The sequence below is a fragment of the Arthrobacter sp. 10L424 genome (genome assembly GCF_056395325.1).
Map to the genome: position 1 here is coordinate 1 of NZ_JBFTJH010000011.1, position 55,207 is coordinate 55,207.

The following is a 55,207-nucleotide window of genomic DNA, read 5'->3' on the forward strand; positions in this document are numbered from 1 at the left end:
GGTAGGTAGGACTCGGCCAGGTGCTTCGTCACCGCCTTGCGCTCACCCATCGTCAATCCCATCCCTCAAGGATGTCCGCGGCCAACGTCCCGGAGCTTTTCCCATGAGGCAACGTATCCGGCTACGCGGAGGTTTTTTATGAGTCAACGCGGATGCTTGTGATGTGCCTGCCGCCCCACTAGCCTAGGACCTACTTCGTGGCGTGCGTCACGTGACCTGGGAGCAGCAGGCAGGGTTGTAATGAGCTGGCGTCAACAGACGTCGGCTCTTTTTTGTGGGCCTGCGGAGAAGGAAACGGACGCGAAATGCGTACGAAATTTCTATGTGGCATTTTGGCTCCACCTACCGGAAGTTGGGAACCGCACCATGAGCAGCAGGATTGTCCTCGGACAGAACCAGTACGGTAAAGCCGAAGTCCGCGTCGTCAAGATCACCCGCGACACCGAGCGCCACGAGATCGACGACCTCAACGTCACCTCGCAGCTCCGCGGCGACTTCGCCGCAGCCCATCTTGAAGGCGACAACAGCCACGTGGTGGCAACCGACACCCAGAAGAACACCATCTACGCGTTCGCCCGCGAGGGGATCGGCTCCCCGGAGGCCTTCCTGCTCCGGCTCGGAGAGCACTTCACGTCCAGCTTCGACTGGGTGACCGGTGGCCGCTGGGAGGCCGAGTCCTACCGCTGGGACCGCATCCAGGCACACGGCGCGCCCCACGACCACTCCTTCGTGCGCAACGGCCAGGAGGTGCGGACCGCGGTCTTGGTCCGCGACGGCGCCGAACTGCACCTGCTCTCGGGCCTCAAGGACCTCACCGTCCTCAAGTCCACGCAGTCCGGCTTCGCCGGCTACCCGAAGGACAGGTACACCACCCTGCCGAAGACCACCGACCGGATCCTTGCCACCGAGGTCTCCGCCCGCTGGCGCTACCGGACGGGTACGGATTTCGGCTCCGTCGATTTCAACCAGGGCTACGAGAACGTCAAGGCCCTGCTGCTGGAAGGCTTCACCGAGAAGTACTCATACGCCCTGCAGCAGACCCTGTTCGACATGGGCGCGAAGGTCCTCGAGGCACACCCCGGGATCGACGAAATCAGGTTCTCGATGCCCAACAAGCACCACTTCCTGGTGGACCTCTCGCCGTTTGGCCTCGACAACCCCAACGAGGTCTTCTTCGCCGCCGACCGCCCGTACGGCCTGATCGAGGCGGCCGTGCAACGCGACGACGCCGTGCCGGCCGACGCCGCCTGGGCCGGCATTGCCGGCTTCTGCTAGCACCCGCCGCAGTCACGATCGGCAACGGGCCGCCGGAATCCTGCCCCGGGAGGCTAGTGTGTTCGCCAAGACCGACCCGGATCGCTGCCCGGATTCCCGTCCCCTGATTCACCGAAGAAGAAGGACCACCATGGCTCTCACAGTTTCAGCCCACCGCCCCGTTGACCGCGCCGGGGAGATCCTCACTCCCGAGGCGCTGGCCTTCATCGAGGAACTGCACCTGCGTTTCGCCGCAACCCGCGGGGAGCTGCTCAAGGCCCGCGCGGCCAAGCGCGAGGACGTGGCCCACACCGGGCGGCTCGATTTCCTGCCGGAGACCCGCGACATCCGCGAAGCTGACTGGTCAGTGGCCGCCGCCCCCGCGGCGCTGCAGGACCGGCGGGTGGAAATGACGGGCCCGGCCGCGCCGGCCAAGATGGCGATCAACGCCCTGAATTCCGGGGCGAAGGTCTGGCTGGCCGACCTCGAGGACGCCAGTACCCCCACCTGGTCCAACGTGGTCGAATCGATCCTGAACCTCCGCGACGCCGCTGCCGGCACCCTGGCCTACACCTCCCCTGAAGGCAAGGAATACCGGCTCCGGACCGACGCCCCTCTGGCCGTCGTCGTGGCCCGCCCGCGCGGCTGGCACCTGAGCGAACGGCACCTGCTGATCGACGGCGAACGCACCGTAGGCGCGCTGGTGGACTTCGGCCTGCACTTCTTCCATACCGCCAAGCAGCTGCTGGAGAACGGCCAGGGCCCCTACTACTACCTGCCCAAAATGGAGAGCCACCTCGAGGCCCGGCTCTGGAACGAGGTGTTCGTCTTCGCCCAGGACTACCTCGGCATCCCGCAGGGCAGCATCCGCGCCACGGTCCTGATCGAGACCATCCCGGCGGCGTTCGAAATGGACGAGATCCTCTACGAGCTCCGCGACCATGCCTCCGGGCTGAACGCCGGGCGCTGGGATTACCTGTTCAGCATCATCAAGTACTTCCGCGACGCCGGCCCGCGCTTTGTGCTCCCGGACCGCGCCACCGTGGCCATGACTGCGCCGTTCATGCGCGCCTACACGGAACTGCTGGTCAAGACCTGCCACAACCGCGGCGCTTTCGCCATGGGCGGCATGGCGGCCGTCATCCCCAACCGCCGCGAACCCGAGGTGACGGCCCAGGCCTTCGAGAAGGTGCGGGCGGACAAGACCCGCGAGGCGAACGACGGTTTTGACGGGTCATGGGTGGCCCACCCCGACCTGGTGCCGGTCTGCCGGGACGTGTTCGACGCCGTCCTCGGCGAACGCCCGAACCAGCTCGACAGGCAGCGCCCGGAAGTCTCGGTCACCCCGGACCAGCTCCTGGACATCGCCTCCGCGAACGGAACGGTCACCGAGGCAGGCCTGCGCCTGAACCTCTACGTCGCCGTCGCCTACACCGCGGTGTGGATCTCGGGCAACGGCGCCGTCGCCATCCACAACCTGATGGAGGACGCGGCGACTGCGGAGATCTCCCGCTCGCAGGTCTGGCAGCAGATCCGCAACCAGGTGGTTCTCGCCGACACCGGCCGCACCGTGACCCGGGAGCTGGTAGCCGGGATCCTGGCTGAGGAAACGGAGAAGCTCCGGGGCGAGGTCGGCGAGGACGCTTTCGCGAAGCACTACCAGCCCGCCAGCAAGCTCATCGGCGACATCTGCCTCTCCGAGGACTACACGGACTTCCTCACGACGCCTGCCTACGAACTGGTGGACTGAGCCCGTGGCTGCGCCCCCCTCCGGTCCGCCGGCGGTGCCTCCCGCCGGGGCTCTCTCCGGCGCCGACCTGGACAGGATCGACGCCCAGCTCGCGGCCACGGACCTGCTGCTGGAGCGCAACTACCCGGGCGACGACGGAACCCGCCAGCCGGTCCACACCGTCTACGTCCCCGCCGACCGCTTCACTCCGGGCTTCGCCGCGGACTGGGGCGTCCAGGCCCAGGCCGCCGCGGACGCCCATGGCGGGCTGGAACGGCTCGGCACATTGCTCGGCCAGGACCCCGCGCTGGCCGCCGCCGTCGCGTCCCGTGTGGCGGAGAAGCTCGGCAGCGAGCCGATCGAGGATCTCCGGCTGGATTTCGAGGACGGCTACGGGGACCGGGGTGACGACGTCGAGGACGCCGACGCCGTCGCTGCCGCGGCCGCCGTCGCCGCCGCGGTGGCGGACGGCAGCGCCCCGCCCTTCATCGGGATCCGGTTCAAGTGCTTCGAGGCGGCCACCCGTGCCCGCGGGCTGCGCACCCTGGACCTGTTCGTCTCCGGCCTGGCCGCCGCCGGTGAGCTCCCGGAAGGGCTGGTCCTCACCCTGCCCAAGGTCACCACCGTGGCCCAGGTGCAGGCGATGGACTACGCCATGGCCCGACTGGAGGAGGCCCACGCGCTGCCCGCCGGCCGCCTGCAGTTTGAGGTCCAGGTGGAAACGCCGCAGCTGATCCTGGGACCGGACGGAACCTCCCCGGTGGCGCAGCTGCCGCACGCCGTCCCCGGCCGGATCAGCGCCCTGCACTACGGCACCTACGACTACTCGGCCTCCCTGCAGATCTCCGCCGAATACCAGTCCATGGAACACCCGGCGGCGGACCACGCCAAGGAGGTGATGCAGCTTGCTGTGGCCGGAACCGGGATCCGGCTCTCTGACGGGTCCAGCAACGTCATCCCCGTCGGCGACGGCGTGCAGGACGCCTGGCGCCTCCACGGCCGGCTGGTCCGCCGCTCGCTGGAGCGCGGCTACTACCAGGGCTGGGACCTCCATCCCGCCCAGCTGCCGAGCCGCTTCGCCGCCACCTACGCCTTCTACCGGCAGGGCCTTCCGGCCGCCGCCGCACGGCTCCGCAACTATGTGGAGCGCACAGAGGGCGGGGTGATGGACGAACCGGCCACCGCCCGCGCCCTGGCCGCCTTTGTGCTCCGCGGCATCCAGTGCGGCGCAGCGAGCGCCGCGGAAGTCCTTGAGCTGACGGGTCTCAACCTGCCCCGGCTGACGGGCCTGGCACACCCCCGGCTGGCGCAGCCGTCAGCCTCCCCAACCACTGATCGCAACCAGGAGTGAGCCCATGAGCAGCTACTTTTCCCCCGAGGGCGGCCTGCCGCCGCAGACCCAGCTCCTCACCGACCGTGCCGTGGTCAAGGAGGCCTACACTGTCATCCCCAAGGGCGTGCTGCGCGACATCGTCACGAGCAACCTGCCCGGCTGGACTAAAACCAGGTCCTGGATCATCGCCCGCCCCATCGCCGGCTTCGCCACAACCTTCTCGCAGGTGATCGTGGAAGTCGCGCCGGGCGGCGGCAGTGACAAGCCCGAGGCGGAGGCCGGCGTCGAAGGCGTCATTTTCCTCACCAAAGGCGAACTGACCCTGACGCTCGACGGCGAGCGCCACCGCCTGGAGCCCGGCGGCTACGCCTACCTCGCCGCGGGCTCGGACTGGAAGGTGTCCAACGACGGGGCCGGGGAGGCTGCCAGCTTCCAGTGGATCCGCAAGGCCTATGAACCGCTCGACGGCTTCACGGCGAAGTCCTTCGTGACCCGGGACCAGGACGTCGAGCCGCGGCCCATGCCCGGCACGAACGGCGCCTGGGCCACCACCCGGTTCGTGGACCCGGACGACCTGGCCCATGACATGCACGTCAACATCGTCACGTTCCAGCCCGGCGGATCCATCCCCTTCGCCGAGACCCACGTGATGGAACACGGGCTCTTTGTCCTGGAGGGCAAGGGTGTCTACCGGCTCAACGACGACTGGGTGGAAGTCGAGGCAGGCGACTTCATGTGGCTCCGCGCGTTCTGCCCGCAGGCCTGCTACGCCGGCGGACCGGGCCCGTTCCGCTACCTGCTCTACAAGGACGTCAACAGGCAGGTCCGGCTGACCTAGACACGGCTTGCTAGCCTGAGGCTGTGAAGTACGAGTCCCTGTGGATCGGAATGCTCGTTGGCGCGGCCCTCGGCCTGGTCATTGGCGTGGTCAGCGCCGACAAGCCCTTCACGGGCCTGCTGATCGGCGTGGGCATCGGGGCACTGGTTGGCCTGGCGGCCCGGAAGGACCCCACGAAGGGCTAAGAAGATCCCCTGCGCACCAGAAAGGAACACCATGGCGTACTCCGTGAACTGCACCATCCTGCTGACCGAACTGCCGCTCCTGGAACGGCCCGCCGCGGCTAAGGCTGCCGGCTTTGACGCCGTCGAGTTCTGGTGGCCCTTCGCAAGCTCCGTCCCCGGTGACGCCGAGCTCACGCGCTTCGAACGGGCGGTCACCGACGCGGGCGTCCAGCTCACCGGCCTGAACTTCAACGCCGGCGACATGCCCGCCGGCGACCGCGGCCTGGTCTCCTGGGCGGGCCGCTCCGCCGAATTCCGGGACAACATCGACGTCGTGGCCGGCATCGGCGGGCGGCTCGGCTGCAGCTCGTTCAATGCCCTCTACGGCAACCGGCAGGACGGGCACACCCCCGAAGCCCAGGACGAGCTGGCGGTCCAGAACCTCGCAGCCGCGGCCGCCGCCGTCGCCCGCATCGGGGGAACCGTGCTGCTCGAACCGGTCAGCGGCGCCCCGCGCTACCCGCTCCTCACCGCCGACGACGCCCTCCGGGTCATCGCGCGGGTGAAGTCGGAAACCGGCGTGGAGAACATCAAGCTCCTCGCCGACTTCTATCACCTGTCGGTCAACGGGGACGACGTCTCCGCCGTCATCGAAAAGCACGCCCGCGACTTCGGCCACATCCAGATCGCCGACAGCCCCGGCCGTGGGGCTCCCGGAACCGGCGGGCTTCCCCTGGACGACTGGATCGCCCGCAGCCGCCAGCTCGGCTACGAGGGCTACATCGGCCTCGAGTACAAGGAACCGGCAGCAACCGCGTTCGACTGGGCCCTCCGCCAGCCGGCCCGCTGACCGGACCGCCGCCGCCGTCGTCGCCGTCGTCGCCCGCCAGGGGCACTTCGACACGGACACGCCGGCCGCCGTCGCAAATTACGACGCCGACTCCCCCAATGCGCCCCGCGACTGTTCGCCGGCACATCCCCTGGGGGAGCCCGCAAGCAAGGTAGACACAGTAAGCAAGGAGAGCCCGAATGCCTGAAGAAACCTTCGACCTCGTCATCCGCGGGCAGCGCGTCCTGACGGCGGCGGGGACCTCGCCGTGCGAGGTGGGCGTTCGCGGCGGCAAGGTCGCCGCCGTCGAGCCGCTCGGCGTCGGGCTCTCCGGGACGGAAGTCATTGAGCTCGCCGACGACGAAACCCTGCTCCCGGGCCTGGTGGACACCCACGTCCACGTCAACGAACCGGGCCGCACCGAGTGGGAGGGCTTTGCCTCCGCGACCCGGGCAGCGGCGGCCGGCGGCGTGACCACCATCATCGACATGCCGCTCAACAGCATCCCGCCCACCACCACCGTGGACGGCCTCAACCGCAAGCGCGAGGTGGCCGAGAGGCAGGCGTTCGTCGACGTCGGGTTCTGGGGCGGAGCGGTGCCCGGCAACAAGGCGGACCTCCGCCCGCTGCACGACGAGGGCGTCTTCGGCTTCAAGTGTTTCCTGCTGCCCTCCGGAGTGGACGAATTCCCGCACCTGGACGCCGAGGAACTGGAAGAGGACCTGACCGAGCTCAAGTCCTTCGATTCGCTCATGATCGTCCATGCCGAGGACCCCCACGCGATCGAGCATGCCCCGCACGCAGGCGGTGACCGGTACGCGGCGTTCCTCGCGTCCCGCCCCCGCGGCGCGGAGAACAAGGCCATCGCCGAGGTGATCGAACGGGCCCGCCGGACCGGCGCCCGCGCCCACATCGTGCACCTGTCCTCCTCGGACGCCCTGCCCATGATCGCCAGCGCCAAGCGCGACGGCGTCCGCCTCACCGTGGAGACGTGCCCGCACTACCTGACCCTGACGGCCGAAGAAATCCCCGACGGAGCCACCGCCTACAAGTGCTGCCCGCCGATCCGCGAGGCCGCCAACCGGGAACTGCTGTGGAAGGGGTTGGCGGACGGGACGATCGACTGCATCGTCTCCGACCACTCCCCGTCCACCCTGGACCTCAAGGACCTGGAAAACGGCGACTTCGCCGTGGCCTGGGGCGGGGTTTCCTCGCTCCAGCTGGGCCTGTCGCTGGTCTGGACGGAGGCACGGCACCGCGGCATTCCGCTGGAACAGGTGGTGTCCTGGATGGCCCGCCGGCCCGCCGAACTCGCCAGGCTGGCCACGAAGGGCCAGCTCGCCCTGGGCTACGACGCCGATTTCTCGATCTTCGCGTTCGAGGATTCTTTCGTGGTGGATGCCGCCAAGCTCAGGCACAAGAACCCCATCACCCCCTACGACGGCAAGACCCTGTCCGGGGTGGTCCGCCGGACCTTCCTGCGCGGCCGTGAAATCGACGGCCTCACCCCCCGCGGACAACTGCTCCGCCGGGGCGGAGGAGCTGTCCCGCCGGGAGGTGCGCCCGCAGCTCAGGCAGATGTGCGCGGTCCGGCGGAATACAGCCTCTGAACCGGCGGTTGTGTAACTACAGACCGCTTCGTCCGCAGACACCAGCAACAGACCCCGAAGGAATGCCATGAGCCCCAACCCCACCATCAAGCTCCAGCCCGGAACGCCCGCCCCGGAGTTCACCCTTCCCGACGCCGCGGGACAGAAGGTGTCACTGGCCGACTACCGCGGCAAGAACGTCATTGTGTACTTCTACCCGCAGGCTGCCACCCCGGGTTGCACCACCGAGGCCTGCGATTTCCGCGACAGCCTGGCCTCCCTGCAGGGCTCCGGCTATGAGGTGCTTGGCATCTCCCCGGACGCCCCGGAGGCCCTTGCCGAGTTCACCGGCGACTTCGCACTGACCTTCCCGCTGCTCGCCGACGAGGACCACGCCGTGGCACTGGCCTACGGCGCGTGGGGCGAGAAGCTGGTCAACGGCGAAGTCACTGAGGGGATCGTCCGCTCCACTGTCGTCGTTGACCCCGAGGGCAGCGTCCGGCTGACCCAGTACCAGGTCAAAGCGCAGGGGCACGTCGCCGCGCTGAAGGACGCGCTCGGCGTCTAGGCTCTCGCGTGGGCCGGGCGCACTGGGTAGGCTCGGTCCAAACAACTCCGACAACGGCCTACGCGAAGGCGGACACGTGGCAACTGGAACCAAGCAGGATCCCTGGGTGCTCAAGACAGCCCCCGGAACGTCCGAGTACACCATGTACCGGGATGAGGAGTCCGATCCCGCCGCCCTCGTATGCCAGGTCGGCTCCACGACGCTGAAGTATCACCTCCGGGCCGTTGAGGACCTTCAGCTGTGGCTGATGGAGCGGATCGATTGGGTGCCGCTGGGTGCCGCCGATGAGAACAAACCGGCCGCCGAAGGAACCGTCGAGGCATGGGGGCGGGATCCGGAGAACCCCGTGGGCGGCTGGTACGGGCTGCGGAAGGGCTACCGCGGCCGGTTCGGCATGTACCTTCCGCCGTTGTTGGAAGCGCTGGGCCTGGTTGAGCTCACGCACGACAAGCGCAACAACTCCGTCCGGGCCATCATCGCCGACGCCTCGGGCCCCGCTATCCCTGCCTGACCCGGGCGGTCCGCCAGCGTTTCCGCGGCGTTTTCGGACAAGCGCACCGGGGATCCAAGGCGCGCCCGTCCGATTCCGCCGCGCATTTCCGACGCCGACGCGCGTTCCCGTCCGGTCCTCGGCACGTCCCAGGACACCCGCACGCCCCGGCCGGGTTCACGGGCGCCCCGCCTCCGGGTTGGCGCACCGGTTTCGGACTAGCGCACCGCTTCCGGGTTGGCGCCCCGATTTCGGACAAGCGCACACAGGATCCGAGGCGCGGCGGTCCGATTTCGACGCACTTTCCGGTTTGGTCAGCTTTTCTGCGCATTCCCGTCCGGGTCCGGGCACCACCCAGGACACCCGCACCGGTTTCGGACTGGCGCACCGGTTTCGGACAAGCGCACACAGGATCCGAGGCGCGCCGGTCCGATTCCGCCGCGTTTTTCCGGCGCCGCCGCGCTTTCTCGTCCGGGTCCGCGGCACCTCCCAGGACGCCCGCACGCACTGGCTGGGTTCACGGGCGGGCATGCCTTCATGTTCCCGGTGCTCGCGAACGAGCTCGACGCCGAGGCACTGTCCTGCAGCGCCTCCGGATCGTCGCCTCGGAAACGGTCACGGGCTGCGATTATCCGCGGTGCGCCTGTCCGATACCGCTGCGCCCGGCCGAAGCCACCGCGCGAAAGCTCCCCCGATACCGCCGCGCCGGACCGAAACCACCGCGCGAAAGTTCTCCACATCCGCCGCGCCGGCCGTTGCCCGGCCCGTTTTCGCGGACCACCATCTGTGGCATGGACCTACCCGAACTGATTCTCACCAATGATCTCGCACGGCTTGGCCAGGACGCTCGGGACCTGGCCCGGAAGGCGAAGTCCGGGCAGCTCCGCCGCATCCGGCAGGGCGTCTACGTCCGGGCCCATGACTGGGAGGCGCTGACTCCGTGGGACCGGTATCCGCTCCTCATCAGGGCGGCGGCCGCCACGTTGAAGAGCCGCACGGTCTTCTGCCGCCAGTCCTCCGGCGTGCTCTGGGGCATGCCCGTGCTGGGCCTTCAACATCGGGTGCACGCATGCACCTCCGACGCCGGCGGCGGACGCTCGCGTGCCGGTGTCCGCCGGCATTTGGTCGATTTGGACTCGGCCCGGGTCGAGGAGCGCCACGGGCTGCTGGTCACTGGCCGTGCGCGTACGGCCTTGGACTTGGCAGCCTTTGAATCATTTGAGCAGGGCGTCGCGGTATTCGACCACGTCCTCCGGCCGCAGCCCGGCACCCTTGCACCGCTCAGCAAAGCGGACCTCGACGCCGGCGTCGACGGTAATTACACTGCGGCAGCGGCCCGGCGAATCCGGACCGCCCTGAAGTTTGCCGATCCTGCGTCCGGTTCGCCGGGAGAATCCGTCAGCCGTGCCATGATGCACCGGCTGGGCTTCAGAATTCCCCTCCTCCAGGTCGAATTCCGGGACAGACGCGGGCTGGTGGCTTTCACGGACTTTGACTGGCCCGAGGATCGGCTGTGCGGAGAATTCGACGGCCTCGTGAAATACCGCAGTCCGGAGTATCTTCGGGGCCGGACACCGGAGCAGGCCCTCACCGACGAGAAGCGCCGGGAGGACCGGATCCGGGCCACGGGCCGGCGGGTGGTCCGCTGGACGTGGTCGGAGCTGTCCAGCCCCGCAAGATTCGCCGCGTTCTTGGCCGAGGCGGGGGTTCCGCGGGCGATACTCCCGTCCTGTCGCCGCTGATCCGGACCCGCTTCCGGAAAACTGCCGCGGAATCAGACACCGGCTCCCCGGATCCCCGCAGCGCCCGTCCGAAAGCGCCGCGCCCGTCCGAAAGCGCAGCGGAAGCGGCCTACACCCGGGTTCCCGCCACGATGGTCGCCGTGGAGCGGAGCCGGATGGCGCCGTCGTGCTCGTAGCGGCCCAGCAGCTGGAAGATGTCGGAGCGGATCAGCTCCCGGGATTCCCTGTCCGCCCGTGCCAGGCCCACGGCCACGGTGGTCGCAATGTCGGTCATGAACTCCCAGTAGAGCTCGGGTGACGCCTTGACCAGGTCCGTGCTGACCTTCCGCTCGCTGACGTCGACCAGCCCGGCCTCGCGGAAGAGCCGGCCCATGAACCCCTGGGCCGCGCAGCGGAAGAGCCCCGGCGTGCCCGGAGGCGGCGGGGGCAGTTCGGTGTGGCGGGCGATCGTGCCGAGGATCAGGCTGGCCCACGGGTTCTCGGCGGCGCGGCCCCAGACGGCGGCGCTGATCCGGGCGCCCGGCTTGGCCACGCGCACCATTTCGCCCACGGCCGGGGTCATCCTGGGGAAGAACATAAAGCCGAAGCGGCAGAGGACAGCGTCGAAGGATCCGTCCTCGAACGGCAGGGAAGCGGCGTCCCCGACGGCGGTGTGCACGTTGGCCACGCCGCGGGCTGTTGCCTTCTCGGAGGCCACCCGCAGCATTCCCGCCGACAGATCCAGCAGGGCGACGCTTCCGCGCGGAACGAGGGCGGCGGCGGTGAGGCCCGGTTCGCCGGTTCCGGCAGCGACGTCGAGGACCACGGAATCCGGGCGGAGTCCCGCCTCCCGGATGACTGCGTCGCCGAAGGGGGCGTGCCAGCCGAGGATTTCCGCGTCCCATTTGCGCCAGCCGGCGGAGAACTCGTCCCAGGTGCTGCGCTGCTGGTCCCTGATCTGCTCCGCTGAGGCTGACATGGCGCTCCTAGGCTGTTCCGTGCCCTCCCCCACCCCTTAGTGTGCGCCCCTGCACCGGGCCGTAGCAATGGCTCCCGGGGCAGTAGGCTTAAGACCATGGCTACCCCCGAAAACCCCGGCACCCCCAGCGAGCAGCACGTCCCCGAACGACGCGAAATCACCGTGCGCCGGGCGCCGAAGTACGTTCCGTTCCTGGTCCTGGGCGGGCTGCTGGGCTTCGGTGTGGCCGCCTTCCTCGCCTACGGCCTCCCGGGCGATGAGGCCTACGATGCCAGCGCCGTGTTCGGCTTCTTTATGATCATGTGCGGCGCCGGCGGCGTCATTCTGGGCGGCACCGTCGCGCTCATCCTGGACCGGTTGAGCGTCCGGCGGGCCAAGCACGCCGTCGTCGAGTCCGTCCCGGATTCCGTTCCCGACGACGGGGAGCAGCAGGGCGCCTGAGCGGCCGCAGGTCATAAACCGGCCGACGGGAAAGTCCTACCGCACAACGTGAGATAATCAACCAGTGGCACGCGGCGATGGAAAACTTTCTCATGACCTTCTCTCTGGCGAAAAAGGCCCCCAGGACGCATGTGGCGTCTTCGGGGTCTGGGCTCCCGGTGAAGAGGTTGCAAAACTCACCTATTACGGGCTGTACGCACTGCAGCACCGCGGTCAGGAGTCTGCTGGCATAGCGACCAGCGACGGCCAGCGGATCAACGTCTACAAGGACATGGGACTCGTATCCCAGGTCTTCGACGAGACCACGCTGAACACCCTGACCGGGCACCTGGCCGTCGGCCACTGCCGTTACTCCACCACCGGCGCCAGCCACTGGGCTAACGCGCAGCCCACCCTGGGCGCGACGGCGACCGGCACCGTGGCCCTGGCCCACAACGGCAACCTGACCAACACCGCCGAACTAAAAGCCATGATCGAGGACCGCAACGGCGGCCAGCTCAGCGGCGAAATGAAGCAGGGCAACACCTCGGACACGGCCCTCGTCACCGCCCTGCTGGAGGGCGAAGAGGGCAAGTCGCTCGAAGAGACCGCGATGGAACTGCTGCCCAAGATCAAGGGCGGCTTCTGCTTCGTCTTTATGGATGAAGGCACCCTCTACGCGGCCCGCGACACGTACGGGATCCGCCCGCTCTGCCTGGGCCGGCTGGAACGCGGCTGGGTGGTCGCCTCCGAGCAGTCCGCCCTCGCCACGGTCGGCGCCAGCTTCATCCGCGAAATAGAGCCCGGCGAGTTCATCGCGATCGACGAGGACGGCGTCCGCTCCCAGCGCTTCGCGGAGGCGACGCCGGCCGGCTGCGTCTTCGAATACGTCTACCTCGCCCGCCCGGACGCCTCCATCGCGGGCCGCTCCGTGTACGAATCCCGCGTGGAAATGGGCCGCCAGCTGGCCCGCGAAAACACCCAGGAAGCGGACATCGTCATCCCGGTTCCGGAGTCCGGCACCCCCGCTGCGGTGGGCTACGCCGAGGAATCCGGCATCCCGTTCGCGCACGGCTTCGTCAAGAACTCCTACGTGGGCCGCACGTTTATCCAGCCCTCGCAGACGCTGCGCCAGCTCGGCATCCGGCTCAAGCTCAACGCCCTCGAGTCCGTGATCCGCGGCAAGCGTGTTGTGGTGGTGGATGACTCGATCGTCCGCGGCAACACCCAGCGCGCGATTGTGCGGATGCTCCGCGAGGCCGGCGCCGCAAGCGTCCACATCAAGATTTCCTCCCCGCCGGTCAAGTGGCCCTGCTTTTACGGCATCGACTTCGCCTCCCGCGCGGAACTGATCGCCAACGGCGCCACGATCGATGAAATCACCCAGGCCATCGGCGCCGACTCGCTGGCCTACATCTCCGAAGACGGCATGATCGAGGCCACCCGCCAGCCGCGCGAACGCCTGTGCACCGCCTGCTTCACCGGCAAGTACCCGATCGAACTTCCGGCCGCCGACAAGCTGGGCAAGAACCTGCTCGAACGCACCGACCTCGGCGGACAGCCTGGCGGACTCCCCGCCGCCGCCCCTGCGCCTGCCGGGTCCGCGGCCGGTGCAGCCGACGTCGATCCTGCCATCGCCGACGACGAGGACCCCGCCGAGAAGGCCGGCGCCACAGGCTGCGATCCGGGACCGGACGCCGAATTTGAAGAACTGCTCACCGATGCCGACCGCGTCACCACAGCCGACAAGAAAGAGCCAGTATGACTTCCGCCTCCCCGGCCGCTGACATGAACGCCGCCCAGAACGCCGTAGGCATCACCTACGCCTCCGCCGGCGTCGACGTCGAAGCGGGCGACCGCGCCGTCGAACTCATGAAGGGTGCCATCAAGGCGACTCACAACTCCTCGGTGATTGGCGGCGTCGGCGGCTTCGCGGGCCTGTACGACGTCTCGAAGCTGCTCACGTACAAGCGCCCGCTGCTGGCCACTTCCACCGACGGTGTGGGCACCAAGGTCGCCATCGCGCAGGCCATGGACATCCACGACACCATCGGCTTCGACCTCGTCGGCATGGTGGTCGATGACATCGTCGTGGTGGGCGCCGAGCCGCTGTACATGACCGACTACATCGCCTGCGGCAAGGTTGTCCCGGAGCGCATCGCGGACATCGTCCGCGGCATCGCGGCCGCCTGCTCCGTCGCCGGCACCGCCCTGGTGGGCGGCGAAACCGCCGAGCACCCGGGCCTGCTGGGCGAGCACGAGTACGACGTCGCCGGCGCCGCCACCGGTGTTGTCGAAGCCGCCGACCTGCTCGGCCCGGACCGCGTCCGCGCCGGCGACGTTGTGATCGGCATGGCCTCCTCCGGGCTGCACTCCAACGGCTACTCCCTGGTCCGCCGCGTCATCAACCACGCCGGCTGGGCCCTGGACCGCCACGTCTCCGAATTCAGCCGCACGCTGGGCGAGGAACTCCTGGAGCCGACCCGCGTCTATGCGGCCGACTGCCTGGACCTGGCCCGCACCTTCCCGGTGAACGGCTCCGCCGCCGGCCAGGCCGTGCATGGCTTCAGCCACGTCACCGGCGGCGGCCTCGCCGCCAACCTGGCCCGCGTCCTGCCGCAGGGTCTGGTGGCCACCGTGGACCGCGCCACCTGGCAGCTCCCCGCCATCTTCCGGCTCGTCGCCGAGCTGGGCAACGTCCCGCTGGCCGATCTGGAGCGCACGCTGAACCTCGGCGTCGGCATGGTCGCGATCGTCTCCCCCGAAGCCGCCGACGCCGCCGTGAACCGCCTCAACGAGCGCGGACTGCCGGCCTGGGTCATGGGCACCGTGGAGGCGGACTCGGACTCGATCGTCAAGACCGGCCCGGACTACGTGCAGGGCGCCAAGGGCGTCGACGGCGGTGCCGTCCGGCTGGTCAACGCCTACGCCTAAACCCCCAAGCACTAACATCGAGTGCTCGATAACCGCCGTTTAGAACGTCCAAAACGGCGGTTATCGAGCACTCGATGCGTGTTTAAACCTCCAGCAGGCTGAACACGCCGCCCTGCGGGTCCTCGAGGGTGGCGATGGTGCCGGCTTCCTCCACCTCGTCCGGTTCGATCAGGACCGTGCCGCCGGCGGCTACGGCCGCTGCGACCGCCTCGGGGACGCTGGATACCCCGAAGTACACCTGCCACCCCGGCTTGAGCGTGCCTTCCGCGTCCGCGGGGACGGCGGCGATCCCGGCCACCTCGGCGCCGTCCACCATCAGCGTGGTGTACTTGCCGCCGTCGTCCTGCGGGTATTCGGTCACGTCGTGCCCGAACAGCTGCTGGAAGAATCCGACGGCGGACTGCGGCTCGGGCGTCAGGAGTTCGGCCCAGGTCAGGGCCCCGGGTCCACCGCCGCGAGTGGTGCCGAGGTGGCTTCCGGCCTGCCAGGCGCCGGTGGTGCCGCCTCCGGGCGGGGCGAAGAAGACCATCACACCGGTTTCGCCCACTGCCTCCGGACCAAACTCGAGGGTACCCCCGGCGTGGCCGAGGCCGGCGGCGAGCTCCGCGGCGTCGGGGGATGCGAAGTACACGTTCCACTGCGGCGCGGCCCCGGCGGCATCCTGCTGCGGGTTCTGCGGCGCGATGACGGTGACCAGGTCGTCGCCCAGGAACGCCTGCGCGTAGCTGCGCCCGTCCGGGGTGGGCAGGTCCTCGAAGCGCCAGCCGAACACCGCGGCATAGAAGGCTTTGGCCGCCACGACATCGCTCGTCTGGAGGTCCGTCCAGCAGACCTCGCCTTCGGTGAATCCCGTGCGCATGGTCATGGCAGTCCCTCCGGAAATTTGTGGTGCGGGCCGGGTGGTGCCGGCAGCTTCAACCTAGCCTGAGGCTCAGGCCTGGACAACTGCGCGGACACTCCGCGGCGCATGGCCGGGAGGAGTAGCCGGGCAGCAGAAAACCCGCCGTCCACGCCCGAACTGGGAGTGGCCGGCGGGCCTGAAATCACGTGGTCGGCAATCCGCGAGCGGAACAGCATGCCGGAAAGAAGTGTCGACTAACCTATCCGACGGGAATCTACCTCGTCGTCGTCCTCTTCCACATCGTCCGCGTACTTATCCACATAAGCCGAATAATCCGGCTCAACGGGCTCACTCGAGAAACGACTCGGTGCACGACCCTCAGAGCTCTTGAGCTCACGCTGAAGCGCAGAGTAGTCAGTGTTCGGGGAATAGTACTTAATATCCCGAGCCTGCTTGGTAGCTTTTGCCTTTTGACGGCCGCGCCCCATGGCGTGACCCCCTTTTGTACTCGGACCGGAGGTGGTCACCATTGGCGATCGGTGAGGCCCCGGAATGTTTGGTCAATTTGTCGTACACCTAGATTACATGCTTTCTGCCGCAACTGCTCCCCGGGACGGCCGCTGTGGACACTGTTGCCCGCGCCGCAGCCCCGGACGGCGCCCCGGCGGCATGCGGCCCGCGCGGCATCTTAGATAGAGTTCCGTAGTGGACTTCCGGAAACGGGTCCTTCCGCCGGGCGTCCTGCCGCGGCAAAGACGCACGAAAGTGGTGAATTCTCAGTGACCGAAGAGAACGAAAGGCCCGGCGGCGCCGGCATGCCTGGGGTTCCCCCTGCCGGCGGACCCGGCGGACGGTCTGCCCCCGCTGTATCGTCTGCCGTGCCCCCGAAGCCCTCGACGCCGCCGACCTCCGCAACGCCGGTTGTCCCGCAGGCCGCTCCCGCCAAGCCCCCGGCCGGGACGCCTGTTGCCCGGCCCATTGAGCAACCCGTTGAGCAACCCACGGCGCCGTCCGCACCGCCGCCCGTCCGCCCGTTTGTGCCGCCGGTCAACCGGTCCGACGCCGGGCAGCCCCGCTCCCGGCGTTCCGGCAGTGCCCAGGGCGCTCCGGGAGCCGCAGGCAGCGCCCTCGCAGGGGCTGGCAAGGCGGCATCGGAGAAGGCCTCGCAGCTCGGCGGATGGCTACGCCACCAGAGTCCGGCCCGGCTCGGCGGATGGCTACGCCACCAGAGTCCGGCCCGGCTCGGCGCCGCGGTGACCGCCGTCGTCGTTATGGGACTGCTGATCTGGTGGCTGACCTCACTCGGCGCCAGCAAGCAGACAGTCGCGGATACCTCCTCCGCCCCCGCCGGGACCACGACGTCGTCCGCCCCCGCGAGCCGGGGGGCGCTTCCGCTGGAAGGAGTCGGCCCGCTGGACTTCCAGGCCGGCGATTGCTTCAAGGACTTCGACCCGGAGGCGCCGCAGTCCACCATCGTGGACTGCGCCACTGGGCACTCGGCACAGCTGATCGCCATCCACCACTATCAGGACTCAGACGGCTATCCCGGCCTGGCGGCGCTGAAGGACAAGGGGCGCGAAACGTGCCGCAGCGCGCAGTTGACCGCCGCCGCCACCAACTACGACCTGAAGCAGCGCAACGCCTACCCGAGCTCCACGAGCTGGGACAACGGCGACCGCCGGGTGGACTGCTACGTCACCGCGGGTACCGGGAACGTCATTATGGAATCGCTGGTTCCCTAAGGCGTTCCCGCGAGGGATTCTGCACAAAAAGAAACTGCCAGCCGGAGCAAGGTCCGGCTGGCAGTTCTTGTTTAATGCTGCGGGGTCCTGACGCAGCGGGGCCTACTCCTTGCGGCGGACGGTGAGTCCGCTGCCGGTGGACGCGCCGCCGGCGGGCCGGTCCGAGGCTTCTGCGCCGCCCACGGTGAGCTCCATGAGGTCCGGTTCGGTATCGACGAGCACAGTGTCGCCGTCCGTGATGTCGCCGGCAAGGATGGCCTTGGCCAGCCGGTCGCCGATTTCGCGCTGCACCAGGCGGCGCAGCGGCCGGGCGCCGTAGGCCGGATCAAAGCCCGTCACGGCGAGCCAGGACCGGGCCCCCTCGGTCACTTCCAGGTTGAGCCGGCGGCCCTTGAGGCGTTCGCCCAGTTCCATGACCTGCAGCTCCACGATCCGGGACAGCTCCTCGATGCTCAGCGGATCGAACAGCACCACCTCATCGAGCCGGTTCAGGAATTCGGGCTTGAAGGAAGCGTTCACGGTGGCCATGACGGCGTCGCGTTTGGCGGCCGCGTCGAGCGTCGGGTCCACCAGGAACTGGCTGCCGAGGTTCGACGTCAGGACCAGGATCACGTTGCGGAAGTCCACGGTGCGGCCCTGGCCGTCGGTGAGGCGGCCGTCGTCGAGCACCTGCAGGAGGATGTCGAAGACCTCGGGGTGGGCCTTCTCCACCTCGTCGAGCAGCAGCACGGAGTACGGCCGGCGCCGGACGGCCTCGGTCAGCTGGCCGCCCTCCTCGTAGCCCACGTAGCCGGGAGGGGCACCGACAAGGCGGGCCACGGAATGCTTCTCCGAGTACTCGGACATGTCGATCCGCACCATGGCGCGTTCGTCGTCGAACAGGAAGTCGGCCAGGGCCTTCGCCAGCTCGGTCTTGCCGACGCCGGTGGGGCCCAGGAACAGGAAGGAACCGGTGGGCCGGTTGGGGTCGCTGATCCCCGCCCGGGCCCGGCGGACGGCGTCCGAGACCGCGGTGACGGCCTTGGTCTGGCCGATCAGCCGCTCGCCCAGCACGTGTTCCATCTCCAGCAGCTTCTGGCTCTCGCCCTGCAGCATGCGGCCGGCGGGGATCCCGGTCCAGGCCGAAATGACCTCGGCGATGTCGTCGGCGGTGACCTCGTCGGCCACCATGAGGTCCTGCTTGGCCCCGCCGCCGGCCACGCGGGCGGACTCCGCTTCGGCCGCCACGTTGAGTTCGCGCTCCAGGGCGGGAAGTTCGCCGTACAGGATCCGTGAGGCTGCCTCGAGGTCGCCTTCGCGCTGGAACTTCTCGGCGGCGGAGCGCAGCTCGTCGATTCTGGCCTTGAGGTCGCCGACGCGGTTCAGGCCTGCCTTCTCGGCCTCCCAGCGGGCGTTGAGCCCGGCGAGCTCTTCCTTCTTGTCGGCCATGTCCGCCCGGATCGCGGCCAGCCGCTCCACCGACGCGGGGTCGGTCTCGTTGGCCAGGGCCAGTTCCTCCATGGTCAGGCGGTCCACGGAACGGCGCAGCTGGTCGATCTCCTCCGGGGCGGAGTCGATCTCCATGCGCAGCCGGGAAGCGGCCTCATCCACGAGGTCGATCGCCTTGTCCGGCAGCTGCCGGCCGGAGATGTAGCGGTTGGAGAGCGTGGCCGCGGCGACGAGGGCGGAGTCTGCGATGGCGACCTTGTGGTGGGCCTCGTAGCGTTCCTTGAGCCCGCGCAGGATGCCGATGGTGTCCTCCACGCTGGGTTCGCCGACGTAGACCTGCTGGAAGCGGCGTTCCAGGGCCGGGTCCTTCTCGATGTTTTCGCGGTACTCGTCCAGTGTCGTGGCGCCGATGAGGCGCAGCTCGCCGCGGGCCAACATGGGCTTAAGCATGTTGCCGGCGTCCATGGAGCTGTCCCCGGTGGCGCCGGCGCCGACCACGGTGTGGATTTCGTCAATGAACGTGACGATCTGGCCCTCGGAGCTCTTGATTTCCTCAAGGACCGCCTTGAGCCGCTCCTCGAATTCTCCGCGATACTTGGCGCCGGCCACCATGGACGCGAGGTCCAAGGCGATCAGGGTCTTGCCGCGCAGGCTCTCGGGGACGTCGCCGGCCACGATCCGCTGGGCCAGTCCTTCGACGACGGCGGTCTTGCCGACGCCGGGCTCGCCGATGATGACGGGGTTGTTCTTGGTGCGGCGGCTCAGGACCTGGATGATGCGGCGGATCTCGGCGTCGCGGCCGATCACCGGGTCCAGCTTTCCGGAGCGGGCAACCGCGGTGAGGTCGGTGCCGTACTTCTCCAGCGCTTGGAAAGAGTTCTCCGGGTCGGCGTTGTCCACCTTGCGGTCGCCGCGGACACCCGGCAGGGCGGCGAGCAGCGCCTCGTGGGAGGCGCCGGCGTCGCGCATCAGCTTTCCGACGGCGTCGCTTCCGGTCGCGAGCCCCAGCAGGAGGTGTTCGGTGGAGACGAAGCTGTCGCCGAGCCGCTCGGCCTCGTTCTGGGCGTTCTTGATGGCCTGCAGCGCGGTGCGGGACAGCTGCGGCTGCTGCACCGAGCTGCCGGAGGTGGAGGGCAGGGCCTTGATGGCGGTGCTGGCCTGGACGCTGACGGAATCCGGGTCCGCCCCGGTGGCGCGGAGGAGGGCGACGGCGACGCCCTCGCGCTGGTCCATCAGCGCCTTGAGCAGGTGGGCGGGTTCGAGCTGGGGGTTCCCCGCCGTCGAGGCGTTCATGGCGGCAGCCGCGAGAGCCTCCTGGCTCTTGGTAGTGAATTTGGCGTCCAAAGAGAGCTCCTTCCGGGAACATGCTGGTATTAAAGTTGAGTGTACTCCGCTCAACTTTGCATCGAGTCCCTTTGGGTCCATGTTTGCCGACGGCGAAATGACTGTCCAGTGCCGGAGTCCCCCGCGCGGCGCCCGGCGCCAGGACTGGACATGCTCTCGGCCCGCGACCGCCACTGGACATAGTCCCACTATGCCCACTCGCCGGGCCCAAACCTGGACATGTCCCGAAGGATTGGGCCGCATTACTGGACGTGCTCTCCTGGGCTCGGCACCAGGACTGGACATGCCCTCCCCAGGCGCCGGGCAATGGACATGGTCCCACCACGTCCATTGTCCGGGCCCAAAACTGGACATGCCCCGTGCATCCGGGCGCGAAAAATGAGCATGCCTGCCGGGCGCCGCGAGGGATGAGCATGTCCCGTCGGGTCCGGAGCGGGGATTGGGCATGTCCCGCGAAAATCACTTAACGTTGCTTAAGATTCGGGAGCCTCCCTACTGTAACTGAGGTCACAGGAAAACAAACGGACGCGAAGGAGGGCCGGACATGCAGGATCACGCCACAAGCGCCACCCTGGGCGGCCGCGTGCCGCCGGTTTCGGCCGCCGCTGTGGCCCGGGCGGCAGGGGTCTCCTCCGCCGCGGTGTCCTACGTCCTCAACGGCAAGAGCGGCGTCTCGCCGGAAACCCGGCGCCACATCATCCACGTGGCAAACGAACTGGGCTTCAGGCCTCGTAAGTCCTCGCAGTCCACCGATGCCCAACGCACCCGGGTGATCGGCCTCATCCTGCCGAACATCATCAACCCCATGTTTCCGAGGTGGGCCCAGGGAGTCATTTCCGCTGCAGCCGAGTCCGGCTACGAGGTGTTCGTCGCTACTACCCAGGACGACCCGGACGTGCTCGCCCAGGTCACATCGACCCTCGCGAACCGCAACGTGGACGGCATCATCCTGGCCGCGTCACTCCGGGACGACGCCACCGCGCTCCGCACCCTGAGGGCCGCCCGGATCCCGTATGTCTGCCTCTCGCGGCGGGCCGACTTCCTCGACTCCGACTTTGTCGGGATCGACGACGACGCCGCGGCGACCACGCTGATGCAGCACATGCTGAGCCATGGTTTCACGGAGATCGCCACTGTGATCGGTCCGCGGTTTTCCACCGCGTCCCTGGCCCGGGAACAGGCGTTCGTCCGCACCGCCGCTGCCGCGGGGATCAGCATCAGCGGCGACCGCAAGATCAGCACACGGGTCAACAACGAGGGCGGACGGCTGGCGGCCGAGCGTCTGTTCTCCGCGGAGACACCGCCGCAGGCCGTCGTGTGCGGGAGTGACGAACTGGCCATCGGCGTTATGGAATACGCCCTGGCCCAGGGACTTCGGATCCCGGAGGACGTCGCCGTCGCCGGCTGCGACGGACTCCCGCACAGCCGATCCGGGCTCATCAACCTGACCAGCATCGTCCAGCCTCAGCAGGAGATGGCCCACGAGGCCTTCGCCATGCTGCTCAGACGCATCGAAGCCCCCTCCGGCACGTACAGCTCAAAAGTGTGCCCGCACCGCCTGCATATCGGGCGCACCTGCGGCTGCACCCCTCCAGCCCGCTAGCCCCGCCACCGCACCACACCCAAGGCCAGCCACCCTGGCACCTTCCCTACTGCCCTGTTGCCCGGCCACCGGGCTGCCCGAACCGCCCATCCACCTGCCCTGACCACCAATTCAAGGACGAAGACCCATGTCAGTTGTATCCGCACCAACGAAGATGCGCACACCAAAGGAAATCAACGGTGTGATCCTCCGCAGAGTCATGCCGCTGCTCATCGGCGCCTACATCATGGCGTTCCTGGACCGCACCAACATCGGCATGGCCAAGGACCGGCTCGAGATTGACCTCGGCATCTCTGCCACCGCCTACGGCATCGGCGCCGGCCTGTTCTTCCTGACCTACGCCCTCTCCGAAATCCCGTCCAACCTGATCATGCACAAGGTGGGCGCGCGTTTCTGGATCATGCGGATCATGATCACGTGGGGCATCATCTCCGCCTGCATGGCCTTTGTGCAGGGCGAATGGTCCTTCTACATCATGCGGATGCTGCTCGGCGTCGCCGAGGCCGGGCTCTTCCCCGGCGTGATGTACTTCCTGACCCAATGGTTCGTCGTCAAGGACCGGGCGAAGGCCAACGGCATGTTCCTGCTGGGCGTGTCCATCGCCAACATCGTCGGCGCACCGCTGGGCGGCCTGCTCCTCACCATGGACGGCTTCGGCGGCCTGCACGGCTGGCAGTGGATGTTCATCATCGAAGGCCTGCCCGCCTGCGTCCTGGCCTACGTCGTCTGGAAGAAGCTTCCGGACCGTCCCACCCAGGCCACGTTCCTCACCGCTGAAGAAGCCACCGACCTCGAAGCCCGCATCGCCGCAGAGGAGAGGGCGGGCGCTGAAGCGTCCGGCAACCACCGCCTCCGCGACATCCTCAGGGACAAGCAGATCCTGCTCGTGGTCGGCATCTACTTCACCCACCAGATCGCCGTGTACGCGCTGTCCTACTTCCTGCCCTCCATCATCGGCACGTACGGCAAGCTCAACCCGCTGCAGATCGGCCTGCTGACGGCCATCCCGTGGATCTTCTCCGCCGCCGGCGCCCTGCTGGTTCCCCGGTTCGCCACCGACGGCCGGCGCTCCCGCCTGCTGGTCACGGGAACGATGATCGGCATCGTCTCTGGCTTCGCCCTCGGCGCCGTCGGCGGTCCCCTCCTGGGCATGATCGGCTTCTGCCTCGCCGCCTTCAACTTCTTCGCACTGCAGCCGATCCTCTTCACGTACCCGGCCACCCGGCTCACCGGCGCCGCCCTCGCCGGCGGCATCGCCTTCGTCAACACCATCGGCCTCTGCGGCGGCTTCCTCGGCCCGTACGTGATGGGCATGATGCAGGACGCCACCGGCTCCAAGCTCTCCGGGCTCTGGTTCATCGTGGGCATGTGCATCATCGGCGCCCTGCTCTCGCTCATGCTCAAGCGCGGCACCGAAAAGCCCGAGCTCGCCCCCGTAGCCCACTAAGCCTCACCGGACCGACTGATCCTGCTGACGCGCGCCAGACGCGCGGGCGTCAGCAGGATCAGTCCACCGCTCCACCAACGCAAGGAAACGTCATGGATTTCAGCTCAAAAAGGGTGCTGGTCACCGCCGGCGCCAACGGCATCGGCCTGGCCATCGCCACCAAGTTCCAGGCGCTCGGCGCCGCCGTCTTCGTCACGGATATTGACCCCGACGCCGTCGCGAAGGCCCGCGTCAACGGCCTAGCCGCCGCCGTTAGCGACGTCTCCGACGAGGACCAGGTCCGCGAACTGATGTCCCTGGTCCAGTCGGAACTGGGCGGCTTGGACGTCCTGGTCAACAACGCCGGCATCGCGGGACCCACCGGGCCTCTCGAATCGCTGGACACGGCCGCCTGGAAGGCGACCTTCGACGTCAATATCCACGGCCAGTTCTTCTGCATCAAGCACGCCCTGCCGATGCTGCGGCAGGGCAGCGAAGCCTCGATCGTGAACCTCTCCTCCGCCGCCGGCCGGCTGGGCATGGCCGGGCGCAGCGCCTATTCGGCGTCGAAGTGGGCCGTGATCGGGCTGACCAAGACGCTCGCGATCGAACTCGGCCCCGACCGGATCCGGGTCAATGCGATCTGCCCCGGCGCGGTCAACGGCCCCCGGATCGACGCCGTCATCGCGGCCAAGGCGCAGATGCTGGACCTCCCGGCGGACCAGGTCTCCGAGCTCTACCACAACCAGTCCTCGCTGGGACGGCTGATCGAAGCCGAGGACATCGCCAACATGGCCGCCTTCGCCGCCAGCGACATGGCCCGCAACGTCAACGGCCAGGCCCTGGCCGTCGACGGCAACACCGAGAAACTCTACTGATCCGGCCCGCCCGGAAAATTCGGCCCACCCTAGGAGACCCCCATGGCTGCTTCCCGCAAAGTCATCATCACCAGCGCCGTCACCGGCGCCATCCACACCCCGTCCATGTCCCCGTACCTGCCGGTCTCCCCCGATGAGATCGCCGACGCCGCCATCGGCGCCGCGGAGGCTGGCGCCGCGATTGTGCACATGCATGCCCGCGACCCCCGGGACGGGCGGCCGTCCCAGGATCCGGAGCACTTCGCCCCGATCCTGGACAAACTCAAGCGCAACACCGACGCTGTCATCAACATCACCACCGGCGGCTCGCCGCACATGACCGTGGAAGAGCGTATGCAGCCCGCGGCCCTGTTCAAGCCCGAGCTCGCGTCCCTCAACATGGGGTCGATGAACTTCGGCCTCTACCCGATGCTGGACCGTTTTACCGAGTTCGGCCACGACTGGGAGCGGGAAGGTCTCGAGAAGAGCCGCGACCTGGTTTTCAAGAACACCTTCCAGGACATTGAGACCATCCTGGGCATCGGCAATGAGAACGGCACCCGGTTCGAGTTCGAGTGCTACGACATCTCGCACCTGAACAACCTGGCGCACTTCCACGCCCGGGGCCTGGCCAAGGGTCCGCTGTTCGTCCAGTCCGTTTTCGGCCTGCTCGGCGGGATCGGCGCCCACCCGGAGGACCTGATGCACATGCGCCGTACGGCCGACCGGCTCCTCGGCGACGACTACCAGTGGTCCATCCTGGGCGCCGGGAAGAACCAGATGCCCCTGGCCACCATCGGCGCCGCCATGGGCTCGCACGTCCGGGTCGGGCTGGAGGACTCGCTCTGGATCGGCCCCGGACAGCTCGCAACGTCCAACGCGCAGCAGGTCACCCGGATCCGCACCATCCTCGAGGCCCTCAACTTTGAGGTCGCCACCCCGGACGAGGCCCGCGAAATGCTGCAGCTCAAGGGCCGCGACAAGGTCGGCTTCTAAGCGCATGAGCATCCTCGTTGCCCCGGACAGCTTCAAGGGGACCTTCACCGCCGTCGAGGTTTCCCGCCACATTGCGGCCGGGATCCGGTCCGCCGGCGGTGAGGCGGTTGAGCTGCCGGTGGCCGACGGCGGCGAGGGAACCTTTGCCGTGCTGGTCCGGGGCCTGGACGCCCGGCAGGTCACCGTCAGCACGGTCGGGCCGTGGGGCGACGCCGTCACGGCGGCGATCGGGCTGACGGCGGACGGGACCGCCATCGTTGAACTTGCCGCCGCCAGCGGACTCAACCTTCCCTCCAGCCGGGGGCGGGACCCGCTGGCTGCCAGCACGTACGGCACGGGTGTGCTGATCGCGGAGGCCGCCCGGCTGGGGGCACGGCGGATCCTGGTGGCATCCGGCGGGTCCGCCACGACCGACGGCGGCGCCGGCGCCATCGCTGCGATCGAGGAACTCGGGGGACTCCGGGGCGCGGACGTCGCGGTCCTGAGCGACGTCACCACCCGGTTCGGCGACGCCGCGCGGATCTTCGGACCCCAGAAGGGCGCCGGCCCGGCCGCCGTGGACATTCTCACCGACCGGCTCGAGCAGCAGGCCCTGGCGTTCCTCCGCGAGCACGGCCGTGACCCGCGCACCGTTGACCGGACTGGAGCCGCCGGCGGGTTTTCCGGCGGGATGTGGGCGCGCTACGGGGCGACGCTGGCCTCCGGTGCGGACTACGTGCTGGACCTCCTGGACTTCGAGCAGCACCTCGCCGGCTGCAGCGCGGTTGTGGTCGGAGAGGGCCGGCTGGATTCACAGACCGGCCAGGGCAAGATCATCGCGGCAATTCTCGCCCGCTGCGGGACAAAGAGCGTTTACGCCGTCGTTGGGTCTGTGGGCGCCGACCTGGGCGATTACGCCGGCAACTTCGACGACGTCATGGTCGCCAGTGACGCGGCCGCGATGGTGGCCGCCGGGGCAAGCGTGGCCCGCACCGCGGGACATGCCCTCCGCTAGCCGTGAGCACTGGACATAATCCCACTATGTCCACTCGCAGGACCAAGGAATGAGCATGCCCCTCGGACTGGAGCTCAAGACTGGACATGTCCCCTATCGCACTCGGCGCTTAGCGCGGCCCCGTTAAACCATTTCGGCGGTCGGCTCCCCCAAGGAGCCGACCGCCAATTAATGGGGCTGGTCCGATGTCGGGAGACCAGCCCGGAGCGGTCGGGGGAACCGCCCCTGCAGGGGAACTTCGCTGTTTATGCATCTTGTCACACATGTGACAGATTTGTCACGCGATATTTTCGGCGTTTCCGTGGGTAGTCTTTTGACCATGGATGAGACAGCAGCAGTGCAGCACCACACCACCCAGTCCGTCTTCCTGGACAAGGCCCACCCCGCCGCCTGGCGGGCCCTCAACGGGCTTGGCCTGAAAGCCAAAGAAGCCGCGGATGACGCCGGCCTGGACCAGACGCTGATCGAACTGCTGAACGTCCGCATCTCACAGATCAACGGCTGCGCCTACTGCCTGGACCTGCACGTGGGCGACGCCGTGAAGAACGGCGAAACCGCCCAGCGCCTCGCCGTCCTCCCGGCCTGGCGGGACACGGACCTGTTCACCGAGAAGGAACGCGCGGCCCTGACCCTGGCCGAGGCCATCACTAACATCTCCGACGCCCGCGCCCGCGAACACGAGGGCGCCACCGCCCGGAAACACCTCACGGACGCGGAGTTCTCCGCCGTCAGCTGGCTGGTGATCGCCATGAACGCGTTCAACCGGGTGTCGATCGTCAGCCAGCACCCGGTCCGCAAGGGCCGGGGCGAGCCCGGCACCGCCGGCCGCCGTCAGGCCGGGTAGATCGCCACAGCCGCCGCTTTGACCACGAAGTAGACCTCGAGACCGGGAGCCAGGCCGAGGTCCGCGGAGGCAGCAGGGGTCACGTCCGCGGACAGCTCGCCGGCGCGGACCCGGATCTGGTCGCCGTGCGGCTCCAGGTCCGTGACCGTGACCCGGAACGAGTTCCGGGGACTGCCGTGCGCCTCGCTCAGGAAAACGGACACGGCCGACGGCGGGAACGCCGCCACGCCTGCCTGCCCCGCGACGAGCGGCGCGTCGTGTTGACCGGCGAACTCGAGCCCCTCGGCGGACCGGATGCCGGCGGTCGTCACGGTCCCCGGCACCAGGTTCAGCCCGGCCAGCCCCGCGGCGAAGCGGCTGCGCGGCCGCCGGAGGACCTCACGCGTGGGGCCGTCCTCGGTAATCCGGCCCTCCTCCATCACGATCACCCGGTCCGCGAGCATGTACGCATCCAGGACATCGTGGGTGACAATGATGGCCCGCCGCCCGGCCAGCACCCGCTTGAGCAGCCGCCGCAGCAGCGGAGCCGCGTGGATGTCCAGGGCGGACAGCGGCTCGTCGAGCAGCAGCACCTCCGGATCCACGGCCAGGGCCCGCGCCGCCGCCACACGCTGCGCCTGCCCGCCGGACAGCTCCCCGGGCCGGCGATCGGCGAGGCCTGCGGCGTCGACCTCGGCCAGCCAGTGCCGTGCGGTCTCCCGGGCCTCCCGTTTGGGCACCCCCGCGCTCCGCGGTCCGAAGGCGACGTTTTCGAGCGCGCTCAGGTGCGGAAACAGCAGCGGATCCTGGGCCAGCAGGGCGGTGCCGCGGCGGTGCGGCGCGGTCCAGGTGTGCACGCCTTCGCCGAGCTCAAACAGGACCCGGCCGTGCACCTCGGACCGGCCGCTGTCCGGGCGGACCAGCCCGGAAATCACGGACAGCAGGGTGGATTTTCCGGCCCCGTTCGGGCCGAGCACCGCGACCGTCTCACCGGGCGCCATGCTCAGGGAGACCTCAAAGCGGCGGGCGGCGAGGGCGGCGTCGAGAGTGAACGTCATGCCGCCGCCCGCTCTGTTTGGCCCGCGCTGCGGGCCGTTCTGCTGCCGGACCCGGCCGGCGCGGGTCCCCGGTAGGAGAGCCCGACGACGACGACCGCCACCACGACGAGCAGCAGGGACAGCGCGACGGCGGCGTCGGCGTCGGTCTCCCGCTGCAGGTAGATTTCCAGCGGCAGCGTGCGGGTGACTCCCTGCAGGCTGCCCGCGAAGGTGAGCGTGGCACCGAATTCGCCCAGGCTTCGGGCGAAGGAAAGCACTGCCCCCGCAGCGAGCCCGGGCAACACCAGCGGCAGGGTGACCCGGCGCAGCACGGTCGTGGGGCGCGCGCCGAGGGTGGCGGCCACGGCCTCGTACCGGCTGCCGGCGGAGCGGAGCGCGCCTTCGAGGCTGACCACGAGGAACGGCATGGCCACGAACGTTTGGGCGAGGACCACCGCCGTCGTGGAGAACGCGATCTGGATCCCGGCGATTTCGAGGCTCTTGCCCAGGAGGCCCTGGCGGCCGAAGGCGTAGAGCAGCGCGATGCCGCCCACCACCGGGGGCAGCACCAGCGGCAGCAGGACGAAGGAGCGCAGCAGCCGCATGCCGGGGAAGTCGCCGCGGGCCAGCACCAGCGCCAGCGGCACCCCGAACAGCACGCACAGCACCGTGCTCGCGGCGGCCGTGCGGAGGCTCAGCCCCAGGGCCGTGAGCGAGGATTCGGACGTGATGAGCGGGATGAACTGCGGCCAGTTGACCCTGGCCACCATGCCCACAAGCGGCAGCAGCACCAGCAGCGCCCCGACGGCGGCAACGGCCATCACCCAGCGTGGAATCCCGCTATAGGAACTGTCCCCCCGGCGTCTCACGGTGCCTAAGGGGTTCCGAAGCCGGCGCCGCTGAGGATCCGCCGGCCATCGGGGCCAGAGACCGCCGCGATGAACGCTGCAGCGAGCTCCTTGTTCTTGCTGGTCCGCACCGCGGCGATGGGATAGGTGTTAACGGCCTGCGAGGCCTCGGCGAAGGGGATTTCCTTCACTTTGTCTCCGGCGGTCCTGACGTCCGTGACGTAGACCAGCCCGGCATCGGCCTCTCCGGAGACCACCTTGCCCAGGACATCGGTCACGGACGCTTCCTCGCTGACCGGCTTCAGGGTGGTGCCGGTTTTCTGCTCAAGGGTCTTTGTGGCCGCGCCGCACGGAACCTGGGCCGCGCAAATGACCGCTTTCACCCCCGGCCTGGCGAGATCCGCGAAGGAGGTGATGGACGCGGGGTTAGCCGGGGGCACGGCAATCGTCAGCACATTGGTGGCGAAGTCCGCGGGCGATCCTTCCACCAGCGAAGCGTCGGAAACCTTCGCCATGTTCTTGGTATCGGCGGAGGCAAACACGTCCGCCGGCGCGCCCTGGCTGATCTGGGCGGCCAGGTCGGAGGAGCCGGCGAAGCTGAACATGATCTTGGTCCCGGGATTCCTGGCCTCGAATTCACTGGCCAGCTCGGTGAAGGTGGCCTTCAGGGAAGCCGCGGCGAAGACCGTGATGGTCCCCGAGGGCTTCGCGCCCTCCGACGCGCCGGCAGCAGCGGACGACGGGCCGCCCGTCGAGCCGGGCGTACCTGTGGAGCAGCCGGTGAGCCCGACGGCCAGTACGCCTGCGATCAGGAGGGCCTGGATGCCTGGAAGTTTCATGCGATGCTCTTCCCTTTTGGAGTTTCGATGATCACCGTGGTGGCCTTGACGACGGCGGTCGCAACCGAGCCGAGCTCCAGGCCCAGCTCCCGCACTGCCTCGCTGCTCATCAGCGACACCACCCGGAACGGCCCGCACTGCAGCTCCACCTGGGCCATAACGGTGTCCGCGGTGATGGCGGTGACAAGGCCGACGAAGCGGTTGCGGGCCGAGCTGCCCGCCCGGGCCGGATCCTCCGGAAGCTGGGCCTGCTCCCGGGCGAGCCGCGCAAGTTCCAGCCCGTCCACGGCGAGCCGCCCGGCGTCGTCCTTGTGGGCGGTCAGGCTGCCGTTCTCGGTCCAGCGCCGGATGGTGTCATCGCTGACACCAAGCAACCGGGCCGCTTCCGAAACGCGAATATTAGGCATGCGGCAACTCTAACCCGCATTTGCGGAGTAGGAGGCGCTTCTGTCCCGCAGATTCGGAATTTACTGCCCGACGCCGACCCGCCGCTTATCCGCACGCGCACTATCCCCGGCGTCCCCACCGGACCTAAAATTTCCGCGAGGGGTGGAGCCGCGGTCGCCGAGGAGCGCCGCCGTGAAGTGGATTACACCTGTTGACCCGGGCTACGACGAATCCCGGACGTTGTTCAACGCCATGATCGACCGCCGCCCGGCGGTGATCGCACCCTGCGGTGACGCCGCCGACGTCGCCGAGGCCCTGCAGTATGCCAAGGACTACAGCCTGGCGGTTGCCGTCCGGGCCGGCGGGCACTCCGTCGCCGGCATGTCATTGAACGACGGCGGCCTGGTGATCGACGTCCGGCCGATGAAGTCCGTCAGCGTGGACCCCGCGGCCCGCACGGTCACAGCCGGCGCCGGGCTGACGTGCGGGGAATTCGACCGGGCCACCCAGCAGCACGGCCTCGCGCTCACCGGTGGCCGCGTCTCCACCACGGGCCTGGCCGGCTTCACGCTGGGCGGCGGTTCCGGCTGGCTTGAGCGGGCCTTCGGCTTTGCCTGCGACGACCTGATTTCCGTGGACCTGGTGACGGCTTCCGGGGAGCAAGTGACGGCCAGCGCGGCGGAGAACCCCGAGTTGTTCTGGGCGCTGCACGGCGGCGGGGGGAACTTCGGCGTCGCCACGTCCTTTACGTTTGGCCTGCACCGGCTCGGTCCGACCGTGCATGCGGGCCTGATGCTGTGGCCGGGCGACGCAGCTCAGGAGGTCAGCCGCGGCTACCGGGAACTCGCGCTGGCGGCGCCGAATGAGGAATGCGCAACCATCGCCTACCTCACTGCCCCGCCCGAACCGTTCGTGCCTCCGGTGATGGTCGGCAAGATGGCGGTCGGCGTCGTCTACGTTTATGCCGGGGACGCCGCGGAAGGCGCCGAGCACGCCAAACCCTACCGCGGGCTGGGACCCGCCGTGGAGCTCCTGGAGGACACCGGCTATGCCGACTTCCAGTGCTCACTGGACGACCCGCCGGGCAAGTACAACTACTGGACGGCGGATTATCACGACGAGCTTCCCGATGCCGCACTGGACGTCATCATCGAGTCAGCCCACAACCTGCCGGGTCCCAGTTCCCAGCTCCTGGTGCCCCACTGGGGCGGGGCGGTGGGTGGCCCGGCCGCGGCGGCGACGCCGCTGCGGCACCGGAACTCCAGCTGGGTGACCCACCCGTTCGGGCTGGGTGACACCCCGGCGGGCGGCCAGGAGGCGAAGGCCTGGGTCAAAAGGTTCCGCCAGGACATCGCCCCGTACGCGAACGGCGGCGTGTGGCTGAACTTCATCGGCGACGAGGGCCAGGACCGCGTCCGTGCGGCGTTCGGCGAGGAGAATTACAGCAGGCTGGCCCGGGTGAAAAGGGAGTTTGATCCGGAGAACACTTTCCGCGGGAACCAGAACATCCGGCCCGCCGCGCCCTGATCCGCGACCTGACCCGCATCCTGATCTGCGGGCACGTCCCGCAGGCTTACGGCCCGGGCTGTGAGACGGTTGGTAAGTAGCGTGACCATCCGACCGTGGGAGAAAAAATCAGCATGCGCAGTCCGGAAAAGACAACCCCGTGGGGCGACAGCCTGGGCCGCGCCAGCATCAGGACCGCACAGGTGCTCCTGCTGCTGGTCCTGACCGTGGTGGTGGTCTATGCCCTGATCCAGGTCCGGCTCGTGGTGATTCCGGCGCTGCTGGCGCTGATCCTGGCCGCCGCGATCGCACCCTTCGTGCACCTGCTGCGCCGCCGGGGCTGGCCCGGAACGGCCGCCACCACCGTGTCGTTCCTGCTGCTCCTGGCCGCGTTCGGGGCCGTGATCACGGGCATCGTCCTGGCCGTCATGAGCCAGTCCGACGAACTGGCCAGCAAGGCCACGGAGGGCTTCGACCGGGTTTACGAGTTCATCCGCACCGGCCCCTTCCCGATCGATGACCAGCAGATCCAGCAGGCCCGCGACGCCGCCATCGACTTCGCCACCAGCAGCACCGTCGGCGCCGGCGCCATTTCCGGACTCAGCGCGGCCGGAAACTTCATCACCGGCGCCCTGCTGATGGCGGTAATCCTGTTCTTCTTCCTGAAGGACGGAGAGCGCATCTGGGCCTTCGTGCTGCGGGCGTTCAAGGGAGAGAAGCTGGTCAGAGCCCGTCGTGCCGGGGAGCGGAGCCTCAACGTGCTCGGCGGCTACGTGCGCGGGACCTCCATCGTGGCCTTCGTGGACGCGTTCTTCATCGGCCTGGCGCTCGTCATCATGGGAGTGCCCCTCGCCCTGCCGCTCGCGGCACTGACCTTCATCGGCGCCTTCATCCCGCTGATCGGCGCCACCCTGGCCGGGATCCTGGCTGCGCTCGTCGCGCTGGTGGCCAACGGCCCGCTCGCGGCGCTGATCGTGATCATCGTGGTGATCGTGGTCAACCAGCTCGAGGGCAATTTCCTGCAACCCGTCGTCATGGGCCAGGCACTCAACGTGCATGCTCTCGTCATCCTGCTGGCCCTCACCGCCGGCACCATCCTCGCCGGGATCATCGGCGCCATCCTTGCCGTCCCCCTCGTGGCAGTGGCCTGGGCCGCGATCAAGGCGTGGAACTCGGCAGACGCCATCACCCCCGAGGCCATCGCGGAGGCCGAGCATGAGACCCGGCTGAACGAAAACGGCGAGGGCGTGCGCTCCAAGCCGCACCACGCCCGGACGCAGCAGGAAGACCAGTCCGACACCGCGGACGCGGACGCCACCCACGGCTGATCCGCGGCCTGTCTAGACTTCCAGTATGGCCATTTATCTTGACCCTCCGCTCTGGCCGGCGCACGGGACGCACTTCTCGCACCTGATCTCGGACACCTCGCTCGAGGAACTGCACGCATTCGCTGCGGCGTCCGGCATCCCGGAAAGGGCGTTCGACGGCGACCATTACGACGTCGCCGAGGCCCGGTACAGCGCGCTTGTGGCGGCCGGGGCCGTCCCGGTGGAGGGCAGGGTCCTGGTCCGCAAACTGATTTCCAGCGGCCTGCGGATCCCCGCCCGGCGGCGCAACAGCTCCCTCAAACTCCCCCTGCTGACCCGCTGGAACGCCCTGCTGCCGGGCCGCGACGCGCTCTTCCTGGACCTGCTGGACCGCTGGGGCGAGGAGCACCGGAAATACCACGGCCGCACCCACCTGCTCGCTGTCCTCGAAGCCCTGGACCTTCTCACCGGGCCCGCCGATCCGCCGCGCACCGTGCTCCTCGCCGCCTGGTTCCACGACGCCGTCTACCGCGGAATCGCAGGCCAGGACGAGGAGGAATCGGCCCGGCTCGCCGAGGACAGGCTTGCCCACGCGGGCCTCCCCGCGGCCGAGGTGGACGAAGTGGCCCGCCTGGTGCGGATGACGGCCGACCACCAGCCGGAGACCGGCGACGGCGCCCTCCTCAGCGACGCCGACCTCTCCGTCCTCGGCGGAACCCCGGACGCCTACGCGCGGTACCTGGCCGCCGTCCGGCAGGACTTTGCGCACATCGGCGACGACGATTTCGCCGCCGGACGCGCCGCCGTCGTCCGCCAACTCCTGCAACTGGAGCCGCTGTTCCACACCCCGCGCGGCAGGGACCTGTGGCTGGCGGCGGCGCGGCGGAACCTGCAGGGCGAGCTCGCATAGACGGGACGCCCACCCCCCTAGCCAAATAGATACTAGATTGCTAGCATTCTAGCCATGGTCGAGAAAACGCAGTTCAACGTGTACCTGCCGGCGCCGCTGGTGAAGCGGGTCAAACATGCCGCCATCGAAGAGGGCATGTCCCTGTCGACCTATGTGGAACAAGCACTGACGCAAGTCCTCAACAGCAAGGAAGGCCCGGAAAAATGAGAATCACGCCGATCCGCTACGTGCGGGATATCGAGACGTCCAACCGCTTCTACGCCCTGCTCGGCCTCACGGAGCAAACTGCGGCCACCAGCGGCACCTGGGCCGAACTGCGCGGCGACGGCGGCGGGCTGGGGCTCCACATCGCCGCCAGCCCCGGAACCCACCTCGACGCCGGCGCGGTGTCGCTGCAGTTCACCAGCGACGAGAAGCTGGAGCCCCTTGCCGGGCGCCTGGCCACGGCCGGCTTCGCGCCGTCCGCCATTATCGATGAAACCTTCGGCCGCTTCTTCACCGTCGCGGACCCCGACGGGTATGTCCTCCAGGTCAATGAGGCGGACGAGGAGCTGCAGAACATCAGCTACGAGACCCGTGAATCCGCGGCCCTGAAAGCGTAGCCGGGTCCACAACGCGGGGTTACGTGGCGCCCATCAACCCCGTCGGGACGGACGCTGGGTGACCCGCGTTGCACGGATTCTCAGGGACTGCGGCGGAGGTGTTCGGCGAGGCGGTCAAAGGATTCACGCCAGCCAACGCCGTGGGCGTCGCGGCTTTCGATCGTTTCGAAAGGGCCCTGGAGAAACGTCATCCGGGTGCCGCCGTCGACCTCGTCCAGCTGGAACGTCACCTCGGTCTCAAAGCCGCGGGTTCCGTCCGGCTTGTCCCAGGCATGGGTGAAAACCAGGAGGTTGGGCGGCTCGATGTCCGTGTGGACGCCGCCCCACCAGAGTTCTTCTCCCGTGCTGTCGTGGACCATGCAGGCCCGGTAAAGTCCGCCGACCTCCGGGTCCGCCTCGATGCTCTCGCGCGGAGTGTGGAAGCCCCGCGGCCCCCACCACTCCGGTGCCTGCTCCGGGTCGGTCAATGCCGACCACACCCGGGGAACGGGGGCTTGGAACTCCCGGGTAATGACCAGCATGAGGTCCTCGGCCGCGGCGTGGACAACACCCTGGCCCGACGGCGCCGGAGTGGCGCTGGCATGCTCGGACATTGCGGTCCTCCTCTGAAGCGGACTAGCGGTATGACTTGCTGTAGGCCGTCACGAAAGGCCTGTCAGTCGGGACGATCTGTTTGCCCAGCGGCATGAGCGAGACCGGAATGAGCTTGAGGTTGGCGATGGCCAGCGGGATGCCGATGATGGTGATGGCCATGGCGAAGGCGGTCACCACGTGGGCGATCGCGATCCAGATGCCGGCGACGAGCAGCCAGATGACATTCCCGAGCAGGGAGAATAGCCCGGTGCCGCCCGGGCGGTCCACCACGGTGCGCCCGAAGGGCCAGAGTGCATAGTTGGCGATGCGGAACGACGCGAGCCCCCACGGGATGGTGACGACCAGCAGGCAGCAGATGATCCCGGCCGCGAAATATCCGAGCGCCAGCCAGAGCCCGCCAAAGAGCAGCCAGATGATGTTGAGCAGTGTCTTCATGGCTCCATTGTCCCCTGCCGGAGGCCCGTCCGGCCTAGGGGTTCACCCTGAATAATTCCTGAATTGCCCCGCGTGACGCGGGCCGCGGGCGGGAAGCTTTGCGAACACACGAAAGGGCACAATACTTGGAGCATGCCTGCACTCCTGAAGTTCGCCCTGATCGTTGCCCTCGTCCTGCTGGTGGTCGGGTTGGTTGTGAAGGCCGTGCAGTTCCTGCTCTACGTGGGCCTCCTGGTCCTGGTGGGCGCCGGCGTAATGTTCTTCCTGCGCCGCTCACGTATCTCCCGCTGACGCCGCAGGCAGGGATACGCAGATGACCAACATCGGGGACCTGCTCGGGCCCATTCTCGAAGTCATGACGTGGGTGGGATTCGTCCTGGGCCTGCCGCTGCTGGTGTGGGGCTGGATTATCCGGCGGCGGCATTGCGAGTGGACCGGGACGACGGGCAAGGTGATCAGCGCCGGCGGATTCACGGGTTACAGCTGGACGGACCACCACGACGCCGACCACCACTCCCTGCTGCCGGCGGCAGAGTCGCATGATCTGGTGGTCGGGTCCGACGTCGACCTCTTTTACGATGTGTGCCACCCGTCCCGCTGGGGGCTCACCCCGCCCAAGCAGGACAACGCCGCCTGGACCCTGGGCTGGATCCTCACCGGGGTGGGCATCGTTTCGACGGTGGGCGGCTTCGTCCTGCTGCTCTTCTAGACGCCGGTCTTCCCTGGCTAGGCCTGCTTTACCAGTGCGGCGTCGACATTGATCTTCACCTTGTCGCTGACCAGCAGCCCGCCGGCTTCGAGGGCAGCGTTCCACGTCAGGCCGAAGGCCTTGCGGCTGATCTCCGTCTCAGCACTGAACCCCGCACGGGTGGCGCCGAACGGGTCGACGGCGACGCCGGTGAACTCGACCTCCAGCTCCACCGGCTTGGTGACGTCGCGGATGGTCAGGTCGCCGGTCAGCACGTAGTCCTCGCCGTCGCCCCGGATCGCCGTGGCGCGGAAGGTCATCTCCGGATACTTCTCGACGTCGAAGAAGTCTTCGCCGCGGACGTGGGCGTCGCGGTTGGCATCGCCGGAGTCAAAGCTGGCGGTTTTGATGCTGGCATGCAGGCTGGCATCCGCCAGGGAGTCCCGCACCCTGGCCTCGGCAGTCGCCTCATTGAAGCGGCCGCGGACCTTGCTGATGCCTGCGTGCCGGACGCTGAAGCCGACTTCGCTGTGGGACATGTCCAGCGTCCAGACGCCGGGGGTCAAACCTTCGGGCAGAGTCACAACGGTCTCCTTCGCGCGGTTGGCGGGCCGGGCCCGCCGGGTCATTGGGGTACTCCCCCAAGGAGCCATGCTAGCCACGGCGCCGCGGCCCGGCTAGCCCTTCGTGGTCCCCGGCGGCGCTACACCCGGCGCTTCGGCGCCCAGCCGATCGCGGGCGCGATGTGCCGGACCACGGTGCCCAGCAGCTTGGCGTTGAAGTCCACGCCGAGCTGGTTGGGGACAGTGAGCAGCAGGGTGTCGGCGTCCCGCACGGCGGCGTCGGCGGCCAGTTCCTCGGCGATGGCATCCGGCTCGCCGACGTAGCTCCGGCCGAAGCGGGCCACCAGGCCGTCGATCACCCCGACCTGGTCGCGCTTCTCCCGGAGGGCGCTGAGGCCGAAGTAGCGCCGGTCCTCGTCGTCGACGATCGGCAGGACGCTGCGGCTCACCGATACGCGCGGCTCGTGTTGATGGCCGGCGTCGGCCCAGGTCTGGCGGAACATGCCGATCTGCTCGGCCTGCAGCTGGTCGAACGGCACGCCGGTGTCCTCGGTAAGCAGCGTGGAGCTCATCAGGTTCATGCCCTGTTCCGCGGTCCAGACGGCGGTGGCCCGCGAGCCGGCGCCCCACCAGATCCGCTCCCCGAGACCCGCGGAATGCGGCTGGACGGGCAGCAGGCCGGACCCGCCGCCCGCGTAGCGCGGCTCGGCCTCTGCCATCCCGGCGCCCGAGATCGCGCGGCGGAACACCGCGGTGTGCCTCCTGGCCATGTCCGCCGCGGTCTCGCCGTCGGTCGGCACGTGGCCGAAGGCGGCGGCGCCGTCGCGGGCGGGTTCGGGTGAACCCCGGCTGATTCCCAGCTGCAGCCGCCCGCCGCTGATCAGGTCCGTCGCGGCGGCCTCCTCGGCCATGTACAGCGGGTTCTCGTAGCGCATGTCGAGCACGCCGGTTCCCATCTCGATCCGGCTGGTCCGGGCGGCGACGGCGGCCAGCAGCGGGAACGGGGAGGCCTGTTGCCGGGCGAAGTGGTGTACCCGGAAAAACGCGCCGTCCACGCCCAGTTCCTCGGCGGCGACGGCCAGTTCGATGCCCTGCAGCAGGGCGTCGCGGGCGGTCCGGGTGCGGGAACCCTCGCCGGGTCCCCAATGGCCGAAGGACAGGAATCCGATGCGCTTCATGTCAGGGGCAACACGGGAGGGCCCGGCGGCATTCCTGCCGCGGGTTCAGGACTGGGACTTGGCGGCGGCCACGAAGTCCCTGATCTTGGCCGGGTCCTTCACCCCGCGGGAGGACTCGACGCCGGAGGAGACGTCCACACCCCAGGCGCCTGCCTGCGAGGCCGCATCGGCGACGTTGGCGGGATCCAGCCCGCCGGCCAGCAGCCAGTTCCGCCCGTCCAGCCCTTTGGCGCGGACCGAGGAGTAGTCCCAGGCCTCACCGGAGCCGGGCACCGCGGCGTCGACAAGGAGCAAGTCCTCGCCCCAGTCGGCGAACGCGTCCGGTGCGGCGGACATGGTGACGGCCCGGATGAGTCTGAGCCCGGCGTCGTGCACGGTGCGCACGTCGTCCGGGGTGCGGTCGCCGTGGAGCTGGACCCACTCGAGCCCCGCCTTCCGGGCACGGACGACGGCGTCCGCCGCGGCTTCGTGCCGGAAGACGCCGACGGCGGGGAGCCCGGCCGGGACGTGGGCCAGGAGTTCCCGTGCCTGCGCCGGCGTGACTTCGCGGGGGCTGCGGGTCAGGACGAAGCCGACGGCGTCCGCCCCGGCGTCCACGGCGGTGCGGACCGACTCGGGGTTGCTGAGCCCGCATACCTTGACGAACATCCGGCTCCTTCTTCGGTGTTACTTTTGCTTCTGCCTCCGACGGTAGCAAGGACTTCGGCAGGCCGGCGCGCCGGGTGCCCAGATGACGGGCCCCGGGATGACGACGCCGCACCCGCCCCCGGGGTGACATTTGGCGCCCATGTGCTTCCAGAACATGGGCGCGAAGTATCACCTCGGCGCCGGTTCCCGGCCGGCGGATAGGGTGGAGGGATGGAGATCATCCGCTTTGCCGAGCTGAAAGCCCACCCCTGGCGCAACGGCGGCGGCGTGACGCGCGAACTGGCCAGCCATTCGGCGTCGACACCTTCCCCCGACGGTGCAGGGCCAGGCAGCACGGGTTCCGCCAACGGCTGGGACTGGCGGGTGAGCATTGCCGACGTGTCCAAGGCGGGCGACTTCTCGGCGTTCCCCGGGATGGACCGCGTCCTCACCGTCGTGGAGGGCGAGCTCCTGCTGCTCATCGTTGACGGCGCCGAGCACCCGCTCGAGAAGTACCGCCCGTTCCGGTTCTCCGGCGACGCCGCCGCGTCCGGGGCACTGCCCACGGGCGACATCCGGGACCTGAACGTCATCACCCGCAACGGCGTGTTCAAGGGTTACACCTCCATCATCGAACTCTCCAAGAAGCGGGCGCATCCCGTGTTCGAGGGCCAGCTGGGAATCCTGCTGCAGGGCCAGGCTTCGGTCACCCCCGGCGCGGCCGGAACCGGCCAGGCCGACGTCGAACCGGCCGGCAGCCCCGCCGGCGCGGGCGGAACCGCTGCGGCTGAACCGGCGACGCTCGCCCGCTATGACGCCGTCGTCGGTTCCGATACCGCCACGCCGGAGATCCTGGGCCGGGGCTTCCTCGCGGTCGTGTCGATCGACCGCGTCGGCGATTAACCCTCCGTAGCCTTCACGCGCGTGCCGCCGATGCCCACCGAGTCCTGGGACAGGCGTTGCGCGAGCCAGATCGGCACAATCGAGACGACGATCAGGACGACGGCCACGACGTTGACCACCGGCGCCTGGTTGGGCCGGAAGAGGTTCTGCAGGATCCAGATCGGCAGGGTCGTGTCCCCGGCGCCGATCGTGAAGGTGGTCACGATGATCTCGTCGAAGCTCAGCGCGAAGGCCAGCAGCCCGCCGGCCAGCAGGGCGGAGCGGAGCTGCGGGAACGTGACCAGCCGGAACGTGGTGAACACGCCGGCGCCCAGATCGGCGGACGCCTCCTCCAGTCCGCCCTGCATCCGGCGAAGCCGCGCGATGACGTTGTTGAACACCGTCACCATGCAGAAGGTGGCGTGCGCGATCACCACGGTCCACATGCTCAGCGAGACACCCAGGATGGTGGTGAACATGTTGTTCAAAGCGATGCCGGTCACGATGCCGGGCAGCGCGATCGGCAGGATCACGAGCAGGCTGATGACGTCCCGGCCGAAGAATTGATAACGCAGCAACGCGAGCGCCAGGAGCGTCCCCAACACCAGCGAAATGAGCGTCGAGACCGCCGCCACCCACAGCGAGGTGACCAGGGCCTCGCGGACGCCGGTGGAATCGAGGGCCCGCCCCCACCATTCCAGGGTGAACCCCTGCGGCGGCCAGCCGAACGTCCGGTCCGCGTTGAAGGAGTTCACCACCACCAGCAGCAGCGGGACGTAAATGAAGAGGAACACCAGCGCGGTGACGACGCCGAGGACGACTTTGGCGCTTCGGGAAAGTCTCATGGTGCTCCTGCCGCCTGGTCCGGGCTAACCGCCGCCATTGTCACAGGCTGTTGAGGGCGCCGGAGCGCCGGACGATGAAGAGGTACAGCGTGATGATCGCGATCGGCACCAGCGAGACGGCCGCGGCGAACGGCAGGTTGTTCGCGGCCCCGACGTTCGCGTAGACCACGGTGCCGAGCATCTGGGTGGTGCCGCCGACGATCTGGGCGGTGATGTAGTCCCCCAGCGAGAGCGAGAACGTGAAGATCGTCCCGGCAATGATGGAGGGGACCAGCAGCGGGAACATGACCAGCCGCATCGTGGTCAGCGGCTTCGCGCCCAGGTCCCCGGAGGCCTCCAGCAGCGATTCGGGAACCCGGTCGAACCCGGCGTAGATCGGCAGGATCATGAACGGCAGCCAGATGTAGGCCAGCGTCAGGATCACGGCGCTTTCGCCGTACCCCGGCGATTGCAGCCCGATCGGCGCACCCAGCCACTCCAGCAGCCCGCCGTCGGCCAGCACATTCCGCCAGGCGTAGGCCTTGACGAGGTAGCTGGCCCACAGCGGCATCAGCACGGCCACCACCAGCAGCTTCTGCCAGCGCGGGCTGGCCACCTTGGCGATGAAGAACGCCATGGGCAGGGCAAGGACCAGGTCGATCAGCGTCACGGCAATGGCGATCCACAGCGTCCGCAGGGTGATTCGCTGGTAGACCGGATCGGTCAGGACCGTCACGATATTTTCCGTGGTCCATTCTGTGGACACCTTGCCGGTGAAGGTGTCCACAGTCCAGAACGCGGTGATCAGCAGCGCCGCCAGGGCGGCGATGTAGACGAGCACCAGCCAGCCGGCGGGGGCCGTAACCAGCCCCGCCAGCCGAAGCTTCGGCGAGCGGTGGAGTAACGCCGAGAACTTGTGGGCCTTGGGCCGGGGCACGGCGGCAGCTGCCGGCGGGGCCCCGGGGACCGGGTGCTGCGTCTGGACCGTCATGTCAGCCCTTGATCTCCGTCCACGCCTTCGTCCACTCCGCGTAATCCGTGCACTGGACGTCCGTGCGGCCGTCCAGGCACTTCGCCACCGGGGTGGTCCAGTACCAGATCTGCTTCGCGTAGGCCTCGTCGCCGGAATGATAGGTCTCGCAGTGCGTCTTGTCGACGGTCAGATCGCAGGCCTTGGGGTTGGCCGGCGATTCACCGAAGAACTCCGCGACAGCCGCATTCGCCTTGGGGCTGGCGATGTAGTCGAGCCACAGGTAGGCGCAGTTCTGGTGCTTGGATACCGAACTGATCATCCATGTGTCCGACCAGCCCGTGGCGCCCTCTTCGGGGAGGAGGGTCTTCACGTTGGTCCCGTTCGCACCGGCGATGTTCGCGCCCACCTGCCATGTGGTGCCGACCACCGTGCTGCCGCTGGCGAAGGCCTGGACCTCTTTGACGACGTCGCTCCAGTACTCGCCGATGTGCTGGCGCTGCTCCTTCAGCAGGGCAACAGAGGCCGCGAGCTGGTCCTTGTCCAGCGCGTAGGGGTTCTTGATGCCGAGCTCCGGCTTGTGCGCCATCAGGTACACGGCGGCGTCGGCGATGTAGATCGGCGAGTCGTACGCGGTGACCTTGCCGCTGTGCTTGGCGGCGTCGTCGAACACGGCCCTCCAGGACGTGGGCGCCGGGGTGACGGCATCCACGGAGTACATCAGCAGGTTGGCGCCCCAGCCGTGCGGCATCCCGTAATTCTTGCCGTCCACAGTGTTCCAGGCCTTGTCCTTCAGGAACGGGTACACGTCGGCGTAGTTCTTCAGCAGGCTCATGTTGACGGGCTCCACGTTGTTGCCGGCAATCAGCCGCAGGGAGGCATCGCCGGAGGCCGAGACGACGTCGTACTGGCCGGTCCGCATCAGGGTCACGGCCTCGTCCGAGGTGCCGAAGGGCTTGAAGTTCACCTTGCAGCCGGTCTCTTTCTCGAAAGGGGTCACCCAGTCGACGGCGGGGTCGTTGCTGCCGTCCTCGGCGTAGCCCGGCCAGCCGAGGATGGAGAGCTGCCCCTCGCCCGGGCCGATTTCGGTCTTGACCGGCTGCGCGGACTGGGTGGCAGATCCCCCGCCGGTGGTGCCGCAGCCCGCCAAGACGAGGGCTGCCGCCGCGGCCACCCCAACCACGAGGGAGGCCCTGTTCCTTGATGCCATGATCCTTACCTTTCGTTGTGGGGTGAATCAGATTCAGGCTCGGGGCGCGGACGTACGTTTCAGGAGCCGGCGGGCGGCAGCCAGACGGCGTCGTCGTCGTCCCAGCTCACCGTGACGCGCCGGTCCAGCAGTTCGGCGTCGCCGCCTTGTAGCGTCTCCGGCTCCAGCACAACGACGGCGGGACCGTCGTCGAGCTGCACCCGCACCTGGGTGGCATGCCCCACGTAGACGAGGGAGGCGACGGTTCCGGGGAGGGACGTGACACCGTCGCGCGGTTCCGGGGCCGCCGCCCAGGACAGGCGCAGCCGCTCCGGCCGGATGCAGACCTGCTCCGCGCGGCCGTAGAGTTTCTGGGCGAGGCCGGCGTCGAAGATGTTGGACGTGCCGACGAAGTTGGCCACGAACGCGCCGCCGGGGCGCTCGTAGATCTCGTGCGCCGTGCCGATCTGTTCCAGGCTCCCGTTGTTGAAGACGCCGATCCGGTCACTCATGGTCAGGGCCTCCTCCTGGTCATGGGTGACGAAGATGAAGGTGATGCCCAGCGAGCGCTGCAGCTCTTTGAGTTCCACCTGCATCTGCTGCCGGAGCTTCAGGTCCAGGGCGCCGAGCGGCTCGTCCAGCAGCAGGACCTTGGGCTGCACCACCAGCGCCCGTGCCAGGGCCACGCGCTGGCGCTGGCCGCCGGAGAGCTGGGCGGGCTTGCGTCCGACGAACTTCCCCAGCTGCACCCGTTCCAGGGCGTCGCGAGCCCGCTCGTGGCGCTCCTTCCTGGGCATGCCGCGCACGCGCAGGCCGTAGGCGACGTTGTCGATCAGGGACATGTGCGGGAACAGGGCGTAGTCCTGAAAGACGGTGTTGAGGTTCCGTTCGAAGGGCGCCATTCCGGTGACGTCCTTGCCCTCGAGTTCGATACTTCCGGAGGTGGGCAGCTCGAAGCCTGCGATCAGGCGCAGGACCGTGGTCTTGCCGGATCCTGACGGCCCGAGCATCGAGAAGAACTCGCCCTGGCGGATGTCCAGGTCCACGGCATTGACGGCGACGGTGTCGCCGAAGACTTTGGTGAGTTTCCGCAGGCGGATCGCCGGTACCGCGTCCGTTCCCGTCTGCCGGCCGGCGGCGAGCGTTTCGGTCATAGGGTGCGCCTAACTCCGTTGCCGGATCGTTCCAGATGCGACACAGCGGGGTGTGATTCAGGCCACAACGGGCTGTTGGGCCAAATACTATTACTCCATAGTTTTTGTGTATAGACCCCCGGAAAAGCCCGCATTAGGATGGCTTCAACCGGGCGCGGGGAGCCCCCAGCGTCCGTTCCAGAGGCTGGAACCGCCACGCCAAAAACTGCCAGGGAGGCCCGGATGCTGCTGACACCGCAGGGCGCCTCCCGGAGCCTGGCGGCCGTGTTCACGCCCATCAAGTCCCGGGGCCTGGTGGACGAGGTATGCGGCCGGATCGAACAGGCAGTGGAAACCGGGCTGCTCACCAGCGGCCAGCGGCTGCCCAATGAGACGGAGCTCGCCGCCGCCCTGGGCGTTTCCGCGGTGACGGCCCGTGAGGCGCTCTCGCAGCTCCGGACCTCGGGCATCATCCGCACGTCCCGGGGCCGCAACGGCGGAAGCTTCATCGCGGACGACGTCCTACCCTCCCGGGAGCGCGCCCTGGAGCAGCTGCACGAACTCACCCGGCTCCAGATCAGCGACCTGGGACTGCACTACCAGGCCATTGCCGCCGCCTGCGCCGGCGTCGCGGCCCGGCGCTCCGACGCCGCGGACATGGCAATACTGCGTTCCTTCATCCCCGCCGCGGAGGAGGATCCGCTGCACTGGCGGCTGGCCCTCTCCGAGTTCCTGCTCGAAGTGGCCGCCATCGCCCGCTCGGCCCGGCTGGCCCGGGAGCTGATCCGCCTGCAGGCAGACCTGGGCACCCTCACGCTGCTGCCCTGCGCCGACTCCGGCTACCGTGCGACGACAGCCGGCCTCCTCGAGGAGGCCGCGGCCGCCGTCGAATCCCACCAGCCGGCAGCCGCGGAAGCAGCCATAAAGTCCCTGGTCACCGCCACCACGGACTGGCTGCTGAACGAACAGTCCAAACGCTACTGACCAGTTCCCTCGAGCCAAGGATCGCGATGCCTGAAACCACCGCCTCTCCCGACACAAGCACCCTGCCCGCCGCGGAACTCGACGCCGTCATCACCGGCGTCGAGGGCCGGCTCGCGGCGTGGGCCGCGGAGACGGGAACAGCACTGGCGGCCCTCTCCGGCAAGGTCACCGGCACCGCCGTGGACAAGCTCATCCGGCCGGTGGTCGAGGAACTGGTCCGGACTCCCGACGGCTACGCTGCCGGCGCCGGATTCCTCGCCAACGCCGGGCTGTTGGGGCCGGAACGCAGCTACATCGCCTGGTGGCAGGGCGAGGAGCTGGAACCTGTGGACGCCCTCGCCAATTTCAGTCCGAACTCCATCAGCCGGTACGTCAAGTCCGAGTGGTTCCGCATCCCCGTGGAAACCGGCCAAGCCCATGTGACCGGGCCCTACGTCGATTTCCTGTGCACGGACGAATACGTCCTGACCTTCACGCACCCGGTGTTTTGCCGCCCGGACGGTCCGGTGGTGGGCATTGTGGGCATGGACGTGACCGTGCAGCGGCTGGAACGCGGCGCCATGCCCGGCCTGCGCCGGATCGGGGACCGGGCCACGCTGGTGAACTCTGACGGCCGCGCCATCGTCTCGGCGGCCCCGGACATCGCCGCCGGTGACCTCGCCGCGGCCGAGGACGTCTGCAGCGTCTATCCCGTGGGCCGGAAGTTCCGGATCTGGACCGGCGCCACCGCGCTCTGACCCGCATCGGCTGCTCCCAACCGGCCCCCTCGCCTCGCAAGCTCGGCCAGGGAACCCTGCCGGCGTGGGCCCAACTGCCCTTTTGACGGGTCATGAGGGCACATACGGAGCACTCGATTGTGGTTACGGCGTCGATCCCCGGGCCGGTGGGTTCGCCTCTGCGCAGGGGCGTTGCTAAGCTGGAATGAAGGCCCCTTCTTTGGGCCTCCGGACGACGGATCAGTACCCGGCACGCGACAAGACTGGCCACAGGAGCAGTCATGTCGTGGTTAATTCTTATTCTTTCGGGCTCGTTGGAAGCCGTCTGGGCCGCAGCCCTGCACCGGACAGCGCAGGCCACGGGCCGCCGCCGGATCGCACCGGCCGCCGTCTTCCTCGTCTCAGTGCTCGCCAGCACCGGCGGGCTCGCCGTCGCGATGCAGTCCATTCCGACCGGAACCGCCTACGCCGTCTGGGTGGGCGTCGGCGTCGTGCTGACCTCCGCCTACGCCATGGTCAGCAAAGTTGAGCCCGCGACGGCGGGGCGAATCCTGCTGCTCGGCGGGATCGTCGCCTGCGTGGCCGGCCTGAAGCTGGTGGCGTAACGATGGCCGCGAACCGCACACCGATATCGGCAACCAAAGCCCCGGCCACCACACTGGCCTGGCTCATTCTGCTCGCCTCCGCCGTACTGGAGGCGGTCTGGGCCACGGCCCTGGGCCTCTCGGACGGCTTCACCCGCCCGCTGCCCACCCTCGTGTTCGCGCTGACCGCGACCCTGAGCATGGCCGGGCTGGGTCTGGCCGTGAAAAGCATTCCGCTCGGCACGGCCTACGCCGTCTGGGTGGGGATCGGCGCGGCGCTGACGGTCGGCTGGGCGATGGCGACCGGCGTCGAACCGGCCAGCCCGCTCAAATTGCTGTTCATCGCCGGGATTGTGGGCTGCGCGGCGGGCCTGAAGCTGCTGCCGGCCGCAAAATAGGCAACGGAACCGGCGTCGGAGGCACATCAGCTCCATTCCCCGCGGAATCTCCCCACCTTTGAGGCAGTACGACGGCGTGTCCCCCGCGGCCCGCCGTCGTACCGGCCGCACAACATTCAAAGGTGGGGAGATTCCACCGTCAGGGCCGGAATAGCCGCGCGCACCCCGAGGTTCTTGGCAGGGACCGAACTACCCAAAGCGCGAATGGAGAGCAACTATGACGGCAGCGACAGTCCGGCTCGGCGACGGCCTGATGGTCAGCCCCCTGGGGTTCGGCGGCATGGCCCTGACCCCGGTGTACGGGGACGTGGATCCGGCCGAGGCGCTGCGGACCCTGCATCACGCGGTGGACGCCGGCGCCAGCTTCATCGACACGGCGGACATCTACGGCGGCGGCAGCAACGAGGAGCTGATCGCCAAACTCCTTAAGGAGCGCCGCAGTGAGGTGCAGCTGGCCACCAAGTTCGGGCTGGTGGGCACGCCGGCCACCGGCTACTCCGACATCCGGGGCGACGCCGCCTACGTGCGGCAGGCCGTGGACCGAAGCCTGCGGCGGCTGGGCACCGACACCATCGACCTTTACTACATGCACCGCCGTGACCTCCGCGTTCCGATAGTGGAAACCGTGGAGGCCATGGCGGGGCTGGTGCAGGCCGGCAAGGTGCGGCACCTTGGCCTGTCTGAAGTGACGGCCGAGGAGCTGCGTGAAGCCAGCAGAGTCCACCCGATCGCCGCGGTCCAGAGCGAATGGTCCATCTGGAGCCGCGATGTGGAACGCAGCGTTGTTCCCGCGGCGGCCGAACTCGGGGTGGGTTTTGTGCCCTATTCGCCGCTGGGCCGGGGATTCCTCACCGGCACCGTGGACGCGGCGTCGCTGGGCAGCAACGACTTCCGCCGCAACATCCCGCGTTTCGCCGAAGCGGCGCTGGACGCCAACCAGGGGGTGGTCGCCGCCGTGCAGGCAGTCGCGGCTGAACTTGCCGCTTCCGGGCAGGCTGCAACTCCTGCCCAGGTGGCTCTGGCCTGGCTGCTCGTGCAGGGCCGGAGCCTGGGATTGCCCGTGGTCCCCATCCCCGGCACGCGCAAGGCGGTCCGGATCGACGAGAACCTGGGTGCTTTGACGCTCGACTTCACCCCGGCGCAACTGGAGAAGCTCGACGCCGCTGCGGACGCCGTCGTCGGCTCCCGCTCCGCTGACCCGAACTGGGTGTCGCAGGGCCGCGAATAGCGTCTCCGTAGACTGAAGCCCATGGACTCGCTCATTCACTCGTTACGGAACATCACCATCCGCCGGATTTCGGTCAGCGAGATGGACAACAACGTGTATCTGCTCACCGCGAAGGCGTCCGGTGCCCAGCTCCTGATCGATGCGGCCGATGATCTGGCCGCCATCCAGGAACTGCTGTCCGACGCCGCCGCGGATACCTCCGCGGAGCCGAAGCTGGCGCTGGTCGCCACCACCCACCAGCACTGGGACCACGTCCGGGCGCTGCCGGACCTTGTGGAAGCCACCGGCGTGAAAACGGCGGCCGGGACTGATGACGCCCCGGAACTGCCCGTGCCGGTGGATGTTCTGCTGGATCACGGGGACGTCGGCAACTTCGACGGCTTCGACGTGACGGCAGTGCACCTGCGCGGCCACACCCCGGGGTCGATCGCTCTGGTGTACCAGGACCCGGAGGGCCCGGCGCACATTTTCTCCGGCGACTCGCTGTTCCCCGGCGGCGTGGGCAACACGCAGAAGGATCCCGAACGGTTCGCCCAGCTGATCAGCGATGTCAGCGAGCGGTTGTTCGACGTGTACCCGGATGACACAGTGGTGCATCCGGGCCACGGGAAGCCCACCACCCTGGGCGCGGAACGCCCGCACCTGGAGGAGTGGCGCACCCGCGGCTGGTAGCTGGCCGCTGCGCTTTCAGACTGGCGCTACGCTTTCGGACGGACGTTGCGGGAATCCCCGTAGCGTCCGTCCGTTTGTGTAGCGGAAAACCCTGGGGCCACGACCGCCGGGTTCCCTGACCGAGCTTGCGAGGTTAGGGAGCGGTTGGGGATTAGCGGCTGCGGCGTTCGTTCGACGCCGGAGCTGACGCGCGGCGGGGTCCGCCGCTGCGTGCCGGACGGCCTTCGCCGGAACGGCCGTTGCCGCCGCCTGCGTATGAGCCGCCCGAGGTGCCGCCGGTGTTGGAGGACCAGACAGCCGCGCTGCCTCCGGCTTTGCTTCCACCGGACTTGGCGCCGGCTGCGGCGCGCTGGCCGGTTGCCGGGCGGCCGTTACGCTGGCCGCCGGTTGCGCCGCCCGTGCGGGGAGCGCCACCTGTGCGGGGTGCACCGCTGCGGGGGGCGCCGCTGCGGGGAGCCGAAGCGCCCCGGGCGTCGCTACGACCTTCTGCTGCGCGGCCGTCGGAACCGCGGCCGGCCGACGCGCGGCCGCCTGCAGCCGGAACATCGTTGCGGTGGGTGCCGTACGACGTCGAGCGGGCACGGGTGCTGCGGCGCTCGGCGCGCTCGGCATCCTGACGGTCCTCGTTGCGCTCGATGACGCGCTCGGCAGCGTTGCGGGCAGCGGCCTGGCCTTCGTAGGCCACGGCACGGCGCTCGGCCCGCGGAAGGTCGGTGCGGGGAGCTTCGGTTCCGACGCGTCCGCGTCCGCCACGGCCACCCCGGCCACCCGCAGTGGGTGCCGCCTGGGTGGTGCGGCGGGCGCGCTTGCGCTCGGCGTTGGCACCGGTGGAGCTGCCGCCGCCCTGGTTGGACTTGGCTGCCAGCAGCGCGGCGCGGGTGCGCGGATCGATCTTGTCGGCCATTTCGCCGACCAGCTGGGCAACCAGCGGGGAGTTGGCGGTGACGCGCTCGAAGTTAACCTCGACGCCGGCAGCCTTCATGAGCTTCTTGACGTCGGACTGCTGCTCCGGGAGGGTCAGCGTGACCACGGTGCCGTCGGAGCCTGCGCGGGCGGTACGGCCTGAGCGGTGCAGGTATGCCTTGTGCTCCGTGGGCGGATCCACGTGGATGACCAGTTCGACGTCGTCGACGTGAACGCCGCGGGCGGCGACGTCGGTGGCGACCAGGACGCGGACCTCGCCCGAGGAGAACTCGGCCAGGTTGCGGTCACGGGCGTTCTGCGACAGGTTGCCGTGCAGGTCGACGGCGGGGATGCCGGCGTCGGTCAGGGTCTTCGCGAGCTTACGGGCGTGGTGCTTGGTGCGCAGGAAGAGCACGCGGCGGCCGGCACCCGAGGCGAGCTCGACGATCAGCTGCTTCTTGACGGTCTGGTCGTTGACGACCAGCACGTGGTGTTCCATGGTGGTCACCGCGGCCTGTGATTCGTCCACGGCGTGGGTCAGCGGGTTGGACAGGTAACGCTGGACGATCTTGTCCACGCCGTTGTCCAGGGTGGCGGAGAACAGCAGGCGCTGGCCCTGGCTGGGGGTCATGTCCATAAGCTTCTTGACCACCGGAAGGAAGCCGAGGTCGGCCATGTGGTCGGCCTCGTCCAGGACGGTAATCTCGACGCCTTCGAGGGTCAGGATGCGCTGGCGGATCAGGTCCTCCAGGCGGCCCGGGCAGGCGATAACGATATCGACGCCGGCGCGCAGCGCCTTTTCCTGGCGGGCCTGCGAGATGCCGCCGTAGATGACGGTGGTGTTCAGGCCCATGGCCTTTGCCATCGGCTCGATGGTGGCGTTGATCTGGGTGGCCAGTTCGCGGGTCGGTGCGAGGACCAGGCCCATCGGGCGGCCGGGCTTGCGGAAGTGCTTGGCTTCCCGCTCAGCGAGTCGTGCTACAAGCGGGATGGCGAAGGCGATGGTCTTGCCGGAGCCGGTGCGGCCGCGGCCCAGGACGTCGCGTCCGGCCAGGGTGTCCGGGAGGGTCTTGACCTGAATGGGGAACGGTTCGACGATCCCCTGGGCGGTCAGCGTGTCGGCAAGTGCTTTGGGCGTGCCGAGGGCAGCAAAAGTAGTCATAAGTTTCAAAGGTCTTTCAGGCGGCATCCATGCGGATATCGGCCCCCGGTGCCGGTTGGCCCAGGGGTTCGCCGAAGAAAAGTCAGGTGATCAACCGGCCAGCTGCTGTAAGAAGCGGCGGCCAGGACCAAATAGAACGCGTTCATCGACGCAGGATGTGCCTCTCACATGAAAAAATCCCACTCCCTGAGCGGAATCCGAAAGGAATCCAGCAGGGGAACCGGTTGATGAACCGGACCGGTCATTCAAGACCAAAGTGGGCATCACTGCACATCAAGTTCACCCAGTCTATCATCCGGCGGGGCCAGGGCCGCCTTCTCCCCGCTCAGGGCACCAAAGCGGGCGCCTGGAACAGCGGCACGTGCGACGCCGGCCGCACGGCCCCCGGGGCCTTCGCCGGCGGCAGCATAGACGGCTCACTGCCGGCCGCGGCGCCGAACGCTGCGGCCCGGCCGCGCCCGGCGGCCGGAACCGGCACCCGCACTATCACCAAGGCCTCGGTGTCAATCAGACGCCGGGTTCCGGTGCCTTCATCCAGGATCCAGAACAGGTCCGTGTCCGCCACAGTCCGGATTACCTCGCCCCGATGGAAGAGCTTGCCGTTGTGCCACGCTTCAATCTGGTCCCCCACCGACAACTCCCCCATCGATTGCACCTGCTGCGAAACTTCTGCAGTCATGGCCTGCCCCTTCCCCCGATCCGGATTCACCCCAGTGTCATTCCGCTCTCAGGCTTCAGCCTCCACCATGAAGGTTTCGACGGCGTTTCCGTGCGGTGATGTTCTTGTGTCGCCCAGTCCTTGGTTCCGCCGGCAGCCTCCCCCTGCCATGATGTGGAAAACGACCCCACCACCCACACGACCGGCGAGGACAACGATGACGGAGCACAATCACCCCGCGGAGACCAGCAGCGCCAGCGCGGCCGAGGTGTGGGACGAGAAATACCGGAGCCGGACCAGGATCTGGAGCGGCGAACCGAATCCGCAGCTGATTGCCGAGGCCTCGTCCCTTCCGCCCGGGACGGCCCTTGACCTGGGCTGCGGCGAGGGTGCCGACGCCATCTGGCTCGCCAGCCGCGGCTGGAAAGTCACCGCCGTCGACGTCTCCACTGTCGCGCTGGAGCGGGCCGAAGCGCACGCGCAGGAACGGGGCCAGGGCGGGAACATCACGTGGGTGCGGGAGGATCTCGCCACGTGGGTGCCTGGGGAGCTGTTCGATCTGGTCACGGCCCAGTTCCTGCATTCCACGGTGATGCCCTGGCAGCAGGCCCTCCAGCTGGCCGCCGCCGCGGTGCGGACCGGCGGAACACTGCTGATTGTGGGCCACCACCCCGCGGGGCTGCCGCCGTGGGGGCAGCACCACCATGCGCCGGAGAAGTTCTACACGGCCGAGCAGCTGGCGCGCGAGCTGGGCATTGAGGAGCCCGAGTGGCGCCTCGACGTCGTGGACACCCGGCACCGCAGCGCCACCGGGCCCGACGGCGAAGCTGCCGCCCTCACGGACGCCGTCCTGCGCGCCACCCGCCTCGCCGCCCGCTGACCGCGGCTGATCCGCCGTCGACGTCACAGGTAACGTGCGGGTTCGCCGGAAGGTTCCGGCGAACCCGCACAGTAGCGGCGAACCCGCGTTTTCCGCCTGTCGGCAGCCTCGACCCTGCCCGCCCGGGGCACGCCGCCCGCGGAGGAACTGTTGCGGGAAATCGACCGGCCGCCGGAGCCATCCGATTCCCGTTCTGCTTCGAATCACCAGCGGAACCCGATCCAACGTGTCCGGAGATGACCGGATCCGCTAAGCACCAGGTCGGCGAACAAGATCGCGACATCGAGTATTCGCCGGAAAGGCAAGATCATGGCAATGAACGACAAGGCCAACTACACGGTCATCCACCACCTCGGCGCGGCCAAGGAAGGGGCCGGAAAGTTCACCGGCACCGACGAGCTCAAGCGCGAGGGCCAGAATGACCAGGCCCAGGCCAGGTTGCAGGAGGCCGTCGAAACGGGTGAAGTACGCGGCGGCTGACATCGGAGTTCAGGACGCAGCTGGCAAGCTCACCCGGGGCTATAGCAAGGACTAGGTAGCGCCCCGAGCGGATGGTCCGGGCCGGGGAGAAACCCGGCAGGCGAGAGCACCTGAACGTGCGGTCCCGTCGTCGACCTCGCCGGAAGCCCGCGAATTCGCCGGAACTTTCCGGCGACCCCGCACGCTACCGGCGACATCGCGCGTCTCGGCCCCGCGTTTCCCGGATTCAGATATGACATGGGACACTGGACGACAACTGAGGCCATGTCGGTCGACAGTTGTCGACCATGGGAACGGCGGGAAAGGCCGCCGGTCAGCCCGGGCCGGAACCGCGGCGGCAGGCGGACGCCGGCGTCGAAAATTCCCGGTTTCGCGGCGGGGCGGGCCTTTTAGCCGTCCGGCCGGGAGGCACCGCGGGTCCCGGCCGGACCCCGCCACGGGGAGCTCGACGGCGCCGGGCCGCCGGCCAGCGGCGCCGCGGAACCGCCCAAATCCCGCCTCTACGCTTAAACCACACGACAAAGTGTTACCTCCATCACACCTCCGATGGATCCGTGCGGGCCTGCGGCGGAATGCTCTCCGCCCGTGGCCCGCCTGTAACAAGGAAGAAGCCTAATGTCTGAACGCACCACCACGGCTGTCCCGAACATCGCTCAAGAGTCCTCCCCCGGCAGCCAAGGCCAGGAACCGCACCTCGCCCGCGCACTGGGCAACCGCCACATCCAGCTGCTGGCCATCGGCGGTGCGATCGGCACCGGACTGTTCATGGGCTCCGGCAAAACCATCTCGCTGGCCGGCCCGTCCGTCATCTTCGTCTACATGATCATCGGCTTCATGCTGTTCTTCGTCATGCGGGCCATGGGCGAGATCCTGCTCTCCAACCTGAACTACAAGTCCTTCAGCGACTTCGCCGGCGACCTCCTGGGCCCCTGGGCGGGCTTCTTCACGGGCTGGTCCTACTGGTTCTTCTGGGTGGTGACCGGCGTGGCCGACATCGTCGCGATCGCCGGGTACGTGGACAAGCTCGCACCGGGCACTCCCCTGTGGATCCCGGCCCTGATCACTCCCGTGGTGCTGATCCTGCTGAACCTTCCCACGGTCAAGGCCTTTGGCGAGGCCGAATTCTGGTTCGCCATCATCAAGGTGGTGGCCATCCTGGCCCTGATCGGCACCGGCATCGTAATGATCGCCACGAACTTCACCTCCCCCAACGGCGCAGTGGCGAACCTGGCCAACATGTGGAACGACGGCGGCATGTTCCCGCACGGCATGTTCGGCTTCATCCTGGGCTTCCAGATCGCCATCTTCGCCTTCGCCGGCATCGAGCTGGTGGGCACCGCGGCGGCAGAAACCAAGGACCCCGAGAAGAACCTGCCGCGCGCCATCAACTCCATCCCCATCCGTGTCCTGCTGTTCTACGTAGGCGCCCTGGTGGTCATCATGGCGGTCAACCCGTGGCGCACCATCGATGCCGCCAGCAGCCCCTTCATCGGCATGTTCACCCTGGCCGGCCTCGGCATCGCCGCGGTGGTCATCAACCTGGTGGTGCTCACCTCCGCGGCCTCCAGCGCCAACTCCGGCATCTACTCCACCTCGCGCATGGTCTACGGCCTGGCCCAGGACGGCAACGCCCCGAAGGCCTTCGGAAAGCTGAGCATCCGCAAGGTTCCGCAGAACGCCCTGCTGTTCTCCTGCATCTTCCTGCTGGCCGGCCTGGTCCTGCTCTACTCGGGCGACTCCGTGATCGGCGCCTTCACCGTGGTCACCTCGGTGGCCTCCGTGCTCACCATGTTCGTCTGGTCCATGATTCTCATCAGCTACATCGTGTTCCGCCGCCGCCGTCCCGAGCTGCATGCGGCCTCCAAGTTCAAGATGCCGGGCTCGGGCTTTATGCCGTACGTGGTGCTCGCGTTCTTCGGCTTCATGCTGGTGGCGCTGGGCCAGGCCGACGACACCCGGCTCGCCCTGCTGGTGGCGCCGCTCTGGTTCCTGATGCTGGGCGGGGCCTGGTACTTCAACCGCCAGACGCCGCTGCAGCAGGCCCGGATTGCGGAATGGAAAGCCATCCGCGACGCCGGGTCCGTCCCCGCAGCGGGCTAGGCAATAACCCGCCACCCGGCGCCCCGAAGGGCACCCGGGCAGGGAGCTCCGGCCGGATCCACCGGCCGGGGCTCCCTCGGTTTAACTCCAGCGCCTCAGGCGCGGAAAACTCGGGCACCGCGGCCGGGCGGCGCCGGCCTTACCGCCGCCCGGAGACCCGCGGGGCAACCACGACGGCGGCGACGCCGATCAACGCTGTCAGGGCGAACACCCCGCCGAAGGACGCCACCGCCGTCGGGAACGCCGCAAAAATGATTCCCGTCGTGGCGAGCGACAGCGCCCCGCCAAGCGAATCGGAAATGGACATCGCGGAGCTGTTGAAGCCCTCGTTATCCCTAGTGGACAGGGCCAGGGTCATGACGCTCAGCCGCGCGTACATCACGCCCATGCCGCCACCCGCGACCACCCACGCGGCAATCGCGACGGCGGCCGGCCAGCCCAGGAGCGTGGTCACGAGCACCAGGACCACGGCGCCGAGGACCATGGCAGCCCCGGTCCGAACCGCGCGGCGGTGGTCCAGGCGGGACCCGAGTCTGCCCTGCACCGCGGAGCCGGCGGCCCACGAGACGGCTCCGCCCGTGAGCGCCAGTCCGGCGAAGGTGGGCGAGAAGGAGTACCGCTCCACCAGCAGGTACGGCAGGTAGACCTCGGCGCCGAAGAACGCCGCCGAGGCCAGGCCGCGCGTAAGAATGACGCTGGGGAGGCCCCTGCGGGCCGTCAGGGTTCCCCGCGGCACCAGCGGGCGGACGGCAATGAGGGCCACGACGACGGCGGCCACGGCCACTACTCCGCCCGCCACCGGAAGCCTCGAGGAGAGGTTCAGGCCAAGCACGGCGAGCGCCGCGAGGGCAGCCCAGGCCAGCCTGCCGGAGCCAGTGGACTTGCGGGGGGACATGTCCTTCGGTGCGGCGCCCTCCCGGGCTCCGGCGTCGGGCGTTCCGCGCAGCCCGCGCAGGGCGGGAACGATCATCAGCAGGGCCGGCACCACCAGGCCCACCACGCCGAGGAAGACCCAATGCCA

56 protein-coding genes, 1 pseudogene and 1 riboswitch (1 of these 58 cut by a window edge) are annotated in these 55,207 nt (G+C 68.6%); of the genes and pseudogenes, 37 read left to right on the top strand and 20 right to left on the bottom strand.

The annotated features are described in order from the left end of the window. The first annotated feature begins 366 nt into the window (after positions 1-366). From pucL to AC1DC5_RS16450, 10 genes and pseudogenes are all read left to right on the top strand, one after another. Positions 367-1,275, top strand: coding sequence for a factor-independent urate hydroxylase (gene pucL / locus AC1DC5_RS16405; protein WP_476865839.1), 909 nt, complete (start codon positions 367-369; stop codon positions 1,273-1,275). Positions 1,276-1,405: 130 nt separating this feature from the next. Beyond that, positions 1,406-3,004 (top strand): malate synthase A, encoded by a 1,599-nt coding sequence (aceB, locus tag AC1DC5_RS16410; RefSeq protein WP_476865840.1) that lies wholly within the window; start codon positions 1,406-1,408, stop codon positions 3,002-3,004. Between the two features lie 4 nt (positions 3,005-3,008). After that, positions 3,009-4,334: a DUF6986 family protein gene (locus AC1DC5_RS16415; RefSeq protein WP_476865841.1), complete on the top strand. Its 1,326-nt coding sequence runs from the start codon at positions 3,009-3,011 to the stop codon at positions 4,332-4,334. 4 nt (positions 4,335-4,338) lie between these two features. Next, complete coding sequence (locus AC1DC5_RS16420) at positions 4,339-5,154, top strand: bifunctional allantoicase/(S)-ureidoglycine aminohydrolase (RefSeq protein WP_476865842.1); 816 nt, start codon at positions 4,339-4,341, stop codon at positions 5,152-5,154. Positions 5,155-5,177: 23 nt separating this feature from the next. Then, positions 5,178-5,339: a hypothetical protein gene (locus AC1DC5_RS16425; RefSeq protein WP_441406104.1), complete on the top strand. Its 162-nt coding sequence runs from the start codon at positions 5,178-5,180 to the stop codon at positions 5,337-5,339. A 31-nt stretch (positions 5,340-5,370) separates the two neighbouring features. Next, a complete protein-coding gene (locus AC1DC5_RS16430; protein WP_476865843.1) occupies positions 5,371-6,168 on the top strand; it encodes a hydroxypyruvate isomerase family protein in 798 nt (265 codons plus the stop codon). Between the two features lie 179 nt (positions 6,169-6,347). Next, positions 6,348-7,685 (top strand): annotated as a pseudogene (allB, locus tag AC1DC5_RS16435) (allantoinase AllB); the annotation flags it as partial. A 139-nt stretch (positions 7,686-7,824) separates the two neighbouring features. Then, a complete protein-coding gene (gene bcp / locus AC1DC5_RS16440; RefSeq protein WP_476865844.1) occupies positions 7,825-8,304 on the top strand; it encodes a thioredoxin-dependent thiol peroxidase in 480 nt (159 codons plus the stop codon). A 76-nt stretch (positions 8,305-8,380) separates the two neighbouring features. Further along, on the top strand, positions 8,381-8,815 hold the full coding sequence (locus AC1DC5_RS16445) for a DUF6855 family protein (RefSeq protein ID WP_476865845.1): 435 nt from the start codon (positions 8,381-8,383) through the stop codon (positions 8,813-8,815). A gap of 770 nt (positions 8,816-9,585) precedes the next feature. After that, positions 9,586-10,536: a hypothetical protein gene (locus AC1DC5_RS16450; RefSeq protein ID WP_476865846.1), complete on the top strand. Its 951-nt coding sequence runs from the start codon at positions 9,586-9,588 to the stop codon at positions 10,534-10,536. Between the two features lie 109 nt (positions 10,537-10,645). On the opposite strand, the gene AC1DC5_RS16455 is transcribed toward AC1DC5_RS16450, so the two are convergent. Next, positions 10,646-11,494 (bottom strand): class I SAM-dependent methyltransferase, encoded by an 849-nt coding sequence (locus tag AC1DC5_RS16455; protein ID WP_476865847.1) that lies wholly within the window; start codon positions 11,492-11,494, stop codon positions 10,646-10,648. 96 nt (positions 11,495-11,590) lie between these two features. On the opposite strand from AC1DC5_RS16455, the gene AC1DC5_RS16460 reads away from it, so the two are divergent. From AC1DC5_RS16460 to purM, 3 genes are all read left to right on the top strand, one after another. Further along, on the top strand, positions 11,591-11,935 hold the full coding sequence (locus tag AC1DC5_RS16460; protein ID WP_476865848.1) for a hypothetical protein: 345 nt from the start codon (positions 11,591-11,593) through the stop codon (positions 11,933-11,935). Between the two features lie 64 nt (positions 11,936-11,999). Continuing rightward, positions 12,000-13,679, top strand: a complete 1,680-nt coding sequence (gene purF / locus AC1DC5_RS16465; protein WP_476865849.1) for an amidophosphoribosyltransferase — start codon at positions 12,000-12,002, stop codon at positions 13,677-13,679. Further along, positions 13,676-14,848 (top strand): phosphoribosylformylglycinamidine cyclo-ligase, encoded by a 1,173-nt coding sequence (gene purM, locus AC1DC5_RS16470; protein ID WP_441406112.1) that lies wholly within the window; start codon positions 13,676-13,678, stop codon positions 14,846-14,848. The genes purF and purM overlap by 4 nt, the downstream gene beginning before the upstream one ends. Positions 14,849-14,930: 82 nt before the next feature. Here the strand turns inward: purM and AC1DC5_RS16475 are convergent, their stop codons facing one another. Together AC1DC5_RS16475 and AC1DC5_RS16480 are read right to left on the bottom strand one after the other, a co-directional pair. Then, a complete protein-coding gene (locus AC1DC5_RS16475; RefSeq protein WP_441406113.1) occupies positions 14,931-15,713 on the bottom strand; it encodes a VOC family protein in 783 nt (260 codons plus the stop codon). A 230-nt stretch (positions 15,714-15,943) separates the two neighbouring features. After that, on the bottom strand, positions 15,944-16,177 hold the full coding sequence (locus AC1DC5_RS16480; RefSeq protein ID WP_082492711.1) for a DUF3073 domain-containing protein: 234 nt from the start codon (positions 16,175-16,177) through the stop codon (positions 15,944-15,946). Between the two features lie 390 nt (positions 16,178-16,567). Here AC1DC5_RS16480 and AC1DC5_RS16485 point away from each other — a divergent pair, with 390 nt between their 5' ends. Next, positions 16,568-17,431: a septum formation family protein gene (locus AC1DC5_RS16485; RefSeq protein ID WP_476865850.1), complete on the top strand. Its 864-nt coding sequence runs from the start codon at positions 16,568-16,570 to the stop codon at positions 17,429-17,431. Positions 17,432-17,533: 102 nt separating this feature from the next. Here the strand turns inward: AC1DC5_RS16485 and clpB are convergent, their stop codons facing one another. Continuing rightward, entirely contained in the window at positions 17,534-20,203 is a 2,670-nt protein-coding gene (gene clpB, locus AC1DC5_RS16490) for an ATP-dependent chaperone ClpB (RefSeq protein WP_476865851.1), read from the bottom strand. Between the two features lie 544 nt (positions 20,204-20,747). On the opposite strand from clpB, the gene AC1DC5_RS16495 reads away from it, so the two are divergent. From AC1DC5_RS16495 to AC1DC5_RS16520, 6 genes are all read left to right on the top strand, one after another. Beyond that, complete coding sequence (locus AC1DC5_RS16495) at positions 20,748-21,806, top strand: LacI family DNA-binding transcriptional regulator (RefSeq protein ID WP_476865852.1); 1,059 nt, start codon at positions 20,748-20,750, stop codon at positions 21,804-21,806. A gap of 127 nt (positions 21,807-21,933) precedes the next feature. Next, entirely contained in the window at positions 21,934-23,253 is a 1,320-nt protein-coding gene (locus tag AC1DC5_RS16500) for an MFS transporter (RefSeq protein ID WP_476865853.1), read from the top strand. A 92-nt stretch (positions 23,254-23,345) separates the two neighbouring features. Next, positions 23,346-24,110 carry an SDR family oxidoreductase gene (locus AC1DC5_RS16505; RefSeq protein ID WP_441406118.1) on the top strand — a complete coding sequence of 255 codons (765 nt, stop codon included), beginning with the start codon at positions 23,346-23,348 and terminating at the stop codon, positions 24,108-24,110. Positions 24,111-24,152: 42 nt separating this feature from the next. Beyond that, positions 24,153-25,085 (top strand): 3,5-dioxohexanoate:acetyl-CoA acetone transferase, encoded by a 933-nt coding sequence (gene kce, locus AC1DC5_RS16510; protein WP_441406119.1) that lies wholly within the window; start codon positions 24,153-24,155, stop codon positions 25,083-25,085. 4 nt (positions 25,086-25,089) lie between these two features. Beyond that, positions 25,090-26,079: a glycerate kinase gene (locus AC1DC5_RS16515; protein ID WP_476865854.1), complete on the top strand. Its 990-nt coding sequence runs from the start codon at positions 25,090-25,092 to the stop codon at positions 26,077-26,079. Positions 26,080-26,398: 319 nt separating this feature from the next. Continuing rightward, entirely contained in the window at positions 26,399-26,923 is a 525-nt protein-coding gene (locus AC1DC5_RS16520) for a carboxymuconolactone decarboxylase family protein (RefSeq protein ID WP_476865855.1), read from the top strand. Here AC1DC5_RS16520 and AC1DC5_RS16525 read toward each other — a convergent pair. Genes AC1DC5_RS16525 through AC1DC5_RS16540 form a run of 4 tightly spaced genes read right to left on the bottom strand, consistent with a single transcriptional unit; the run spans position 26,911 to position 30,033 of the window. Then, the gene (locus AC1DC5_RS16525; protein ID WP_476865856.1) at positions 26,911-27,960 is read right to left on the bottom strand and encodes a sulfate/molybdate ABC transporter ATP-binding protein; all 1,050 of its coding nucleotides are present in this window, start codon (positions 27,958-27,960) and stop codon (positions 26,911-26,913) included. The genes AC1DC5_RS16520 and AC1DC5_RS16525 overlap by 13 nt on opposite strands. Continuing rightward, positions 27,957-28,760 (bottom strand): ABC transporter permease, encoded by an 804-nt coding sequence (locus AC1DC5_RS16530; protein ID WP_476865965.1) that lies wholly within the window; start codon positions 28,758-28,760, stop codon positions 27,957-27,959. The genes AC1DC5_RS16525 and AC1DC5_RS16530 overlap by 4 nt, the downstream gene beginning before the upstream one ends. Positions 28,761-28,813: 53 nt before the next feature. Then, positions 28,814-29,626 (bottom strand): molybdate ABC transporter substrate-binding protein, encoded by an 813-nt coding sequence (gene modA / locus AC1DC5_RS16535; protein WP_476865857.1) that lies wholly within the window; start codon positions 29,624-29,626, stop codon positions 28,814-28,816. Beyond that, a complete protein-coding gene (locus tag AC1DC5_RS16540; RefSeq protein ID WP_476865858.1) occupies positions 29,623-30,033 on the bottom strand; it encodes a TOBE domain-containing protein in 411 nt (136 codons plus the stop codon). The genes modA and AC1DC5_RS16540 overlap by 4 nt, the downstream gene beginning before the upstream one ends. A gap of 172 nt (positions 30,034-30,205) precedes the next feature. On the opposite strand from AC1DC5_RS16540, the gene AC1DC5_RS16545 reads away from it, so the two are divergent. From AC1DC5_RS16545 to AC1DC5_RS16565, 5 genes are all read left to right on the top strand, one after another. Beyond that, entirely contained in the window at positions 30,206-31,540 is a 1,335-nt protein-coding gene (locus AC1DC5_RS16545) for an FAD-binding oxidoreductase (protein ID WP_476865859.1), read from the top strand. A gap of 113 nt (positions 31,541-31,653) precedes the next feature. Then, entirely contained in the window at positions 31,654-32,847 is a 1,194-nt protein-coding gene (locus AC1DC5_RS16550; RefSeq protein WP_476865860.1) for an AI-2E family transporter, read from the top strand. 25 nt (positions 32,848-32,872) lie between these two features. Further along, positions 32,873-33,736 carry a DUF4031 domain-containing protein gene (locus AC1DC5_RS16555; protein ID WP_476865861.1) on the top strand — a complete coding sequence of 288 codons (864 nt, stop codon included), beginning with the start codon at positions 32,873-32,875 and terminating at the stop codon, positions 33,734-33,736. A 54-nt stretch (positions 33,737-33,790) separates the two neighbouring features. Further along, positions 33,791-33,943 (top strand): ribbon-helix-helix protein, CopG family, encoded by a 153-nt coding sequence (locus AC1DC5_RS16560; protein WP_476865862.1) that lies wholly within the window; start codon positions 33,791-33,793, stop codon positions 33,941-33,943. After that, complete coding sequence (locus AC1DC5_RS16565) at positions 33,940-34,338, top strand: VOC family protein (protein ID WP_476865863.1); 399 nt, start codon at positions 33,940-33,942, stop codon at positions 34,336-34,338. Before AC1DC5_RS16560 ends, AC1DC5_RS16565 begins: the two co-directional genes overlap by 4 nt. Positions 34,339-34,418: 80 nt before the next feature. On the opposite strand, the gene AC1DC5_RS16570 is transcribed toward AC1DC5_RS16565, so the two are convergent. Further along, positions 34,419-34,931, bottom strand: a complete 513-nt coding sequence (locus AC1DC5_RS16570) for an SRPBCC family protein (protein WP_476865864.1) — start codon at positions 34,929-34,931, stop codon at positions 34,419-34,421. A gap of 22 nt (positions 34,932-34,953) precedes the next feature. After that, on the bottom strand, positions 34,954-35,367 hold the full coding sequence (locus AC1DC5_RS16575) for a YccF domain-containing protein (protein WP_476865865.1): 414 nt from the start codon (positions 35,365-35,367) through the stop codon (positions 34,954-34,956). Positions 35,368-35,499: 132 nt separating this feature from the next. Here AC1DC5_RS16575 and AC1DC5_RS16580 point away from each other — a divergent pair, with 132 nt between their 5' ends. Together AC1DC5_RS16580 and AC1DC5_RS16585 are read left to right on the top strand one after the other, a co-directional pair. Then, a complete protein-coding gene (locus tag AC1DC5_RS16580; RefSeq protein WP_476865866.1) occupies positions 35,500-35,658 on the top strand; it encodes a hypothetical protein in 159 nt (52 codons plus the stop codon). A gap of 22 nt (positions 35,659-35,680) precedes the next feature. Then, positions 35,681-36,076 carry a hypothetical protein gene (locus tag AC1DC5_RS16585; protein WP_476865867.1) on the top strand — a complete coding sequence of 132 codons (396 nt, stop codon included), beginning with the start codon at positions 35,681-35,683 and terminating at the stop codon, positions 36,074-36,076. A gap of 17 nt (positions 36,077-36,093) precedes the next feature. Here AC1DC5_RS16585 and AC1DC5_RS16590 read toward each other — a convergent pair whose 3' ends face one another. The 3 genes from AC1DC5_RS16590 to AC1DC5_RS16600 all read right to left on the bottom strand — a co-directional run bounded on the left by AC1DC5_RS16590 (position 36,094) and on the right by AC1DC5_RS16600 (position 38,444). Then, the gene (locus AC1DC5_RS16590) at positions 36,094-36,639 is read right to left on the bottom strand and encodes a YceI family protein (RefSeq protein ID WP_476865868.1); all 546 of its coding nucleotides are present in this window, start codon (positions 36,637-36,639) and stop codon (positions 36,094-36,096) included. A gap of 119 nt (positions 36,640-36,758) precedes the next feature. Then, positions 36,759-37,796 (bottom strand): LLM class flavin-dependent oxidoreductase, encoded by a 1,038-nt coding sequence (locus AC1DC5_RS16595; RefSeq protein ID WP_476865869.1) that lies wholly within the window; start codon positions 37,794-37,796, stop codon positions 36,759-36,761. Positions 37,797-37,841: 45 nt separating this feature from the next. Next, positions 37,842-38,444 carry a phosphoribosylanthranilate isomerase gene (locus AC1DC5_RS16600; protein WP_476865870.1) on the bottom strand — a complete coding sequence of 201 codons (603 nt, stop codon included), beginning with the start codon at positions 38,442-38,444 and terminating at the stop codon, positions 37,842-37,844. Positions 38,445-38,654: 210 nt separating this feature from the next. On the opposite strand from AC1DC5_RS16600, the gene AC1DC5_RS16605 reads away from it, so the two are divergent. Further along, entirely contained in the window at positions 38,655-39,326 is a 672-nt protein-coding gene (locus tag AC1DC5_RS16605; RefSeq protein WP_476865871.1) for a HutD/Ves family protein, read from the top strand. Here the strand turns inward: AC1DC5_RS16605 and AC1DC5_RS16610 are convergent. Genes AC1DC5_RS16610 through AC1DC5_RS16625 form a run of 4 tightly spaced genes read right to left on the bottom strand, consistent with a single transcriptional unit; the run spans position 39,323 to position 43,442 of the window. Continuing rightward, the gene (locus AC1DC5_RS16610) at positions 39,323-40,150 is read right to left on the bottom strand and encodes an ABC transporter permease (protein WP_441406137.1); all 828 of its coding nucleotides are present in this window, start codon (positions 40,148-40,150) and stop codon (positions 39,323-39,325) included. The two genes, AC1DC5_RS16605 and AC1DC5_RS16610, sit on opposite strands and share 4 nt — an antisense overlap. A 40-nt stretch (positions 40,151-40,190) precedes the next feature. Further along, positions 40,191-41,120 carry an ABC transporter permease gene (locus AC1DC5_RS16615; protein ID WP_476865872.1) on the bottom strand — a complete coding sequence of 310 codons (930 nt, stop codon included), beginning with the start codon at positions 41,118-41,120 and terminating at the stop codon, positions 40,191-40,193. Position 41,121: 1 nt separating this feature from the next. Further along, positions 41,122-42,309: an ABC transporter substrate-binding protein gene (locus tag AC1DC5_RS16620; protein WP_476865873.1), complete on the bottom strand. Its 1,188-nt coding sequence runs from the start codon at positions 42,307-42,309 to the stop codon at positions 41,122-41,124. 59 nt (positions 42,310-42,368) lie between these two features. Further along, complete coding sequence (locus AC1DC5_RS16625) at positions 42,369-43,442, bottom strand: ABC transporter ATP-binding protein (RefSeq protein ID WP_441406140.1); 1,074 nt, start codon at positions 43,440-43,442, stop codon at positions 42,369-42,371. Positions 43,443-43,664: 222 nt separating this feature from the next. Between AC1DC5_RS16625 and AC1DC5_RS16630 the strand changes: the two genes are divergently transcribed. From AC1DC5_RS16630 to AC1DC5_RS16655, 6 genes are all read left to right on the top strand, one after another. Further along, positions 43,665-44,405, top strand: a complete 741-nt coding sequence (locus AC1DC5_RS16630; RefSeq protein ID WP_476865874.1) for a FadR/GntR family transcriptional regulator — start codon at positions 43,665-43,667, stop codon at positions 44,403-44,405. 26 nt (positions 44,406-44,431) lie between these two features. Beyond that, positions 44,432-45,142 (top strand): cache domain-containing protein, encoded by a 711-nt coding sequence (locus tag AC1DC5_RS16635; protein ID WP_476865875.1) that lies wholly within the window; start codon positions 44,432-44,434, stop codon positions 45,140-45,142. 185 nt (positions 45,143-45,327) lie between these two features. Continuing rightward, a riboswitch (guanidine-III (ykkC-III) riboswitch) is annotated at positions 45,328-45,393 on the top strand. A gap of 9 nt (positions 45,394-45,402) precedes the next feature. Next, entirely contained in the window at positions 45,403-45,726 is a 324-nt protein-coding gene (locus tag AC1DC5_RS16640) for a DMT family transporter (RefSeq protein ID WP_441406143.1), read from the top strand. A gap of 2 nt (positions 45,727-45,728) precedes the next feature. Further along, positions 45,729-46,103, top strand: a complete 375-nt coding sequence (locus AC1DC5_RS16645; protein ID WP_476865876.1) for a DMT family transporter — start codon at positions 45,729-45,731, stop codon at positions 46,101-46,103. A 217-nt stretch (positions 46,104-46,320) separates the two neighbouring features. Next, on the top strand, positions 46,321-47,331 hold the full coding sequence (locus AC1DC5_RS16650; RefSeq protein WP_476865877.1) for an aldo/keto reductase: 1,011 nt from the start codon (positions 46,321-46,323) through the stop codon (positions 47,329-47,331). 21 nt (positions 47,332-47,352) lie between these two features. Then, on the top strand, positions 47,353-48,003 hold the full coding sequence (locus AC1DC5_RS16655) for an MBL fold metallo-hydrolase (RefSeq protein ID WP_476865878.1): 651 nt from the start codon (positions 47,353-47,355) through the stop codon (positions 48,001-48,003). 151 nt (positions 48,004-48,154) lie between these two features. On the opposite strand, the gene AC1DC5_RS16660 is transcribed toward AC1DC5_RS16655, so the two are convergent. Then, positions 48,155-50,068 carry a DEAD/DEAH box helicase gene (locus AC1DC5_RS16660; protein ID WP_476865879.1) on the bottom strand — a complete coding sequence of 638 codons (1,914 nt, stop codon included), beginning with the start codon at positions 50,066-50,068 and terminating at the stop codon, positions 48,155-48,157. Between the two features lie 325 nt (positions 50,069-50,393). Then, a complete protein-coding gene (locus AC1DC5_RS16665; RefSeq protein ID WP_476865880.1) occupies positions 50,394-50,747 on the bottom strand; it encodes a hypothetical protein in 354 nt (117 codons plus the stop codon). A gap of 196 nt (positions 50,748-50,943) precedes the next feature. On the opposite strand from AC1DC5_RS16665, the gene AC1DC5_RS16670 reads away from it, so the two are divergent. The 3 genes from AC1DC5_RS16670 to AC1DC5_RS16680 all read left to right on the top strand — a co-directional run bounded on the left by AC1DC5_RS16670 (position 50,944) and on the right by AC1DC5_RS16680 (position 54,186). After that, a complete protein-coding gene (locus AC1DC5_RS16670) occupies positions 50,944-51,606 on the top strand; it encodes an SAM-dependent methyltransferase (RefSeq protein ID WP_441406149.1) in 663 nt (220 codons plus the stop codon). 309 nt (positions 51,607-51,915) lie between these two features. Further along, positions 51,916-52,086 (top strand): CsbD family protein, encoded by a 171-nt coding sequence (locus AC1DC5_RS16675; protein ID WP_476865881.1) that lies wholly within the window; start codon positions 51,916-51,918, stop codon positions 52,084-52,086. Between the two features lie 615 nt (positions 52,087-52,701). Then, positions 52,702-54,186, top strand: coding sequence for an amino acid permease (locus tag AC1DC5_RS16680; protein WP_476865882.1), 1,485 nt, complete (start codon positions 52,702-52,704; stop codon positions 54,184-54,186). A 139-nt stretch (positions 54,187-54,325) separates the two neighbouring features. Here the strand turns inward: AC1DC5_RS16680 and AC1DC5_RS16685 are convergent, their stop codons facing one another. Beyond that, positions 54,326-55,207 carry the 3' portion of an MFS transporter gene (locus AC1DC5_RS16685; protein ID WP_476865883.1) on the bottom strand. Its footprint extends 519 nt past the window's final position, so 882 of the gene's 1,401 nt are visible here — the last part of the coding sequence; its start codon lies off the right edge, out of view; it ends in the stop codon at positions 54,326-54,328.

Bases quoted from the DNA above. Each gene is read 5' to 3' on its own strand.
- AC1DC5_RS16650 (WP_476865877.1), top strand. From the start codon at position 46,321: ATGACGGCAGCGACAGTCCGGCTCGGCGACGGCCTGATGGTCAGCCCC.
- AC1DC5_RS16550 (WP_476865860.1), top strand. From the start codon at position 31,654: ATGCGCAGTCCGGAAAAGACAACCCCGTGGGGCGACAGCCTGGGCCGC.
- AC1DC5_RS16540 (WP_476865858.1), bottom strand. From the start codon at position 30,033: ATGCCTAATATTCGCGTTTCGGAAGCGGCCCGGTTGCTTGGTGTCAGC.
- AC1DC5_RS16505 (WP_441406118.1), top strand. From the start codon at position 23,346: ATGGATTTCAGCTCAAAAAGGGTGCTGGTCACCGCCGGCGCCAACGGC.
- AC1DC5_RS16680 (WP_476865882.1), top strand. From the start codon at position 52,702: ATGTCTGAACGCACCACCACGGCTGTCCCGAACATCGCTCAAGAGTCC.
- AC1DC5_RS16635 (WP_476865875.1), top strand. From the start codon at position 44,432: ATGCCTGAAACCACCGCCTCTCCCGACACAAGCACCCTGCCCGCCGCG.
- AC1DC5_RS16605 (WP_476865871.1), top strand. From the start codon at position 38,655: ATGGAGATCATCCGCTTTGCCGAGCTGAAAGCCCACCCCTGGCGCAAC.
- AC1DC5_RS16460 (WP_476865848.1), top strand. From the start codon at position 11,591: ATGGCTACCCCCGAAAACCCCGGCACCCCCAGCGAGCAGCACGTCCCC.
- AC1DC5_RS16420 (WP_476865842.1), top strand. From the start codon at position 4,339: ATGAGCAGCTACTTTTCCCCCGAGGGCGGCCTGCCGCCGCAGACCCAG.
- AC1DC5_RS16645 (WP_476865876.1), top strand. From the start codon at position 45,729: ATGGCCGCGAACCGCACACCGATATCGGCAACCAAAGCCCCGGCCACC.
- AC1DC5_RS16675 (WP_476865881.1), top strand. From the start codon at position 51,916: ATGGCAATGAACGACAAGGCCAACTACACGGTCATCCACCACCTCGGC.
- AC1DC5_RS16495 (WP_476865852.1), top strand. From the start codon at position 20,748: ATGCAGGATCACGCCACAAGCGCCACCCTGGGCGGCCGCGTGCCGCCG.
- AC1DC5_RS16610 (WP_441406137.1), bottom strand. From the start codon at position 40,150: ATGAGACTTTCCCGAAGCGCCAAAGTCGTCCTCGGCGTCGTCACCGCG.
- AC1DC5_RS16670 (WP_441406149.1), top strand. From the start codon at position 50,944: ATGACGGAGCACAATCACCCCGCGGAGACCAGCAGCGCCAGCGCGGCC.
- bcp (WP_476865844.1), top strand. From the start codon at position 7,825: ATGAGCCCCAACCCCACCATCAAGCTCCAGCCCGGAACGCCCGCCCCG.
- AC1DC5_RS16475 (WP_441406113.1), bottom strand. From the start codon at position 15,713: ATGACCATGCGCACGGGATTCACCGAAGGCGAGGTCTGCTGGACGGAC.
- AC1DC5_RS16620 (WP_476865873.1), bottom strand. From the start codon at position 42,309: ATGGCATCAAGGAACAGGGCCTCCCTCGTGGTTGGGGTGGCCGCGGCG.
- AC1DC5_RS16615 (WP_476865872.1), bottom strand. From the start codon at position 41,120: ATGACGGTCCAGACGCAGCACCCGGTCCCCGGGGCCCCGCCGGCAGCT.
- AC1DC5_RS16555 (WP_476865861.1), top strand. From the start codon at position 32,873: ATGGCCATTTATCTTGACCCTCCGCTCTGGCCGGCGCACGGGACGCAC.
- AC1DC5_RS16585 (WP_476865867.1), top strand. From the start codon at position 35,681: ATGACCAACATCGGGGACCTGCTCGGGCCCATTCTCGAAGTCATGACG.
- kce (WP_441406119.1), top strand. From the start codon at position 24,153: ATGGCTGCTTCCCGCAAAGTCATCATCACCAGCGCCGTCACCGGCGCC.
- purM (WP_441406112.1), top strand. From the start codon at position 13,676: ATGACTTCCGCCTCCCCGGCCGCTGACATGAACGCCGCCCAGAACGCC.
- AC1DC5_RS16665 (WP_476865880.1), bottom strand. From the start codon at position 50,747: ATGACTGCAGAAGTTTCGCAGCAGGTGCAATCGATGGGGGAGTTGTCG.
- AC1DC5_RS16455 (WP_476865847.1), bottom strand. From the start codon at position 11,494: ATGTCAGCCTCAGCGGAGCAGATCAGGGACCAGCAGCGCAGCACCTGG.
- aceB (WP_476865840.1), top strand. From the start codon at position 1,406: ATGGCTCTCACAGTTTCAGCCCACCGCCCCGTTGACCGCGCCGGGGAG.
- AC1DC5_RS16450 (WP_476865846.1), top strand. From the start codon at position 9,586: ATGGACCTACCCGAACTGATTCTCACCAATGATCTCGCACGGCTTGGC.
- AC1DC5_RS16570 (WP_476865864.1), bottom strand. From the start codon at position 34,931: ATGTCCGAGCATGCCAGCGCCACTCCGGCGCCGTCGGGCCAGGGTGTT.
- AC1DC5_RS16595 (WP_476865869.1), bottom strand. From the start codon at position 37,796: ATGAAGCGCATCGGATTCCTGTCCTTCGGCCATTGGGGACCCGGCGAG.
- AC1DC5_RS16660 (WP_476865879.1), bottom strand. From the start codon at position 50,068: ATGACTACTTTTGCTGCCCTCGGCACGCCCAAAGCACTTGCCGACACG.
- AC1DC5_RS16640 (WP_441406143.1), top strand. From the start codon at position 45,403: ATGTCGTGGTTAATTCTTATTCTTTCGGGCTCGTTGGAAGCCGTCTGG.
- AC1DC5_RS16520 (WP_476865855.1), top strand. From the start codon at position 26,399: ATGGATGAGACAGCAGCAGTGCAGCACCACACCACCCAGTCCGTCTTC.
- AC1DC5_RS16575 (WP_476865865.1), bottom strand. From the start codon at position 35,367: ATGAAGACACTGCTCAACATCATCTGGCTGCTCTTTGGCGGGCTCTGG.
- AC1DC5_RS16655 (WP_476865878.1), top strand. From the start codon at position 47,353: ATGGACTCGCTCATTCACTCGTTACGGAACATCACCATCCGCCGGATT.
- AC1DC5_RS16625 (WP_441406140.1), bottom strand. From the start codon at position 43,442: ATGACCGAAACGCTCGCCGCCGGCCGGCAGACGGGAACGGACGCGGTA.
- pucL (WP_476865839.1), top strand. From the start codon at position 367: ATGAGCAGCAGGATTGTCCTCGGACAGAACCAGTACGGTAAAGCCGAA.
- AC1DC5_RS16530 (WP_476865965.1), bottom strand. From the start codon at position 28,760: ATGGCCGTTGCCGCCGTCGGGGCGCTGCTGGTGCTGCTGCCGCTTGTG.
- modA (WP_476865857.1), bottom strand. From the start codon at position 29,626: ATGAAACTTCCAGGCATCCAGGCCCTCCTGATCGCAGGCGTACTGGCC.
- AC1DC5_RS16525 (WP_476865856.1), bottom strand. From the start codon at position 27,960: ATGACGTTCACTCTCGACGCCGCCCTCGCCGCCCGCCGCTTTGAGGTC.
- AC1DC5_RS16430 (WP_476865843.1), top strand. From the start codon at position 5,371: ATGGCGTACTCCGTGAACTGCACCATCCTGCTGACCGAACTGCCGCTC.
- AC1DC5_RS16515 (WP_476865854.1), top strand. From the start codon at position 25,090: ATGAGCATCCTCGTTGCCCCGGACAGCTTCAAGGGGACCTTCACCGCC.
- AC1DC5_RS16480 (WP_082492711.1), bottom strand. From the start codon at position 16,177: ATGGGGCGCGGCCGTCAAAAGGCAAAAGCTACCAAGCAGGCTCGGGAT.
- AC1DC5_RS16500 (WP_476865853.1), top strand. From the start codon at position 21,934: ATGTCAGTTGTATCCGCACCAACGAAGATGCGCACACCAAAGGAAATC.
- AC1DC5_RS16600 (WP_476865870.1), bottom strand. From the start codon at position 38,444: ATGTTCGTCAAGGTATGCGGGCTCAGCAACCCCGAGTCGGTCCGCACC.
- AC1DC5_RS16630 (WP_476865874.1), top strand. From the start codon at position 43,665: ATGCTGCTGACACCGCAGGGCGCCTCCCGGAGCCTGGCGGCCGTGTTC.
- AC1DC5_RS16565 (WP_476865863.1), top strand. From the start codon at position 33,940: ATGAGAATCACGCCGATCCGCTACGTGCGGGATATCGAGACGTCCAAC.
- AC1DC5_RS16580 (WP_476865866.1), top strand. From the start codon at position 35,500: ATGCCTGCACTCCTGAAGTTCGCCCTGATCGTTGCCCTCGTCCTGCTG.
- AC1DC5_RS16560 (WP_476865862.1), top strand. From the start codon at position 33,791: ATGGTCGAGAAAACGCAGTTCAACGTGTACCTGCCGGCGCCGCTGGTG.